Raw genomic sequence first — 56,673 nt, forward strand, 5'->3', positions numbered from 1 at the left:
CGCTCCAGATCGAACGGCTTCAATGCTGTTGCCAGTTGCGTTTCGAAAGCCTTCTGCGAGGGCTGTGGCACGCCCGGCAGCGCGCCCAGCAAGGAGCCCTTGTGCCGCGCCAACCCTTCGAGGTCCAGCACCTGCTCACCGCGCGCCGCGAGCGCCTGCAACACGCGCGTCTTGGCGCTGCCAGTGGCGCCGCAGATCACCTTGAGCCTGAGCCGGGGAACACACGCGGCCAACTGATCGATTACGTCATGCCGGAAGCTCTTGTAGCCACTGGCGAGCTGCCGCGCATCCCAGCCCACGAGGCGCAGCCACGCAACCATCGACCCGCTGCGCAGCCCGCCACGCCAGCAATACACCAACGGTTTCCAGTCTGGCGGCTTGTCCGCGAATCGTTCGTTTAGATGGCGCGCCAGGTTGGCCGCGACCATCGCGCCGCCCACGCGGCGTGCCTCGAAGGCGCCGGTCTGCTTGTAGATCGTGCCGACGATGCGGCGCTCATCGTCGTCGAGCACCGGGCAGTTGATGGCGCCGGGTATGTGGTCGAGCGCGAACTCGGAGGGCGAGCGCGCGTCGATCAGCACGTCGAAGTCGGGGATGTCGGCGACGCGTACCGGTCCGCGATGGGTCATGGGTTTATTCTCAAGGGCATGGAACCGATCGCTCTCACACGTTTTTCACACGGCGGCGGTTGCGGCTGCAAGATTGCCCCGGGCCTGCTGGCCGAGATTCTGGCACGCGCCCCGCAGGGCATCGTGCCGCCGGAGCTGCTGGTCGGCACCGAGACCAGCGACGACGCCGCCGTCTACCGACTCAACGACGCGCAGGCGCTGGTCGCCACCACCGACTTCTTCACGCCGATCGTCGACGACCCATACGACTTCGGCCGCATCGCGGCGACCAACGCCTTGTCGGACATCTACGCGATGGGCGGCACGCCGATCATGGCGCTGGCACTCGTCGGCATGCCGATCGACAAGCTGCCGCCGGAGGTGATCGGCCGCGTGCTCGAAGGCGGCGCGAGCATCTGCCGCGAGGCCGGCATTCCGATCGCGGGCGGGCACAGCATTGACGTGCTGGAGCCGATCTACGGGCTGGTCGGGCTGGGCTTGGTGCATCCCGACCGGGTGCGGCGCAACTCGGCGGCCGAGGCCGGTGATGTGCTGGTGCTGGGCAAGCCGCTGGGCGTGGGCATCCTGTCGGCGGCGCTCAAGAAGGGGCTGCTCGATGGGGGCGGCTATGCCGAGATGATCCGCCACACGACGCAGCTCAATCGCGTCGGCACCACGCTGGCCACGCTCGACGGCGTGCATGCGATGACGGACGTCACCGGCTTCGGCCTGGCCGGCCATCTGCTGGAGATCTGCCGGGGCTCCGGGCTCGCGGCCGAAGTGTCGCTGGCGTCGCTGCCGCTGATCGAAAGCGCGTTGCCCTTTGCGCAGCAGGGCATCGTGACGGGCGCGTCGGGGCGCAACTGGGCCGGTTATGGCGGCCAGATCGCGTGGCCTGCGAACGCGCCGGATTGGCAGCGCGCGCTGGTGTCAGACCCGCAGACCAGCGGCGGTCTGCTCGTGTCCTGCAGGCCCGAGAGCGCCCCTGCTGTGCTCGAAGCGTTTCGCGGTGCCGGCTTTGCGCAGGCCGCAACCGTGGGCACGCTATGCGCCATATCGGCGGGCGAAACGCCGGGCGTGGCCTTCCTCCCATAACCATCGTCAGTTCTCGTGGCCTCACGATCAAATCTCCTCGCCGAAAAGCGGCGGCGAGACGTAAGCGCATGGCACGACGTTGGGAGCGCAGCGCCGGGCCGGCGTGGAGAGTGTCAGCATCCCAATAGGTCGCTCATGTGTCTCTATTCGATGGCGCTTCGATCGCCAATTGCAACCCTGAAACCCACGCGATCGCTCGGTCGACCAGTGCCAAGCAGCGAACTATGACCGCAACACTTGGCAGCGGTCGTGGGATTGGATCTCGTCATTCCGTTTGGATGTCTGCGATCAGCATCAAGGTGTGATTTCGCTGAGCAACGCGTTACAGCAGCAACCGCTGCATCGCGATGGTTGTTGGCTTGGCGGCAGTGACCTACCGGGGCGCGGTCTTGCCTTGCCGAGTGACCCGGTCAAAGGTGAAAACGTGCTCCTGCGGCGCCTCGACGCAGCAGCCGAATAGGCGACGCCGCTCGTGGCCCGCGCCGTAGCGTAGCTCCACCGTTGCTGCGCAAACGGGGCAAGTGGCGCTGTAGCGCACTAAGCCGATGATGCGCGCGTCGCCCTGCTTGAAGCTCTCAAGCTGAGCTGGGGGCTCGTTCCATCTCACCAGCACGTCGGCGGCAGGCACGATCCGGTCCGCCAGCAACCACCAGAGCTGGCGAACGAAATCCCATAAGACCCAGCCAATCCCCGCCGCGCAGACGAAAAAAGCAAGGTCCGCCGTCGTCACAGGTCGATTTACGAACAGCATCAGCCACACGATCGCCGCCAGGAGCGCGATGCACGCCATCGGCGCCATAACGGTGCTCGCGAACAGCAAACCGCGCAGGGACTTTGTCTTGAACGAGCCGCTCCCGAACAGTGGGCGCGCGACCCAAGATGGCTTAACGGTGCCGGCAGGCGCGTAGGCGTATTCGATCCGCAGACAGGCGGGACCCGCATCCCCTGGTCCCACCGGCTCAAGCCGACCTATGTGGCTGACGTCGGACGCAGCGTGCGGCTCGATCGTTTCCTCTTGGGGCGTCAGTGCGTAGGGTTCCAGTGACCACTGCGCGCGGTGGTGTCCCGACGTCGAGCGCTTGCGCAGGCGGAGGGAATGCTTCAAGCCGCGCTGCGCGAAGAACGCTTCCCTGTCCACGGACCGGCTGGAGAGGTACTGCTCGAGCTTGGCGTTCTTGACCTTCATCTTTGCGGAGTCGAAATCGACTAGCTCCGGCCAGCAGACTTGCACCAGATCCTCCGCATTGAATTCCAGTTGCTCCCCGCGGCCCGTAAGGTGCGCGACCTTGGCCGACTCGTTACCCAAGGCGCGAAGCAGTGCCAGGGCGTTGGACTCAACGTGCTGGCCAGCGAGCCACTCCTGAAAGCACGGCAGTAGTTCCGCAACCGTCGGCAACCGGTTTGCAACCGGTTCTGGACTGGTTGGCGCCGCTTCGTCTCTGAACACTTGGGTTCTCCTCAACTCAACTCATGGAGTCCTTATGTTGGCATTGTTTGCAGTTCATTCCTCCGACCGCTTCGTTCACGTGACGGAGGTCGAGCGCGGGCTAGCGTGCGACTGCCGCTGCGCCGTGTGCGGCGAGCAGGTGATCGCGCGCCAAGGCGACGTGCGGGAGCACCACTTCGCCCACAGCTCCAACGCCCAGCCCTGTGCGTCAAGCTACGAATCCGACCTCCACCGCTTCGCCAAGCGTGTGATCGTCGAGGCGGGTGGCCTGGTGGTGCCGGTCAACGCAGCTGCGGCGCTTGCCCTCGGCCTTGGAGACGACAAAGGCCCGCGAATCCTCTTGGCGTGCACCAGCATCGAGGAGGAGGTGGTGGTTGGGGACCGGCGCCCGGACCTGCTGGCGGCCACAACCGCTGGCATAAGTGTGGCCATCGAGGTCGCCTATACCTCGTTTTGCGACTCTCAGAAGCGCCAAGACTATGGCGATCTGCGGCTGTCCGCGCTTGAAATCGACCTCAGGGCCTTCACGCCTACTGCCTTCGACGTCGGTCGAGTCAAGCACGCGTTGCTTGAAGACATCGCCTGCAAGAGCTGGCTTTGGCCAGTGCGCTTGGAAGAGGCCGAGCCCAGCAGCGAGCCGCCGTCCGTTCCGCCGACAGTGTCCACACCGAGGCGCCAGTTCTTGCCCGAGGAAATCGTCAAGCTCCGCGGCCGTTGGATCTCGGTCAAAGAGTTGCCCAGCGGTGACATCGCCATCAAGGCGGTGCGTTATGACCCCGACGTAGTCTCGGTGGTGCGCACTGTCGCGCGCCAGCATTTGGGGCAGTACCGCGGCACCTACTTCAGCTGGGTGATCCCGCGCTTCCGGGCGGAGGCGGCCCGCGCGCAACTCCGCACTATCGCTGCGGGAGTCTAGTTGCGGGGCGGCGTATGAAAGGCTGGCCGGGGCTGCCACCGATCAGGCAGGAACTGGCGGTTCAGACTGATCGGAGACACTCGACAACTGGCAACGCTCAGTTTCGCGGTGCGCGAATAAGCCGACACTCAGGCCGCTGCGATTGCGGATTTTGGCGACGTTGAATGCGACCCCGCTGGCGAGACCGTCAGCACAGTGGAGCAGTTCGGTCTTTCGTCTTGGCTCATGAGGCGCGGTGATTAGCTCAGGAGTTATGGTGAGCGCTGCCACGTTCTCTTGACGGTGCTGGTTCCGCAATCGTAGATGAAGATCCTTGCAAACTGGCACTCGGTATCAAGCGTGCCGAGGTAGTCCTCGAGATCAGCAAGCCAAACATCGTCGGGGAACATTGGGTTGCCGTCGATGTAGGCCAAGAGATTAAGCTGCCCCTGCGGCGTGTAGCGCTTTGCCATCTTGCCTTTGAGCGCATCTACAGACGGATCGCCCACCCAAGTCACGGAGGTGGTGTTGAAGATCGGACCGGCGAAGCTGCCGCGCCCAATGTGCGCATAGCTTAGGATGGTTTTCAGCGGGTTGCCGCCCTTAAATACATCACCTGTGAATCCATCGGGCAAAACGGCCAGATGTCGAAAAATGGCGGGAAGCGCATTCTTGCGGCGTCGCCCGCTCATGTTGTCGCAGAAGGTCAGCGCGATGTCGGCGTTCCGGAACGCCGAGCGGAAGGCGGTAGCCTGTGGCGCCGGCAGGTTATCGAGGTACGCGTTGCAGGCATCCTTCGTGATGAAGGACTGACCTAGCGAAGCAGAGTAGTCCTGGTCAATGATCTCGACGAGCTCAAAGGCTTGGCTGGTCCCGTCGGCCGCCACGTAAAGAATGTCCGGCTCCGGTTCCGGCTGGCTAGTGAAAGTACCGTGAGGCAGAAGGCCCATAGTCCTTGCAAAGTGTTCGAAGATGAGACGTTCGCGCGCATCTTTCGAGAGTGCCATGTCAGGGGTTCCCATGCCAGACAAAACAGATAGAGCCGCCAACGTTATGGCTCGACGGGGTCGGTCGACGTGGCGACATGCTCGTCATTGCTCTCCAGGTTGTGCGTGTAGACGAACCGCGGGCCGTCGACCGACAAGGTTCGGAAGTGAATTCGAAACGCGAGCTGACCGAAGTAGCGTACCTGCACCGTAGCCCAGGGGTTATTGCCTTCAAAAAGAAGGCCATGGAAAGGTTTGGCCTCGGGCGCTTGCAAGCGCTCGACGGTGATGTGGGCAAGATCGATCGGCGACCCCCTGAGCGCGGCGCGGATCGCACGCAGCCCCGGTGCGTCCGCGCAAATTGCAGTGTTCAGATGCAGGGCCAGAAACTCGTAGGCCGACTTGATTGGGACGAGGAGGTTGAGCAGCGGACCATCGAGTGCCGGCTGAATTCCCTCGATACGCCACTTGACCACCTCGATCCTCGGCGCAATTTCGACCCGGGTATTCTCTGGCGCGTCCGTGAACCGCTGCAATGCCCGCGCAATGTCGACTGCGGCGTGATTCTCGCGGACAAGCAATTGCTGGAGGGTCTTGGCGGCCTGCGGTGTCGGTTGGATCAATGAGCCATCATCGAGCCTCGTCGATCTGACGAGGAACTCGCCGCCCTTGACGTACCCAGGCGATACGCCACCTGGCCCAGACGACACGTAACGTTGTCCTTCAGCGAACTGAACAGCGAGCTTAGGTATCGCGGGGGCCAGTTTCGCGACCAGCGATCGAATCGTGGGATCGGCCTTTGCTCGGCCCTCAGCCTGATGGCCGATCCGCGAATTGCATGCACGGCACAACAGCCGCGAAGTCAAGCGTCCTCCGAGTGACTCGGGGATCAGATGCTCCACAGTGAGATCTGAGGTCGCAAGGCAGACTATGCACTGCAGACCCGGCCATGAAACTTCGATGGTAAACCTCGATGCCGCTGCTTGTTTGTGGAGCGATTGTCCGTTGAAGCGGAAGCGATCCGAGATCAATCCTCACAACTTCGATGATGGTGAGCGTGTAATGCCCATGATTCGGCCTGCGCCAAAAGCTGCACGCGGCTCGTGCCGCGCTGTGGAGCGCGTATGTGCATCCTTGCGCAACCGAAGAGAATCGGTCAAATGGTTGGAGTTACCGGAACAGCTTGTGGAAATTGAACAGTTCTCGACGTTCGCGGATCTGAATCCGGAGAGGGGCCTGCGGCGCGGCGATCCGCTGAGGTTCGATGCAAAGTGCTTTCGTTTTGAAGGCGCCAACGGCGACTACATGCCCGTTGCCTCTCAGCAGGGTATCTTGTTGGCGCTGAGTTTTCGTGACGACGACGGACACCACACGACTGGCTCCGGCGTCCTCGTCGGACCCGGCCTTGCGATCTGTGCCGCACACGTGCTCCAGGACAGAGGTTTTTACGAGAAACTCACAGGTACGGGCGCAACGCTTGTCGGCCAAGCACCGATTCCAGGCGGGATGCTCCTGTGGACGGTAAAGCACGTGACGCTGGTTCCAGACAGCGATCTTGCGATCCTCTCGATGTCGCTCACGTCCAACTACCCACCCGAGCGAAGGTTCACCGTCGCACACATTACGACCCGGATGCCGCAGGTGGGTGACGAACTCACACTAACCGGCCTTTCCGCAGTTCGCGAGACCGAGGAGATCGCGTCGGTGATACGCATGGAACTCACGCCGGGTTGCCTGAAAACGCGAGTCTTGCAGGTCTATCCAGAAGGTGCGGGAAGCATGATCGTTGGCCCCTGTGTGGCCGTGGACTGCGAAGCGTCCGGCGGCATGAGCGGCGGCCCGGTGTTCGACAGTCGAGGATTTTTGGTGGGGATCGTGTCTGCCGCCATCGTGGGCGGCAACACGTCTTTTGTATCTCACGTTTGGCCAGCCCTCGTTAGGTCGCAAGCAAACCCGGTATGGCCCGCTGATCCCTACCCCCGGCCCGCGCCCGCTACCCTCTTGCACCTCGGCAACAAGTTTGGTGTCACGATTGAGCGGCCGGACGCATTTGCGCTGTGCGTCTACAACGATGAGATCAGCCTTGGATATAGCGCTTGGTCCTAATCGCGGCCATAGGTAGCTTATGCACCTGTATTAAGTAGCCATTGCTGACTGTCCGCTGTCGCTGCAGTGCCGAAGTTCGGGCCAGAAGGCCGCAGTTCAGCAATGGGCCCCAGACGCCATTCCACGGCACGCCGAAGCGGCCGTTAATACTTGGCGAAAATTTGTCGAAATCCGAAGACCCGCCTAGACTTCGCCCGGCCTCTTGCACCACCAGCGCAAGCGGCGTCATCGACAGACTAATCTCATCAGCAATTGATCAGCCTTTTCATACGTCCGCCGCGAAGATCCCTCGCAGGGCCCATCACCTCGCGTGCGTATTTGCAAAGGACCGTCAATGCACCTACCGACAACAACCCCGTCTCGACTGAATCCCGCTTGTTCACTACTGGCGTTGCCCTCCGGCCCTGATCCCTGCGAAGAAGACGAATGCCCTGCCGCCGCTCTTTCTGCGACCACTCAGCTGGCTTCCTCGAGACCCGACCCTCTTGGGTCATCTGGTAGCGACGCTTCCTTGCTAACAACGCTGCATGCGCAGCGCCGAATGAATGGAAGCGCGCGCGCTTACTCCGCCCCACGGAGCCGCCGCTTCAGTTTGGACGACAAACATGGATACGAGGTACATCGATGCACTGGCTCGTGATTTCCGCGTTCGTGGCGGGCAGTTCGTGGGGCCCGGTGATTCAAGTCGTTCCAACACCCGACCAAAGGACCTGCCAGACGCTGAGAGATCAGGTGCTCACGGACGTCAGGAAGCAAGCGCAATCGAATTTCATCGGTGCACTCGACCACTTTGATGAAGGTGAAGCAACAGGGCTTGCCAGAGGCAATCGCGAAGTGGCGCGGATCCGATGTGTGCAGACAAGGTAGGCAAGCGCCCCACTCACTTCATAACCAAACCGGTACCCATCCGAGGAGCACATTCCTATGAACGTCGCGCAAAGCTCGATGGCCATTGCGACCCACGGCAACAGGAAGGGCCAAGTGGCGCTGGTCCTATGGCAGGAACAAATCCACGCGTGTCTTGGCTTGATTTGGCGAGTCCGCTTCCAGGCGCCACAGTTGTCGACCCGGATCTCGGACGACGGCGGAGCCACCTTCCACGATGGCGTCTCCTTCAGCCGGGAGGCCTTGATGCCGGATGCCTGGCTCAGGGAAGTCGAGTGGCAGAGGACCATCACACCACTGGAGATTGAGCTGCACCGCCCTGTAGCGCCACCGGAAGTGATCGAGGTCCAACTCCGATGGCCCGACGGCTGGCTGAACGAGGTTCAATCCGGATAGGAAGTCGCGCACTTCATAGACCCAATGCAAAACTTTTGTCGAATGCTTTCGCTCGGAAGATGTCCGCAGCTTCTGGGCTTCGATTGCGCACCACTGCAGCAGCCGATTTCTTGCATGCCAGTCGCTCTTGCAGAACAATTGCTACGCCACCTTTCACCAGATGCCCATGAACGCCTTGATAGTCATACGAGCAACCTCATCAAGCGCGGTGTGGTTGCGGCCGCTGGCTGATCAAGGACTCGACGCTCTGCGTTTTGATCTCTTTCTGAAGCCGGGCTAGTTTCGGCCGCAGCGCATCGCTGCACTTTGCTGTTCCTGCCAATGACCTGTCGCCCGCGATTGCGAGCGGCCGTACGACGCTGTCGTTGCTCGCAACGCAGCAATGGCAATGCCATGAATTTCGCCGAAGGAGAGCCAACACGATGGGACACGAATTCACCGCCAAGCGCTACGCGCTTGACGACGATCAAGGGGATCAACACAAGAACAGAACTGCCGACAAGACCGGTGCCGGCACGCGTCGCCGTCGATCTGCACCGGACACCATGACAGGCGTCCTGAACCTCGAGCCTGCCTGCACGAAGTCCCCGCTGACCGTGCACGTCCGGACGTCGCTCGACCTGAGCATGCACGCCCTCCAGTTCCGCCGCGCCCTGCGTCATGCCGCAAGACGGGCCAGCACACAAAAATCACAACCGCCGAGCAAGATCCCGCTTCTCGTGACCCGAGCCCTGCTGTATGCGCTGTGGCTCCCGCAATCGGGAACCCGCAGTGCGCCGCTGGCTTTGGAGCGATCCAGGAAGGCCTCGATCCGCGGCAGCCTCCAGCCGTTCCTGTGCGAGCTGCGGGACGCGCGCTGCACCACCAACGCATCCCTGCTTCGTCGCAACGCACGCCTGGAGAGGATTGCTGCAATCGCCGGCGTGGACGAGGACGATCTCGTCGCGGGCATCCAGGCCTTCATGGCCGTGCTTCGGCCGCTGCCGCACGAAGCTCCGGATCGCGCACCTGTTGAGGCGCGTCGGATGATTCGCGTCCCGAACCCCTTTCGCAGCACCGATCCGCCTCTGCAGCTTGCCCAGGCCGGAAGCCGAGCGTTTTTCGGGTTGCCGGATGCTCTCCATCCGACGCAACTCACCAATGTGCTGGCCATTGGCGGAACAGGCGCCGGCAAAACGGCTTCTGCGCTTGTTCCGGTCTTAGATGCGCTGCTGCGCTACCGGCTTCACAACGGCAAGGCTGCGTCTTTGCTAGTGGTCGACCCGAAGAACGAACTTTCGGGGCGCGTCCACGCCACCTTGCGGGAACTGGGCGAACTCGATCGCCTAGTCGTCATCGACGGCGGTGCACCGCCCATCGAATTCTTCCCGGCGAACTCGCCCCTCACGCCAAGTGAGCGGCTGGCCAAGCTGGAGGTCTTCCTGCCAGCGCGCAATGACGCAAGCGACAACGCCTACTGGCGCGGCTTGGGCATGGCCCTTCTTCGCGACCTCGTCCAGCTCGACGACGCCTTTGCGCGCTTGAGCGCCAGGCAAGGCATGCGGATGCGCATCTTCCACGAAATCGCCCTTGAGCTCGGCTGCGCGACCGGCCCCGCCTCCTTCTGGTCGGATGTGCGCAACGTCATGGCCAACGCACGCCTGAGCGGCCGACACCTGGTGAAGGTCAACCGACTGATCGCGAAGCACTGCAAAAGCGTGGGACTGGATCTCGGAGCGATCGCCCGCGCCCTAGAGGCCTACACCGCCGATCGCGATCTGATCGAGCAATTCAACTACGTGCTCATGAGCGCCTGCGATACGCTGGGCGCACTCATGGCCGACCCGGAAACGATGGCACTGGTTGACTTCGATGTGCGGCCCACGAACGAGCAGCCAAGGACCAACGTCCTTCGACTGGTCGAAGAAGGAAAGGTCATTCTTTTTTCGCCCGAGATGCGCGCGGGCCATCGCCTCGCTGCACAGGCCCTGAAGACAAAGTTCTTCGAGGCGGTCTTTGCACGAACAGACCAGGAGCGCCCTATCGGTATCGTCGTGGACGAAGCACAGCGCTTCGTCACGAGCGACCCCGAATCGGGCGAACAGTCTTTTCTGGACCGTTGCCGCGCATTCCGCTGCATCACGCTGCTTGCCACGCAGTCGCTGGCAAGCCTGCGCTATGAGCTAGGGAGTCTTTCGTCGGGGCAGGCAGCGCTGGAGATCATCCAAAGTAATTCGCCATCCAAGTTCTTCTTTCGGTCCACGGACGACCAGACAGTGAACTGGCTTCGCAACCAACTCCCTCCTCCCGGCAATGGTGGCGCGCACATCGTGGACGTGCGCCGTCCCGCGCAACTGCGCCCTGGCGAGGCGTACTACCTCCTTGCCGACGGCCAGTGGGGGCGCGGCCAAGCCGATCTCCAGGGACTCGCCTGCGTCGAACCAACCACCGAGAACAGGTAAGCATGAGCATCAGCATTCATCCCTCGACCCACACCGGCGCGCTGCTGCTCAGCGGCGAAATTACCGAGGACATGGCGCTGCATTTCGGATCCGGTCTCGATCTGCTGTTTGACTACTACCAGTACAACCGCATCACAATCGAGATCAACAGCCCCGGCGGCCAGGTCACGGCACTGGAGCACATGCTGGCCAGGCTCGAGCGCTGGCGAGGGCTCGGGCGAGAGGTCGGCACCAAGGCTTGCTTCAGGGCAGGCAGCGCCGCTGCGATGTTGCTCGCCATGGGCGACATCGGCGGCCGCTCGGCATCGAGTTCTACGACCCTGCTTTTTCATCCGGCGCGGGTAGAGGGTGCCAACGCCATGTTCACCGCCAGCGCCGCAACGAGCCTGGGTGCCTTGCTCCATGGCAAGGATCTGTTCCATCTCGATCGCCTCGTCGGGCACCAGGTCCGTGGCTTCGGCGGATGGCACGCTCTGGCGGCAGAAGGTGCAGCGCGTTGCGGACACCTGATCAAGCGATCTGGAAGACGGACTTCAAAATCGGCCGGGCAGCCACCAATCACCTCGCTCGGCTCGCTGTCGCTCGCCACGACGGTGAGGTCATTCGCGCAGTGCATCGAACGTCGGTCGATCGAGCCATATCGGCGGATGCTGTCGCGTCGCTTCTCCGAGGACCGCGGGATGAGTGCGGCCGAGGCGTGGGCGTTGTGTCTCCTCGACAGCGTTCTGGATCGACCGGACTTGCAGCCGGCCTCAGAACCCCTATCGAGCGCGCCTGACGATCCGGCCGTTTCGCACCCGCGCCCGGTCATGTAGTCGCAGGGATTGGCAGCCCTCGCAAAGGACTCAACACCCGTCAGGCAACCGTGCGTCCAATTTTTGTTGGCGAGCGAGCGACAGATGGTGTTGTCCGAAGCCGCCCGATGCGCGCGCAATTGGGTGCCCTTGCCCAGTTTATGGACTGCAAAAACATCCCCCTATGCCCATGTTACTGAAAGGATTTCCTGAAATACGCCCGTTCCGTCGTCACCGTCGCGAGGTGTTGTTGTCAGCGCTCCATGCATGGGGAAAGGCCACTGACGAATCGCAGCAAACGGCGCTCATCAAAGCGCACGTATTTCTTCTCGAAATTTGGCACAAGCAACGACAACTGGAACAATTTTGGCCACCGAGAAAGGCAAGAAAAGTGAAGAAAACCGAACTGTATGTGGCACTGGATTTCGACGGTGTCCTGCATAGCACCGAGCTTGGGCCACTCAAGCAACATTGCGCGGACTATGCGGCCGGACGCATCAATGCCGAGCAATTTTTGGAAACTGTGAACAGGGAAAGGAGGGCGCGCTACGGGCTGACATCTGATAATGTCGACTTTCTTTTTGATCGCGCCGCGTTCTTTTCCAGTGCGTTCCGTGATCTCGGACGGCTGCAAGTTCGCTTGGTGATCGGCACCTCATGGCGCAATACCATGCAGCCTGAAGCGCTACGCGCACTCCTTCCGCCCATCCTGGATGAGCGCGTCGTCGGGGTCCTTTCCCCTCACGACGAAGAGCATCGCGAGCCGGGAACACGTGCGCGGCTGATGCAAGACTGGATCGCCAAGAACGCCCCCCATGCTCGCTGGCTCGCAGTCGACGACGATGCGGAATTGTGGGAAGGGGCTCATTCGCGACTCGTGCAGACGCGCCGCGGGGGTCTGGACGGACCGACTTGGCGCGTACTGCGCGACATCTGTGAGTCCGTGGCGGCGAACAACGGCCGCTTCAATTGGATGTTCGAGGACCTGTCCGTCGCGTCCGATTGAGGACAGTCTCGCGCATCAACGCTCGCATTTTCGAGAACGAAATGTTCCGATGACATGCTGCGTTCTCGGCCATTTCGATGCCGAATCTCTTCACGAAAGCGCGGCTTCCATCCTCGGCCAGGGCAGCTGCACATTTGCGAAAGCGAAATTTTCGATGTCGTAACGCCTTCGCGAACACGGTGTTTCGGCGTCGAAAATACTTTCGCGCTGCGTCAATCCGGAGGCGGAAATCTTTCGCTTTCGAAGTCTTTCGGCATCGGTGATCCGATCACGAGAAGGATGCCCAACGAAACGAGTGACGCAGTCTCTTCGTGATCGAAAATGCTTCGGTACCCGCGTCCAAGCGAGTTAGCCCCCAATCTCTCGCACCCAGAGTTGATAAGTGACAAGGGCCACTCTTTGCGGTCCAACAGCGCCGTTAGCGCCAGATTTTTGCTGGCCGCGAGGCGATCTCACGGAATTGTGTCGAATTTTTCTGGAAGGATATTTGAATCTCCATTTCGGGAATATTAAATGTCCCCCTCTGCTACGCCAACGGGAACCTCGACGCGATACCAGGATGTTTACGACCGGCTCGACGCTTTCGCCATCAGCGCTGACCTGCACGGCAGCCCAGATGAATCCCCCTACGGACGCGTGGTCGACGCCCTTCTCGCCGAGCGAATCGAGTGGACGCCTGCCACGGAACGCTCAAAAAAGACGGCAGTGCTTCATGTTCTGGACGCCGCAATTCTCCAAGGCATCATTCCCGCCTACTATGCGAAGCGCAGGCTGCTTGGGATGCTTGTGCCGCACGTGGATGAATTGGGTCACTTCTGCTCGCATGAAGAGAAGGACGCAGCCATTGCGCGAGAGCTCAAGTTCCAACGACAACGGACCATGCAGTTGGAGGAACGCGCCCAACGCACCCCTCGTGCGCAAGCGGCGCGCCATCTCGTGCTGTGCCAAGCGCTCGAAGGATCGCGCAGCAAGTGGGCGGCCGATACGCTTCGCTGGTACCAGGCAGCCTCGCTGACCGGCATTGCGCCCAGGCGCTGGAGGGGCGCAACGTGGGTAAATTGTGGGCGCGGGCGCTTTGGGCTGTGTCTGAGCGACAGGGCAAGCGCTGATCGGATTGGCGCCTTCGTGGCACTTAATGAACTGACAACGGACCAGCTTTCGATCATCCGCGCTCATGTGGAAACGGTCGACGCGAAGGTTCGGGCCGGTGAGTTTGACGCGTGGTACGACGCGTGCCGCACGCTTCTCCGCATGGAAGCGTCCGGTCACTGGATGGGACAGGAGAATCTTCCCACGCTGCATCCAGTGCGGCATCTTTTCGCAGAAGTGGACGGCTAAACGATCGGAGGCGCGTGCGATCCAATGAATCGGGCGTCGAACTCGCTTCATCGCGCGTGCGATCGTGGCAAGGTCAGAGATCGCCATGACCGCTACCCCGTTCCCACTCTGAATGGACTTGACCGTGCGATCCCTTGAAACTCATCAGGGGTCAGGCTGCAACCAAGAATTTCAAGGAGGGTCATGCGGGCAAGAAGTCCCCGAGGGGCAAAGTCATCATCCCGGTCGAGCGAGCGATGCCTTACGTAATGGAAACGGAAGCGCGATGGGGATCAATCGCAGGAATACTGCGGGCAGGACCATCACGCCATCATGTCGCCATGTCGCCATGTCGCCGCCAAGTGTGGCGAGGTAGCGCATGTCACGACCAGTGTTTTGACGCCGTGCCTGAAAGATGCGCGACTGATTCGCAGAAGACGAACGCAATCGGCTGAAGGGTGCACTTTGCATCTGCTCATTGGCATCCATGCCTGCTCAGGATGATTGCGCTTAGGCCGAGCCGATTGCGGCAGGACTTCCGCAAGCATCTGACCGTTCAAGCCTTGGATTCCGAGAGCCGACCAACACGAAGGTCTCGGAGGCAAATCCGCTATGCCTCAAACCGAAGGCGGGCACCCGCCCCCTCCTCACGTTATTCCATACCGATTGCTGAAAACCGTTGGGAGTGCACTCGCGGGGAGGGGAGGCGAACTCGTTGGGTGTTATGGACCATATGTAATGAATCCGCAGAATGTAATGCGCCCGCACTGCGGAAAAATTACAGCGCGTTAGTCGCGCACGTTGGACGGCAACGCCGTCTTCGATGTCTATGGCTGGGCTTTGCGGTCCAACGACGTGTGCGATCCCTGCGTGACGCGCCTTGATGCGCACAAACTCGCGCGAGGCCGCCTTCTGCACGATTGAATCTGGTAACGCGCACTCCACCTATTGCGTTGTCTATATCGCAATCGTAGGAGGGCGTGAGTTGAAAGTGGATTCAATCAGAACGGCGCACGGCAAGCGTCACGGTGTTGTTGGCATGGGTTCACCCCATTGGACGTTGTCGCTCGTTTCCAAGTTGGCGCGGGGGAACCCCGCATGACTTCGTCAAAGAAAGTATTGGCGCCGTCGCCTGGTTCTGCAAAGGGTCTGAAGAAAGCGGCGGCTCACTGCAAGCGTCTTGCGTCGGGTCTTCGACAGGTGATGGCCCCAGGCACCTCGAACATGGATGACGAAGAGCGGCAGGCACTGCTTCGCGCAGCGCAGATTCTCACGAACCTGTCCGAGCATTTGGAGGAGGGCACACGACGCGCGCGAGCCCACGAGGCCAACGTGGCGCGCCGTGAGAAAGATATTCGACTCGCCATGATCCACGGCGATTTTGGGGATCTGCGCACGGTTGAAGACCGCGTCGCGTTCATCAGTCACTGCTCGTGGACTGGCGGCGCACGGGCCAGAGTCGGGGTCGGCATCGGAGAAGAGCCGAGGTGGGCAATGAAGCGCTTGGAGTACGAGTTCGAGCGCGCGTTGACCTGGCATGCGCAGGATCTGGCCGGCGGGGGTGCTTCCGTCTCGGAAACGGTGGCGCAGGCCTGGAAGGATTTCCTCGAGAAGGCCGCTGGCCTCAAGCGGCGCAACGCCTCGGTGATCGACGTGCTCGAAAAACTTGAAGCGATCGCGTAGTTCGGAGCGCTGCTCGCCTGAGGGTCCAGGACTTTGCACATCTGCGGCGTCCGAAATCTCGGGCCACGACGTCACTTTCGATGAAAACCGTGCGCCTCTAGGGTTACACTTTGGGGTGACGCTTTTGGCATCTCCCTGGCCTCAATCGCGTCGCCCTAAGTTGTTGATCTACAAGGCTTGGGGGCCCCGAATTCGACATTCTGGTGTCGGCTCCGTGAAGAGCCACCACTCAAGAGAAGCCCGCTATCAATTTGGTAGCGGGCTTTTTGCTTTGGGCGCGCCCTGCGACAGGTCTCGCATGACAGGCAACGCCCCTGTGACTTCCACTGCCCCGGAACTTGCGGATCACGCCACCCAACACCACGCCTTGGTACTTTTAACGTAAGCAAAAGTCACAAAAACCTTTAAACTGTGCATGCAAGGGGGCGCGTCGCCCGCATGCCACGGGAGTCCAGGACGCCCGGCATCCCGGCATCGTGATGGTCATCCGGTCCACCTGGACCGCAGTCAGTCGGTGTTTCAGAAGAACAACCATGAAGTATTTGCTTTGGGCCATCGCGCTGGCATGCGCGGGCTCGGCGTCCGCCCAGGAGCGGATCTGGCGGTGTGGCAACGAATTCATCAACGACCCGCATATCGCGCGGCAGAAGGGATGCAAGGACACGGGACTGGGCAAGCCTGCACTGAAGACTGCCGCGGTGACCGTGCCGGTCGATGACGACGGCCACTTTCGGATGCGGGGCACGGTCAACGGCCAGCCGGCAGTCTTCCTCGTCGACACCGGCGCCACCTTTGTCGGCATCTCGGACGACCTGGCCCGCCGCGCCAACCTCCATGGCGGCGCACCTGTGCAGTTTCACACCGCCAACGGCGTCCGGGCCAGCCGCGTCGTCGAAGGTGTCAACGTGACGGCGGGGTCCCTCGCCGTCCCCAACGGCGTCAAGGTGGCCGTCGGCACGATCGGCCTGGGGAACGACGTCCTGCTCGGACAAAGCTTCCTGTCGCACTTCGAGATCACGATGAACGGCAAGCAGATGGTGATTCGAAACAGGACAGAGTAACCCCACAGAGCCGCTAGGGAGGCGACGACGAACAGCATCAAGTTAGGGCGCCGTCACCGCCCCGCCGGCGCCAACGGACTGTGCGTCATGCCTCAAGCAAGCAAGGCTGCATCGGGCTCAGCGTTGCTCAGATCCCGCGCCAACGCCCTTCTTGCCTTGAATTCCCAAACCTTGCCCTCCAAACGGCGCTCGCTGCGAGAGATCATGTCGACGTACTGTTGATTTGAAATACCCCACAGCGATGAATCGGCGTCAACCCGATGCCCCGCCGCAAAAGGCAAGGTCGTGACAACACGGAGAGACGCCGTGCGTTCCAGATAGCGGTCAATGGTGTTCGTCACGACATCATTGTTCTCCACCCGCCAATTGCTCAGCAGCTCCAGCGCATGGCGTGAATAGATGTTGTAGACGCCGCTGGTCATCTTGTCGATGACAACGATCGTCAATCCATCTTCTTCGACCAGATCCAGGATCTTGACGTCGTTATGCAAATCCGCAATGAGCCCCGCAAAAATATCCCACTGCCCTTCCCTTGAGTCCAGGAACTTCAGCACCCGGCTCATCTTCTGATCGAACAGTGGCGGAAATTCGACGTCGTCCTCGCAAATAACGAGATTATTCACGTCATTCTGCAATGCATTCCTGGCCAGGTACTGATAGCTCAGTGCACACCCGACCCAACCTGGGGTAGCACGTATTCCGTCAAATATCGAAAATCCCGACGGTCGGATCTTCTGAAAGGCAGCACGCCGCTCCGGCGTTTCAGGAAGACTGAGCGCAATCTTCGACCCCAACTGGGCAGGCGGCCTAGCGACCCGATCGAAGGTCTTGCCGTTGATGACTTGCAGGGCGCGCAGCGCACGGAACAGCATGAAGTCAAAACGGGCTGCACTCTCTTGAACCGCACGGTCCATGGCGCGCTGCCTGCACGCACCATCGTCACGAAGCTCCCGCCCAATCGCCTCCAGAACGGCATCAACGTCGCCGACCGGCACGAAAGAAACGGCTGCGCTCAGCAGATCGTGCTCCCGCTGATCCGAGCCCACTTCCGATACGACGCGAGCGCCCAGTGAAAGACACTCGTAGATTCGCGTGGTCTCCAGAAGGGCATTCTCATAGTAGTGCAGGTTGACGACGACGCGGGCCCTCCTGATCTCCTTTTCAAGCGCCTCGCCGAACAAATTGCTGATGATGCGAACACTGAATTTCTTCCCGATTTTATCCAGCATTCGCTTTCTGCGCTCGTTGTGAATGTCTCCGTAGAAAAGTACATCGACATCCTCGGTGTTCTCACCTTGACCATGGGCTTCGGGGCTTGCTGGTGCATAGCCGGGAATGCCGCCAATGGGCATGAGAAACATGCAAGGGTAGGAAATTTCGTTCTTCTGGAGGAACGAAAGATTATCGATGGAATAATCGAACACCCCCAATGAATTTTTCAATGCATCGAGATAAGCAGGCGTGAACCATCTCGAACTGACTGACTGCTCCATCTGAAAACAGATTCTTTTATCGCCCGGAGGCAGCCGATCAAACACCTGCGGGCAAAAAACAACGTAGAGGTCCTTGTCAAAGTTCCCGGGCATTTCACTGGAAATTTCAGCCTGGATATTGACCCTGGCGAGCGCGCGGCGGACGGACTCGGCGACAAACAGCGTATGCGGCGGGGTGACGATCTCAACGACGCGTGTCGACAGCAGCTTTCCGCTTGCGACAATCTGCTGCCGGCCTTCCGCGGTGAGCAGCGTTGCATCCGCCCCGACTTGCCCGTCTTCCGGCCCTTCCGCGCCGATGAGCGTTGCGAACCGCTGCCGAATCAAGTCCCACCGCCCGGCGAGCACGAGTTTCAGCAGATTGCCCCCGCGCTTCGCAGCAGTCCCGGTCATTCGATAACCCGAGGTGATACGCCAGCTTCTCGACGATTTGATTTCGGCAATCGTCCCCAGCAGGTCGGCTCTCTCCTGTTCGAGTTCTTCGACCCGTGCATCGAGCGACACGCTCGGCAGGAGCTCTTCGATTTTTTTGGATCGATCGACAGCCTGAACGAGAAGCTGCCTCATTTCGCGAGCGACGGCATCGGCCTTCAAGACATTCTTCTGGAGCACCGCTGCACTGTTTTTCAGTTGAATGATCAAGTCGTCGCGCTGCGCAATGGCCTCGGCCGTGCTTGACTCGAGGCCTTGCAACTGGCCGCGAAGTTCGTCGACTTCCGCACGGGCCTCCCATCGATGCCCGACGGTCTGGAAGAACTGACGCGCCAGGACCCAACGGTCGTTGTGTGATGCGCCAGTGGACAGTTGCATGAGTTCGGGCGCTGGCTCCGATCCGGTGAGCAACACGCCAAGTCCGCATCCGTGATTGAAATGGAATGACGGGTATTTGGCAGACATTTCTCCCCACAGTTGGCGAAGACCCGAATCACCCTCCGTGTGATGGAACAAGACGATTGCACGGGGGGAAAGTTTTGGGAGCCACTTCCGGAAGATTTCGCGAGCGGCGTCGTCGCTCCGCCGTCCCGCGATGTGGAGCAGGTCGATGCTTCCGTCGGCGAATCTCTGGAGAGCCCCCTCTTGGTTCACGCGCAGCAGTTCAGAGAATCCACCGTATGCAGGGTCGTGTGCCTGCTTCAGCGATTTGAATTGAATGGAATCGCTGGAAGCGTTCTCGCCAGCCCAATCGCCGATTGCAAAAGCTCGCGAGCGCAGATTGTGTTGCTGGATGGCCTGGCAAAAACCCAGATAGGAGTTGCCCTCCGTCGTGCCAATTTCAACGAGATTTGCAGGCTTGAGCACCGGCATCAACCAGAGCGCAAACGGGATATGGCCGGCCCACGAAGTCGGCAGGAACAGATGACGAGGTTCGGCGAGCGCCGCGGATACGAATTGCATTTCTTTTACACAGACAAGACAACCAGGAGCAGGTCGTACGGATGGAACCGGCGATTTGCGGTTCGGCGGAAATTGCGCATGCGCAGGACACTGGTTTCAAACCCGGAGGTCCAGGTCGGTCGCTGCCTGGGCGGACTGGTGTTCGTGGATTGCGGGGCAGTCCTCGCTCAGCACCAGTCCTTTCGGGATGGCATGCCCGGTACTGCGCCGGATTTCTTTCGCCAAAGCAGCGCGCTTGACCTCCAGCAAGCGCATCGCAATGCGCTTGTGCGCCAAAGCCCGGGAGGCCACGTGTGCTTCGACCCGTTTCTGGCGAACGCCCTCGTCGGCCGGCGTGCGGTACAGCGAGCTTGTCTTCGGCACGAAGACAAAGGTGTTCTGGCAGGCATAGAGGTTCCACAACACCCAGTCTTCCAATGCATCCAGGTCGCATTCGAAGCCGCCGCGTTCCAGGAACAGCCTGCGCTCGAACAGCACCGACTGGATCGTGATGTAGTTGTGGTTGCGGAGGGCGCCGCCATCGAAGGGCCGGCTTTGCCCCTCTGGCAAGGCATACGCGGCCTCGCGGTACGACTCCTGCGGCGCCGTCGGGTAGGCGGTCCGAACCTCGAACGCAGGAGAATAAGCGGCCACGGCATCCGTTCTCTCGCGCAAGGCTTGCGCGAGCACCTCGACATGGTCCGCGTACAGCAGGTCATCGTCGTCCAGAAACACACACCAGCGGCCCTGCGCCGCAGAGAGCCCCGAATTGCCCGCCGCTGAACGTCCGGCCTTTTCGATGGCGACATGACGGATCTTGCGCCCGGTCACTCTTGCCATTTCATCGACGATGGACTTCAGCGACGCAGAACCATCCTCGACGACCACATGCTCGATCCACGGATAGGTCTGATGCGCCACTGACAGGATCGCCTGCCGCAGGAACTGATCGCGTCCGCGGTAGGTGCGCGTGATGACACTCACCAGCGGACCATCGCCTGGCAGCGCCTTGCATTCGAAGTAGGCACCTTCGCGCACAAGTTCGTAGTCCCATCCCCGAAACGGGAATGCGTGCTCGCTGGCCGAGCGCCTCGACAGCAGCGCGGGCGCCTTGGCCATCAGGCGCAGGACGTTCCTGAACGCGGCTCGACGCGACCCGGCAATCGGTTCAGCCATCAGCAGAAGAGCGAGGGCCATCCACGGCACGCCCCGCACGTTGCGCGCGTTTCCGTATTTCAGGCGAAGGTACAGGCTGGCGAAGGTGCTGCCGGTGAACTGCAACGGCTTGACCTGCCCGGCCGATTCGTAGCAGTGGTGCAGGACCACCGCCGCCGGGCAGTAGCGGAGCAAACCGCCGCGCTGGCGCAAGCGACAGGACAACTCCACGTCCTCGCCGTACATGAACAGTTGGGGGTCGTAGCCGCCCACGGCCTCGAACGCCATGCGACGCAGCAGGACGCAGGCATGGCTGTTCCAACTGGTCGTTCCGGTCACCGGGTCGTAGACCTTGGGATGCTCGTACGGCTTCTGCCGGAATTCCCAGGCAACCGCCCGCGCAACATCGGCCACCGCCATCCGGACAATGCGCGACAGCGCGTCCGGCACAAACTCGAGATCGATGTTCGTGACCAGACAGAACTCGGCACTGCCGCCAGCCAGACCCGCGTTGTGCCCCGCCCCGAAGCCCAGGTTGGGCCGTTCGATCAACTCGGCCGTGATGCCCAGTCGCCGCAGGCTCGGCAGCAGGTCCCGCAGCCTGCGCGGCGTTTCATCGGTCGACTGGTTGTCGACGAAGCGCAGGTTGAGACGCTCCTTGGGATAGTCGAGCGCGTTCAGGCTGTCGATGAAGCCGTCGATCCAGCGCTCGCTGTTGAAGGTCACCACGCTCACGTCCACGCGCGGCCACTCTGCCGGCGCACCGGCAGTCATCGGATCGACAAGCACGGGCCCGCGGGTCGCCTTGTTGCGCTCATCGACGATGGCGTCGGACACGGCCTGATTGGCAATGGCGTCGGCCCTTGTGCTGGCAATGCGGAGCACCACGGCGCGCACGCGATGGACGAGCCCCCGGGCCAGCCCCGGTACCCTGGCCCGCCATCCCTTCACACGTTGCGCAGCATCGCGAAAGCGGCCACCTGCCAACAACCCGGCGAAGCGCACGGGCGCGGTGAGCCGCCAGGAACTGCTTCGCCTCAATGCGGCGACCTGTGCCGCCTGGGCATCACGCTCATCGGTGAGTCGGCGCACCTCGGCGTCGCTGGCCGCCAGACGTTCGTCCAGCAGCGCCGCCCGAGTGATCAGCGCATCGAGGTCTGCTGGCTTGGAGAGTTCAACGTGCGGACCACGGGTGCGGATCGCAGCCTGCTCCGCCAGGCGCTGGCTCACCACCGCGAGTGCTTCTTGCGCTTGCGCGCGTTCGTCGCCGGCTGCGTCTTGCGCCGGCTCCCGCAGCGGCTCAGGCATTTGCGATTCCCGGACACGGCCAGCCCCAACGCGCGGGCACGATCAGCGCTGCCCTGTCGAGCAATTTCATTGTTCTCTCCCTGACTCGATGACAGAAACCTTGGGTACAACGGAAAAAAGCTATGGATCTATGGCAATTCCAGAAAGACGGTCGGCAATGTGATGCCCGCCCCTGGAGCCGGCAATTATCGTTGACAGATGCACCGGAATGGGGAGAAACGCGCGCCGCGCGCAGAAAGGGAATCGATCCCGCACTCCCCCTCGACGGGATGAGCAGGCTGGTGCAAGAAGGCGCCTTCAAAAAGCCGGCCGACGGCCTTGCGCGATTGGCTGGGTGCCCGGATCGACCCGTGACCTGTCAAGCAGTCGTTGCGCTTCGACGCCGCGCCAGCACCGGTATCCGCGCATCGACCGGCATGTGCTCCGCCCATCGGATGACCTCGAGCGTCCCATCCCCATGCTCCGCCAGCGCCGTCAGGCTCTCGACCCAATCGCCGTCGTTGCAATACAGGATGCCGTCGATGTCGCGCATCTCCGCGTGGTGGATGTGCCCACAGACCACGCCCTGCACGCCGCGCTTGCGCGCCTCGCGGGCCACGGCGGTCTCGAAGTCGCCGACATAGCTCACGGCGCGTTTCACCTTCTGCTTGAGGTAGTTCGACAGCGACCAGTACGGCAGGCCCATGCGCGCGCGCAGCGAGTTGAGGTGCCGGTTCAGCTTCAGCGTGAACTCGTAGAGCGAATCACCCACGTGCGCCAGCCACTTGGCACACTGGATCACGCCGTCGAACAGGTCGCCGTGGATGATCCAGAGCTTGCGGCCGTCGGCGGTCTCGTGGATCCATTCCTCGGCCACCTCGATGCCGCCGAAGTTGTGGTTGAGGTACTTGCGCGCGAACTCGTCATGGTTGCCGGGGATGAAGATCACGCGGGTGCCGTTGCGGGCCTTGCGCAACAGTTTCTGCACCACGTCGTTGTGCGTCTGCGGCCAGTACCAGTGGCGCCGCAGTTGCCAGCCGTCGATGATGTCGCCGACCAGGAACAGGGTCTCGCACTCGGTGTGCTTGAGGAAGTCGAGCAGCGCACGGGCCTGGCAGCCGGGCGTGCCGAGGTGCAGGTCGGAGATCCACAGCGTGCGGTAGCGCTGGCGCGGGCGGGTCGGGCTGTCGGTATCGAGCCCTTCGGCTTCGCGCCAGGCGCGCAGGAATGCGTCATCTCTTTGCATGGACGCATAGGTTCACAGGCCGGCATGACGTGGCCGTGGCAATGAGGTGACACCCCCATGACCGTGGGCATTCGGCCACACGACAATGCCGGCCTATGCGACCTGGCCAGATCATTGTTCTTGCGACCCCCGTCTTCTTCCTTCTGATTGCGGTCGAGTTCGCCGTGGGGCGCGTACGTGCGCGGCGCGGCACCGGGCAGGACACCTACCGGCTGGCCGATGCGGTCAACAGCATCGGCCTGGGCATGTTGAGCCAGATCACCACGGTGCTGACCGGGTTGCTGCGCATCGGCATCTACTCGGCCGTCTATTCGGCCGTGGCCTTGTTCGATGCCGACTTCTGGATGCAGTGGTACGGCTGGCTGCTGGCGCTGGTGTTCTACGACTTTTGCTACTACTGGCTGCACCGCATGGGCCACGAGTCGGCCATCCTGTGGGCCGCGCATGTGGTGCACCACCAGAGCCAGCACTACAACCTCTCGACCGCGCTGCGCCAGACGTCGAGCGGCGCCCTGCTCGGCTGGATCTTCTACCTGCCGATGGCGGTGGCGGGCGTGCCGCCGCTGGTGTTCGGCGTGGTGGCGCTGGTCGATCTGCTGTATCAGTTCTGGGTGCATACCGAGCAGGTCGGCAAGTTGGGCTGGTTCGACCGCTGGTTCTGCTCGCCGTCCAACCACCGGGTGCATCACGCGGTCAACGATGGCTATGTGGACCGCAATTACGGCGGCGTGCTGATCGTGTGGGACCGCCTGTTCGGCAGCTTCAAGGAGGAAGGCGAGCCTTGCGTCTACGGGACGCGCAGTCCGTTGCAGAGCTGGGACCCGCTGTGGGCCAATGTCGAGGTGTACTGGTCCCTCGCCAAGGATTCGTGGCATGCGCGCAATTGGGGCGACAAGCTGCGCGTGTGGGCCAAGCCGCCGGGCTGGCGACCGGCGGATGTGGCGGCGCGCTTTCCGAAGGGCGAGTTCGATATTTCGCAGGTGACGCGCTACGAGCCGCCGGTGTCGCGCGGTGTGCTGTGGTTCGCGGGGGTGCAGTTCCTGCTGGTGCTGGGCGGCGTGGCGAGTTTTCTCTGGGTGTCGGACGCCATGCCACTGGAGCTCAGTGCGGTGTGGCTGGCCGCCCTGACCGCCGCGCTGTGGGCAATCGGCGGCGTGCTGCAGGGGCGGTTGAGTGTGCTGGAGGTGCTGTTCGTCGAGGCTGCCGCACTGGCGGCTGCGAGCGGCGCGCTGGAGCTGAGGGAACTGCACCTCGTCTTCAAGCCCCTGGCCTTGCTGCTGTTGATCGGCTTTGCTGTCATGCGCGCCCGACGCGAAGGTGGCAGCGCACGGTTCGGCGGGTGGTTGATCGCCGGCCTCGTGGCTTCGCTGGCCGGCGACTTGCTGCTGATGTGGCCGCAATTCTTCGTGCCCGGCCTGGTGTGCTTCCTGCTCGCGCACCTCGCCTACATCGCACTGTTCCGAATGGGCGTCGGCATGTTTCCGCGGCGAGGTGCGCTCGCGGCGACGCTGGGCGTCGGCGTTGCGATGTATGCGGTGCTGTGGTTCGGGGGATTGCCCGTTGCGCTGCGTGTGCCAGTCGGGCTCTATGTGATCGTCATTGCCTGCATGGCGGCGCAGGCGATCGGGCGGGCGGCGGTGATGGGCGATGCGGCCTCGCGTTGGGTGGCAGTGGGCGCCTGCTTCTTCATGCTCAGCGACGCGCTGCTGGCCATGAACCGCTTCGTCTCGCCGCTGCCACTGGCCTCGCTATGGGTGCTGGCGACCTACTACGCGGCGCAGATGCTGATCGTGCGCCATGCGCAGCCTGTCTCTCAGCAGTCCGCTTGATCGCTGCAACGCTGAATCTCCACCGTCGAATGGCGAATCTCCTCGTGCATCGAGAAGCAGGCCCGCACCTCGTCCGCGCCCAGCGTCGGTGAGTGCGTGACCACGGTCACGGCGCAGGCGTAGGCGCCGCGGCCGACGCGCCAGACATGCAGGTCGGCCACGCGCGTCTCGCTCGCGGCCAGCGTGTGCTCGATGCCTTCGCGGATCTCGTCGACCACAGGATGGTCCATCTCGCGATCGAGCAGCACGCGGCCCGTCTCCATGAGCAGGCCCTTGGCCCAGAGCGCAACCAGCACCGCGCCGACGATGCCCATCAGCGGGTCCAGCCAGGCCCAGCCCCAAAGCCAGCCGCCGATCAGCGCGACGATGGCCAGAACCGAGGTCGCCGCATCGGCCAGCACATGCAGGTAGGCGGACTTGAGGTTCAGGTCCTCGCCGTGCGCATGTCCATGGTTATGCCCGTGTTCGTGGTGATGGTGGTCGCCATGCCCATGGTGATGCGCCGCGCCCAGCAGCCGTGCGCAGACCAGGTTGACGACCAGCCCCAGCACCCCGATCGCGATCGCCTCGCGGTAGTGAATCGCGGCCGGCGACCACAAGCGCTCCACCGAACTGAACAGCATCAGCGCCGCCACGCCCAACAGGAACAGTGCACTCGCGAAGCCGCCCAGCACCTCGATCTTCCAGGTGCCGAAGGCGAAGCGCGGATCGCTCGCATAGCGCCGCGCCGCCGCATAGGCAAAGGCGCTGAGCCCGATCGCCACGGCATGCGAACTCATGTGCCAACCGTCGGCCAGCAGCGCCATCGAGTTGAACCACCAACCCGCGCCGATCTCGATCACCATCGTCGCGGCGGTGATCCACATCACCAGCCGCGTGCCGCGCTCGGCGCGTTCGTTGTCGTCGGTGAAGTGGTGGTCGTGGCGCCAGGGGGCGAGGTCGTGGGAGTGCATCAAGGTCGTCCTCAGGATTCGGTGGATTTCTTCGAGGCTCGCGCCTTCATCCGCTCGCTCACCTTCTTCATTTCCTCGCTGCGCGTCCGGATCCGTGCAGCCAGTTCGGGCGTTGCGTCGCCCTCCCCCTTCCGCACTTCCAACTCCATGACTTCCACCATCAAGGCGCTCAGTTGCTGGAAGTCGGACAACAGGGCGAACCTTGGGTCGGAAGCGGGAAGGCTCAGCGACGCCAACGCGTCTCGCACCGTCCGGATGGCCGGGATATGTCGGTCGCGCAGGGCCGCGATCATGAGCGCGTCCGACATCTGCCCGCCCTGGTTGGCCTTCGCGTCCTTCTGCAATGCCAGGTTGGCTTGCTGCAACGCCCCAACGTTTTTCTGCAGGTTGGCCTGCACCTGGAACCCGCGTCCATGGTCGACGGCAGGCTGCGCCGTCGTCGCAACCAGCCAGCCCATGCCAGTCACCCACAGGCAGGCGGCAAGGATGCCATGTCGCAGCCGCTTCGCCGCAGTCGCCTCATCGTCGAGCCGCTCGACAAGAAGCCATGCCAGGACGCTCCCGGCGATCAACCCACCAACGTGCGCGGCATTGTCGACGCCGGCGCGGGCAAATCCCTGCACGAGCGAATAGACGACGAAGATCGCCTGCGTGCTCAGCAGGCTCTTGCGCGTGCCGGCGGGCAGGCGATGCCCGTGCTGGAGCACGGCCACGATCAGCGCACCTAGCACGCCGAATACCGCGCCGGAGGCGCCCACGGACACGGACTGCTGTGCCGAGAAATGCAGGCTCAGTGCATTGCCGGCCATCGCGCTGCCAAGGTAGATCAGCAGGAATTGCCGATTGCCGTACAGCCGGTTCAACACCAGCCCGGCGCTCCACAAGCCCAGCATGTTGAGCGCCAGGTGCATGACCCCGCCGTGCAGGAAGGCTGCGCTGAGCAGACGCCAGAATTGACCGTCTTGCGTGACGGCCCACGCGGAGTTGGCGCCCCACCTGAACAGGTCTTCGGAGAGCGGTGCGACGGGGCTCATGCCCGTCAACACGTTCGCCACCCACACGCCGACGTTGAGCGCAACCATCAGATAGAGCGCCCACGGCATCGGCGTCATGGCCTTCAGCCGCGCGTCGAACTGCGCCTCGGCGGCATGCGCTTCGATATGTGCTTGCGCGGCCACTGCCGCGTTCGCGCCGCCATGCCGGAGGAACGCTCGCAAGGCAGCCTCGACCGCGGCTCGTCGCTCTGTCGCCGTGAGCGCGCCCAAGGGCAATCGACGCTCCAGCTTGCGGCCGCTCAACCAGCGCGCCGTCGGCTGGGCCGAGGCCGCGCCTGGCAACAGTTGCATCACCAGTTGCGAATTGCCCTGGACCGATTCTTCGCGCAGATCGGCGATCTCGGACCACGGCACGAGGAGATCCTTCAACCAGTACCCGCCGAGGCCCCGCGGTTCAACCCGCAGCACGACGCGTGCGCCCCGCAACTGGCGACCCAGCAGCCATACCACCCATGCGAGAGCGATGGCGCCAACCGACCATCCGTAGGCGCCCGTCGACACGGCAATCCAGCCCAACCCGATGGCGATCAGGCACAGGAACACAAGCAATGCGCCGACGCTGCTGCGCCAGGACGCGCGGAACTCCTCGACGCCTTCGACGACTTGCCGCATTCAGGTCGTGCCGAACATGTCGCCGTCGCGCGATGGCGGCGCCACCCCCAGGTGCCGGTACGCCGCCAACGTCGCGATGCGCCCGCGCGGCGTGCGCTGCAGGTAGCCCTGCTGGATCAGGTAGGGCTCGATCACGTCCTCGATGGTTTCCCGCTCCTCGCCGATGCTGGCCGCCACGTTGTCCAGCCCTACAGGGCCGCCGTCGAAGCGGTGGATCACGGCCTCCAGCAGCTTGCGGTCCATCAGGTCGAAGCCTTGCGGATCGACGTCGAGCATGGCCAGTGCCTTGTGAGCGATTGCTTCGGTGATGCGCCCGTCGCCCTTCACTTCGGCATAGTCGCGCACGCGCCGCAGCAGGCGGTTGGCGATGCGCGGTGTGCCGCGCGAGCGGCGCGCGATCTCGAAGCCGCCGGCCTCGTCCATCGCCACCTTCAGCAGCCCCGCGCTGCGCCGCACGATGTGCGCCAGCTCTTCGGCCGTGTAGAACTCCAGCCGCGCCACGATGCCAAAGCGATCGCGCAGCGGGTTGGTCAGCATGCCGGCGCGGGTGGTGGCGCCAACCAGCGTGAAGGGCTGCAGGTCGAGCTTGATGCTGCGTGCCGCCGGACCCTCGCCGATCATGATGTCGATCTGGTAGTCCTCCAGCGCGGGATAGAGGATTTCCTCGACCACCGGACTCAGCCGATGGATCTCGTCGATGAAGAGCACGTCGTTGCGCTCGAGGTTGGTCAGCAGCGCCGCCAGGTCCTTGGGCTTCTCCAGCACCGGGCCGGAGGTCTGGCGCAGGTTCACGCCCAACTCGGCCGCGATGATGTGGCTCAGCGTGGTCTTGCCCAGGCCGGGCGGGCCGAACAGCAGCACGTGGTCCAGCGCTTCCTCGCGCTTGCGGGCAGCGCCGATGAAGATCTCCAACTGCTCGCGCACCTTGGCCTGGCCGACATACTCCTGCAGCAGCTTGGGCCGCAGTGCCCGCTCGATGGCTTCCTCGTTGGGCGAAGCGGGAGCGGCGGAGACCACGCGTTGCGGGGCCGGGGCGAAGTCATCGGTCTGGATGGTCATAAGTGATAGGCGTGTACGGCAGTTTAGCCAGATGACTCACAGGCAGAATGCCGCTCCAATAAGGGCGAGGATGGGAAAAGTTACGTGTCGATCTATAAGCTGAAGCCGCGTTTTCAGGCCTTGCTGCGGCCGCTGGTGAAGCGACTGCACGCTTCAGGCGCCACGGCCAACCAGGTCACGCTGCTCGCCTGCGCCATCTCCGTGGCGCTGGGGCTCTGGCTCTTCTTCGCGCGGCCCGCCGCAGCCGCCTTCGCGCTGGTGCCGATCTGGATGCTGGTCCGCATGGCCTTCAATGCCATCGATGGCATGCTGGCTCGGGAACACCACCAGCAAAGCCGGCTCGGCGCCTTCCTCAACGAACTGACCGACGTGGTCTCCGACGCGGCGCTGTACCTGCCCTTTGCACTCGTCGCGCCGTTCAGCCCCTTTTGGGTCGGCACGGTGATCGTGCTCGCGGGCCTGAGCGAGTTCGCCGGTGCGCTCGGGCCAACGGTCGGCGCCTCGCGCCGCTACGACGGTCCGCTGGGCAAGAGCGACCGGGCCTTCGCCTTCGGTGCGCTGGGCCTGTACGTGGCGCTTGGCTGGCCCATGCCCCAAGCCGTTTCGTGGCTTATGCCCTTGCTCGCCGCTGGCGTCGCATGGACCATCGTGAACCGCGTCCGCCGTGCGCTGGCCGAGCCCGCCGCACGCCCAGGAAATCCATGAGAATCCCGCCAGCTCGCTCCACAAGAACATGACCACTCCACGCGCTGCCCAGGAGCAGCACTTCGCGACCCACGACGGCGTCTCTCTTTTCTACCGTCGCTGGCCCGCCACCGGAGCCGTGCGCCGCGGCGCCATCGTCCTGTTCCACCGCGGTCATGAACACGGCGCGCGCATGGCGCACCTGGTCGACGAACTCGACCTGCCCGATTTCGACTTCTATGCGTGGGATGCACGCGGCCATGGCAAGTCGCCGGGCCAGCGCGGCTACAGCCCGAGCTTCGCGACCTCGGTGCGCGACGTGCAGACCTTTATCCAACACATCGGCAAGGCCTACGGCGTGCCACCGGAAGACATCCACGTGATCGCGCAGAGCGTGGGCGCCGTGCTCATCGCGACTTGGGCGCACGACTACGCGCCCAAGGTGCGCGGCCTCACGCTCGCCTCGCCGGCCTTCAAGGTCAAGCTGTACGTGCCCTTCGCGCGCGCCGGCCTGGGCCTGATGCACAAGCTGCGCGGCCTGTTCTTCGTCAACAGCTACGTCAAGGCCAAGTTCCTGACGCACGACCCGGAACGCATCGCCAGCTACAACAGCGACCCGCTGATCTCCCGCCCCATCGCGGTGAACATCCTGCTCGGTCTCTACGAAGCGGCCGACCGCATCGTGGCGGATGCCAACGCGATCACGCAGCCCGTGCAACTGTTGATCTCCGGCGCCGACTGGGTCGTGCACCACAAGCCGCAACACGAATTCTTCAAGCGGCTCGGCAGCGCGACCAAGACGAAGATGGAACTGCCCGACTTCTTCCACGACACGCTCGGCGAGAAGGGCCGTGCCCCCGCCGTGGCGGCCATTCGCGCCTTCGTGCTGCAACTGTTCGACCAGCCGCTGATGCGCGTCGACCGACGCGAGGCTCATCTGCGCGGCGATACCGCCGACGAGTCGCGCGCACTGGCCGAACCCCTGTCACCGATGTCCCCACGCGGCGCGTACTGGGCCCTGACGCGTGCCGGCCTGCGCGTGGGCGGCATGCTGTCCAGCGGCGTCGCGCTCGGCCACCAGACCGGCTTCGATTCCGGCAGCACGCTGGACTACGTCTACCGCAACACACCGCAGGGCAAGGGACCGCTCGGCCGCGCCATCGACAAGACCTACCTCCAGTCCATCGGCTGGCGCGGCATCCGCCAGCGCAAGATCCATGTCGAGGAACTGCTGCGCGAAGCCATGGAGCGCCTGGCCGAGAAGCATCGCGACGTGCGCCTCATGGACATCGCCGCCGGCCATGGCCGCTATGTGCTGGACGCGGTGAAGGCAAGCCCGATCAAGGTCACTTCGGTGCTGCTGCGCGACTACAGCGACATCAACGTGCGCGACGGGCGCGCGCTCATCGCCGAGAAGGAGTTGCAGGACATCGCCCAGTTCGTGCAGGCCGATGCATTCGACCGCCTGAGCCTCGCGGGCGTCACGCCGCGCCCTACGCTCGCGGTCGTCTCCGGCCTCTATGAACTCTTCCCCGACAACGAGATGGTCAGCCGCTCGCTGGCCGGCGTCGGCGATGCGGTGGAAGACGGCGGCTACCTCGTCTACACCGGCCAGCCGTGGCATCCGCAACTCGAAATGATCGCGCGGGCGCTTACCAGCCATCGACAGGGCCAGGCCTGGGTCATGCGACGCCGCACGCAGGCGGAGATGGACCAACTCGTCGAGTCCGCGGGCTTCAAGAAGATCACGCAGCGGGTGGACGAGTGGGGCATCTTCACCGTGTCGCTGGCGGCACGGACTGGACGATGATCCGCAGCGCCGGGCGCCCCTGGAAACGCGCCGCGGCGTGGCTCGTGCTGCTCGGGCCGCTGTTCTATGCCACTTACGGCTTCGCCAACTGGTGGGCCACCACGCGCGCCCACGTGCCGAGCGCGGCATTCGAATGGGAACGCGAGATCCCGTTCTGGCCGTGGACGATCTTCCCCTACTGGACCATCAACGTCTTCTATGCGTTGTCGCTCTTCTTCGGGCGAAGCAAGCATGTGGTCGATCGCCATGCGCTGCGCCTGCTGAGCGCCACCGTCATCGCCGTCACCTGCTTCGTGCTGTGGCCGCTGCAATTCAGCTTCGGCCAGCCGCCGGTCGACGGCGCGTCGGCCTTCCTGTTCAATGCGCTGCGCGGATTCGACAAGCCCTTCAACCAGGCGCCTTCCCTGCACATCGCGCTGGCCGTGATCCTGTGGGACTGGTACCAGCGCCTGATTCGCAACGCATGGGCGCGGCTGGTGCTGCACCTGTGGACATTTGCCATTTGCGCCTCGGTGCTGACGACATGGCAGCATCACTTCCTCGACATTCCCACGGGCGCTTTGCTGGGCCTGTTTTGCGTGTGGCTGTGGCCGCTGGAACGCGTGCCCTCGATGCCGCGCGTTTGGGCGCTCGCACGCGATCCGCAACGCTGGAAGCTGGCGGGCTTCTACGCCATCGGCGCCGCGGCCTGCCTGGCATCTGCCCTGATGCTGGGCGGCGGCGCACTGTGGCTAGGCTGGCCGGCAGCTTCGCTGGCGCTGGTGTCACTCAACTACCTCGGCTTCGGCGCACGCGGCTTCCAGATGAACGCCCGTGGACGCATGGCCTGGGCGGCGCGCTGGCTGCTGCTGCCCTACCGCGCCGGCGCGGCGCTCAACGCCATGATCTGGACACGCAGGATGCGGGCGTACTCCGAAGTCCTGCCCGGTCTCTGGCTCGGCCGCATTCCCGATTTCGTGGAATGGCTGGCCGCCGGCAAGCCGCGCCTGGTCAGCCTCAGCGCCGAATTGCAGTTGCCCGCCGGCGCGGGCGCGCACTGCCTGCCGATGCTCGACCTGGTCGTGCCCTCCCCTGAGCATTTGCGGCGCGCCGCGCTGATCATCGAGGCTCAACATCGCGCGGGCGGCACCGTCTGGATCTGCTGCGCACTCGGCTTCTCGCGCAGTGCCGCGTCGCTGGTCGGCTGGATCGCCGCGCATGCGCGAGATGCGAAGGTGGCGCAGGCGCTCGCGGACGCCGAGGAACTGGTGCGGCAGACCCGCCCGCAGATCGTTCTGCGCCCGGCCTGGCGCACCGCGCTGGCGCAAGCCATCAGCGAAAACGATGCACAGGACTCCTGAACCTCGTGCGACAGTACTGAAGGCATGACCGACAACGACCGCGCCCTGTGCGCCACCACGGCGAGCCTGCTGCGTGCGGCAGGCGGCATCGCCGCACTCGGCCTGGCGATGAGCGGCATCGCGATCGGCGTGCTCGGCCTCACCGCGCGCTCGCTCTCGCTCACCTCCTGCATGGGCCTGGGCGCCGTGGCGATCATCGGTGTGCTGGAACGCTACCTCGCGCTGCGCCTGCGCTTCGACGCCGGCCTGTTCGAAGGACTCGCGCACGGCACCATCACGTCGATGCCCGCGCTCGACACGGCCTTGAGCCGCATCGGCGTGCGCCAGTTGCCCGATGCCTCGCGCTCGCTGGCCGATCGTGTGCTCGGCACGCGCCAGTTGCTGCAGCGGCATGGCATCACGGTCGCCTGCCAAGCCGCGATGCTGCTGCTGGCCTTGCTGACGCAGGACCTGCAATGAACCACAAGAAGACGACAACGATGATTCAAAGGGAGAGGGTTAATTCATGAACGCATCCGTGCAGAGGGAAAGCCGCAAGTTCGCGGCCATCGTCACGGCGTGGCTGATCGTCGGCATCGCCAAGCTGCTCACCGGCGTGCGCGCCATCTGGAGCGGCACCACGCCGAAGGCCGAGCAGACGCTCTACTTCGCCAACCACACCAGCCATGGCGACTTCGTGCTGCTCTGGGCCACGCTGCCGCCCGACCTGCGCGCCATCACGCGCCCGGTGGCCGGTCAGGACTACTGGCTCGCATCGAACGGGCGTCGCTTCGTCGGCGAGCAGGTGTTCAACGCGCTGATGATCAAGCGCGACGGCTCCGCCGACGGCAGCAACCCGGTGCAACAGATGGCCGATGCGCTGCAGGCCGGCGATTCGCTCATCATGTTCCCGGAAGGCACGCGCAACATGGGCGACGAGGTGCTGCTGCCGCTCAAGAGCGGCCTCTATCACCTGGCGCGCGCCTGCCCCAACGTGCGGCTGGTGCCGGTGTGGATCGAGAACTTGAAGCGCGTGCTGCCCAAGGGCACGCTGGTACCGATCCCGCTGGCCTGCACGGTGCGCTACGGCGCGCCGATCGTGCTGGCCGAGGGGGAGGACAAGAACAGCTTCATCGCCCGCGCTCGCGCCGCGATGCTCGACCTGCGGCCGGAATATGACCGGGAAGAGGCAACCGCCGCATGAACACCGCGACCTCGACACAAACAACGATCACGCTGTTCGGCGGCGTCGCCTGCGTGCTGATCCTGGCCTCCGCCATCGGCGCGTTGCTCAAGTGGCGCGTGGCCAAGGGGCAGCCCAATGCCGTCATCGACAACCTGAACTCCCGGGTCAACGCATGGTGGGTGATGGTCGCGGTCATCGGGTTGGCCTTCGCCTTCGGCAAGGGCGGCGTGATCGTGCTGTTCTACCTGATTTCCTTCTACGCGCTGCGCGAATTCATCAGCCTGGCCTACACGCGGCGCGGCGACCACCATGCGATCGCGCTCGCTTTCTTCATCGCGCTGCCGGTGCAGTACTTCCTGATCTGGATCGATTGGTACGGGCTCTACCAGATCTTCATCCCGGTCTATGCCTTCCTGGTGCTGCCGATCCTCGCGGCCGTGGGCGGCGACACGCGGCGCTTCCTGGAACGCACATCCAAGATCCAGTGGGGTCTGATGGTTTGCGTGTTCTGCATCAGCCATGTGCCGGCCTTGCTCACCTTGCAGATCCCCGGCTTCGAAGGCCGCAACCTGCTGCTGATCGCCTTCCTCGTCATCGTGGTGCAGGGCAGCGACGTGCTGCAGTACGTGTGGGGCAAGCTCTTCGGCAAGCGCAAGGTCGCGCCGGAGCTGTCGCCCTCCAAGACCTGGGAAGGCCTGATCGGCGGCGTGGCCAGCGCCACCGCCCTGGGCGCCGCGCTGTCCTGGGCCACGCCGTTCACGCCCTGGCAGGCCGCGCTGATGGCGCTCACGATCTGCGTGATGGGCTTCTTCGGCGGCCTCGTCATGTCGGCCATCAAGCGCGACCGCGGCGTCAAGGACTGGGGCTCCATGATCGAAGGCCACGGCGGCATGCTGGACCGCCTGGACTCGGTGATCTTCGCGGCGCCGATCTATTTCCATGCCTTGCGGTACTGGTGGGTGCCCTGACACCGCGGTGATCCACGACGAGCCCATCCTCGAGTGCGCGTCCGCCGCGAAGTGGGCCGCCTGGCTGCGGCGCCACCATGCCAAGTCGACCGGCGTCTGGCTGCGCCTCGCAAAGAAGGGCGCCGATCGCAAGACCCTCACCTACGCCGAAGCGCTCGACCTCGCGCTGTGCCATGGCTGGATCGATGCGCGCAGCCAGTCCGAGGGAGACCACTATTGGCTCAAGCGCTTCACGCCGCGGGCGTCGCGCAGCATCTGGTCGAAGATCAACTGCGAAAAGGCGATGAAGCTGGCGCAGGCCGGTCGCATGCAGCCCGCCGGCCAGGCCGAGATCGATCGCGCGAAGGCGGATGGCCGATGGGACGCTGCCTACGACGGCGCCCGCACGTCGGCCGTCCCAGCAGACCTGCAAGCCGCGCTCGATGCCGAGCCTCGCGCGGCGGCCTTCTTCGCGACCCTCGATTCAACCAATCGCTATGCCGTGCTGTTCCGGGCACAGACCGCGAAGAAGCCCGAGACGCGAGCCAAGCGCATCGCGCAATTCGTCGCGATGCTCGCGCGGGGCGAAAAGCTGCACAAATGAGCGCCGTCTCAAGCTACTTGGCCAACGCCCGCAACGCCAGCTTGATGCCCTCGCTCACGCCGACATCCTTCGGCAGCGCCTTCAGCGACGCGGCCGCTTCCTTGTCGCTGTAGCCGAGCGCCACCAAGGCCTGCAGGATGTCGGCCTGCGAATCGCTCGCAGCATGCGCGGGCAGCGCGATATCAGCGCCCAGCTTGCCCTTGAGTTCCAGCAACAAGCGCTCGGCCGTCTTCTTGCCGATACCCGGAATCTTGACCAGCCGACCCGCGTCCTGCAGCGTCACCACCTGCGCCAGCTCCGCCACGCTCAGTCCCGACAACACGCCAAGCGCCATGCGAGGCCCGATGCCGGAGATCTTGATCAACTGCCGGAACGCCATCCGCTCCTCCGGCGTGCCGAAGCCAAAGAGAATCTGCGCATCCTCGCGCACCACGAAGTGCGTCAGCAGCGACACCCGCGCGCCCGTTTGCGGCAGGTTGTAGAAGGTGCTCATCGGCACATCGACTTCATAGCCGACCCCATTGCAGTCCACCACCACCTGCGGTGGATTGCGTTCGGCCAGCGTGCCGGTCAACTTGCCTATCATCGGAGCCCTTCTTCGTGCCTTTTAAAAAGATCCACTTTCAAATCAGGCCGAGACGCGACAGGTCATCGGCCTGATTTGAAAGTGGATCGGAATTATCAACTTGATCATCCGTCACACCTTCAAGCCGCTCAACAACGCCCGCCTGAGCCATCTCTGCGGGCCGCTCGACGAGCACCTGCGCCGCATCGAGGAAGCGCTCGACGTCAAGGTCGCGCACCGCCACGAGCAGTTCAAGGTCGAAGGCGCCAAGGCCCAGGCCGAGCAGGCCATGGACGTCTTGCAGGCGCTGTACGAGATCGCCGACCGCGTCATCGACCCTGCCGTCGTGCAACTCACACTCGCCAGCGACTCCGGCATGACCGACGACGGCGAGCCCGGCCCGATGCTGGTCACGCGCCGCGCCGACCTTCGCGCCCGCACCCCGACGCAGGCCAACTACCTCGAGAACATCGCGGCCCATGACATCACCTTCGGCATCGGCCCCGCCGGCACCGGCAAGACCTACCTGGCCGTGGCCTGTGCCGTCGATGCACTGGAGCGCAGCGCCGTGCAGCGCATCGTCCTCACACGACCCGCGGTCGAGGCCGGCGAGCGCCTCGGCTTCCTGCCCGGCGACCTGTCGCAGAAGGTCGACCCCTACCTTCGCCCGCTGTACGACGCGCTCTACGACCTCATGGGCTTCGACAAGGTGCAGAAGGCCTTCGAGCGCAATGCCTTGGAGATCGCGCCGCTCGCCTTCATGCGCGGCCGCACGCTCAACAATGCCTTCGTGATCCTCGACGAAGCGCAGAACACCACGCAGGAGCAGATGAAGATGTTCCTCACCCGCATCGGCTTCGGCGCCAAGGCCGTGGTCACCGGTGACGTGAGCCAGATCGACCTGCCCAAGCACCAACTGAGCGGCCTGATCGATGCCGAGCGCGTGCTGCGGCGCGTCAAGGGCATCGCGATCACGCGCTTCACCTCGGCCGACGTGGTGCGCCATCCACTCGTCGCGCGCATCGTCGACGCCTACGACAACCAGCGCAAGCGCGCCGACCCGCGATGAGCCGCCGGCTGCTTTCGGACCTTTCGCTGTCGCTGCAGTTCGGCCGCTTCAAGGGCGTGGAGCGGCATCGCGCCGCCCTGCCGCGCCACAGCGTCACGCGCTGGATCCGCCATGCACTCGACTGCGACGGCGAGATCACGGTGCGCATCGTCGACGCCGACGAAGGCCAACGCCTGAACCGCGAGTTCCGCGGCAAGGACTACGCGACCAACGTGCTGACCTTCGACTATGCGCAGAACCCGCTGGTCATGGCCGACCTGGTGCTGTGCGCCCCGGTGGTCGCGCGCGAAGCGAAAGAGCAGCGCAAGACGCTGGCCGCGCACTACGCCCACCTGCTGGTGCACGGCACGCTGCACGCGCAAGGCTGGGACCACGAAACCAGCGAAGAGGATGCCGAGGAGATGGAGGCGCGCGAGATCGAGATCCTCGCCGGCCTGGGCATCAAGAACCCCTACTGATCAATTACGCCATCTGCAACGGAATCGTCACCGGCCCGTCATTGACCAGGTGCACCTGCATGTCGGCGCCGAACTCGCCCGTCGCGACCAGCGTATGCACGGCACAGGCCTGCGACACGAAGTAGTCGTACAGCCGCTTCCCCTCGTCCGGCGGCGCCGCCTGCGTGAAGCTCGGCCGGTTGCCGCCGCTGACATCGGCCGCCAGCGTGAACTGGCTGACGATCAGCAGCCCGCCGCCCACGTCCTGCACGCTGCGATTCATCTTGCCTGCGTCATCGGAAAAGATGCGCAGCTTCAAGATCTTGGCCAGCAGGCGGTCCGCCACCGCATCGCCGTCGCCGCGCTCGGCGCACAGCAGCACGAGCAGCCCGCCGTCGATCCGCCCCACGGTCTGTCCACCGATTTCCACCCGCGCCTCGCGCACCCGCTGCAGCAATGCCTTCATCCCGTCGTGTCCTCGATTTGCGTGGCCCGCGCCTCCATACCGAGCGGCAGCAACTGGATCGTCACGCGCAGGCCAGGCACCGCGTCCATCAGCGACTGCTCGAGCCCGTCGCGCAAGTCTGCCGCACGCTGCAGCGACCAGTCGCCCGGCACATGCATGTGGAGATCGGCAAAGCGGCGCTGGGCCGCGCCGCGCGTCACGATGTCGTCGAAGCGCACCAGCGCGCCCTCCGGCACCGTGGCCTTGAAGCGATCGAGCGTGGCCATCAGCGCAGCCTGAGAATCGGCATCGAGCGCTTGGTCCATCAGCCCCTGGGAAGAGCGCCACACCAGCCGGACGCCTTCGCGCACGATGTTGAGCGCCACGCCGATCGCCAGCAGCGGGTCCAGCCAGAGCCAGCCGGTGAAATGCACCGCCCCGATGCCGACCACGACGCCGGCCGAGGTCCACACATCCGCCATCAGGTGCCGCGCGTCGCCTTCGAGCGCAATCGAGCGATGCGCCCGCGCCGCCCGGAACAAGGCCCAGGCCAACGCCGCATTGAAGCCCGAGCTGGCGATCGCCAACGCCAGCCCCCAGCCGATCTGCTCCACCGGTTGCGGCGCCAGCAGGCGTTGCACGGAAACCCAGAGAATCGCCAGCGCCGCGCCGACGATCAGCACGCCCTCGAAGCCGGAAGAAAAGTACTCCGCCTTGTGATGGCCATAGGGATGGTCCGCATCGGCCGGCCGCGCGGCAATGGTCACCATGGCCAGCGCAAACATCGCGCTCGCCAGGTTCACGAAGGACTCCATCGCATCCGAGATCAGGCCCATCGAATTCGTCACGTAGCCTGCCATCCCCTTGAGCACGATGGTGAGCAAGGCCACCGCGATCGACCAGCGCAACCATGCCGCCGGGCTCAGCGGCGCGGATGCGGAAGTTGCCTGGGAAAGGGAGTCGTTGGAGGGCACTGGACGCAGAAGGAGGCCTCAAGACACGATTATGTCCGGCGACAGACCGCCCCAAGGTCGCTTACCATCGACAGATACAAGCTCGATGAACAGAGAGAAGGGGGTATTCGTGAAATTCAGAACTAGCCTGGCCCTGGCCGCACTGGTCTGCGCAGCAGCAACCGCATCTGCACAAACGCCCGCCGCGCCATCGCCGGCCGCCGCACCAGCACATGCCGGCTTCGTCAAGAACCTGCGCGGCGACGTCAAGCTACTCGACGCCAACGGCGTGATGCGCGCCGCCCGCACGGGCGAAGAGGTGTCACCTGTCGAGCGCGTGGTGACCGGCCCCGACTCCGGCGCCAGCGTCGTCTTGCGGGATGGCACCACGCTCGTGATCGGCCCGTCCTCGCGGCTCGATCTCAAGGGCTTCAGTTACGAGTCCACCACGCAGGACGGCAATGTCCTGGTGGCGCTGCTGCGCGGCTCGCTTCGAATGATCACCGGCCTGATCGGCAAGACCCATCCCGATGCAGTGCGCATTGAAACCCAGACCGCGACCATCGGTATCCGGGGCACCGACTTCATCGTCGAGGTAGAGCCCCAATGATCCATCGGCGAATCAGTCTTTGCCTGGCCGCGTGCTGTGCGGTCTTGCTGGCCGCCTGCTCCACACCGGGTACGCGCGTCGTGCTGTTGCCCCAGGAAGACGGCACGCCCTCGGCCGTGGTCGTGGCATCGAAGGGTGGCGAAAAAGTCTTGGCGAAGCCCTTCGAGCGTGCCGAGGCGGCCCTGGGCGCCAGCGGCCCACCGGTGGTGGACCAGGCCGACCCGGCCAAGGTCCGCAAGGCCAATGGGACGCTGTTCGACATGGCGCCGCCCAAGGCCGAGCGCTACACCCTGTACTTCGAGGCGGGCGGCACCGCGCTTGCAGCGGCATCTCAATCAGACCTGCAAAACCTGCTCGTGGCGGCGGTCGCGCGCAGCGGCGGCGACATCGTGGTTACCGGTCACACCGACACCACGGGCTCGGCCGCCCAGAACGACACGCTGTCGTTGCAGCGCGCCTCGCAGGTGCGCGACATGCTCATCCAGAAAGGATTCCCGCCGAATCGCGTCGAGGCGGTCGGCCGCGGGTCGCGGGACCAGGCCGTGCCCACCGGCCCCGACGTGGACGAGCCGCGCAACCGTCGCGTGACCGTCGTCGTTCGCTAACTCAACAGTACCCGCGCGAACTTGCGCTTGCCCACCTGCAGCACATAGCTGCCGGCGGGCAGCTTCAGGCCCTTGTCGCTGATCACCGTCGAATCGACGCGCACGCCGCCGCCGTCGATCATGCGATTGCCCTCGCCGTTCGATTCCACCAGGCCGGCCTGCTTCAGCAACTGGGCAATGCCGATCGGCGCGCCCGTCACCGTGCGCTCCGGAATCTCGTCGGGGATGCCGCCCTTGCTGCGGTTGTTGAAGTCCTGCTCGGCCGCATCGGCCGCCGCGGCGCTGTGGAAGCGGGCCGTGATCTCCTTGGCCAGCGCCACCTTGGCGTCCTTCGGGTTCCGCCCCGCCTCGACCTCGGCCTTCAACGCCTCGATTTCCGCGAGCGACTTGAAGCTCAGCAGCGTGTACCAGCGCCACATCAGCACGTCCGAAATCGACAGCACCTTGGCGAACATCGTCGGCGCGTCCTCGCTGATGCCGATGTAGTTGTTCTTGCTCTTGGACATCTTCTCGACGCCGTCGAGCCCTTCGAGCAAGGGCATAGTGAGTATGCACTGCGGCTCTTGCCCATATTCCTGCTGGAGGTGGCGTCCGACCAGCAGGTTGAACTTCTGGTCGGTACCGCCGAGTTCCAGGTCGGACTTGAGCGCCACCGAGTCATAGCCCTGCATCAGCGGATACAGGAACTCGTGCACCGAGATCGACTGGCCCGCCTTGAAGCGCTTGCTGAAATCGTCGCGCTCCATCATCCGGGCGACGGTGTACTTCGCGGCCAGCTGGATCATGCCGCGGGCGCCCAGCGGGTCGCTCCATTCGGAGTTGTAGCGGATCTCGGTCCGGTCCGGGTCCAGCACCATGCTGGCCTGGCGGTAGTAGGTCTGGGCGTTGGCCTCGATCTGCTCGCGCGTCAGCGGCGGGCGCGTGCTGTTGCGGCCGGAGGGGTCGCCGATGGTGGTGGTGAAGTCGCCGATCAGGAAGATCACGGTGTGCCCGAGATCCTGCAACTGGCGCATCTTGTTCAGCACCACGGTGTGGCCGATGTGGATGTCGGGGGCGGTCGGGTCCAGCCCGAGCTTGATGCGTAGCGGCTGCCCGGTGGCTTCGGAACGCTGGAGCTTGCGGATCCATTCGTCCTGCGGCAACAGCTCGTCAGCGCCGCGCAGCGACACCTCCAGCGCTTGTCCTACACCTTTTGACAGACTTGGGGATGTAACAGAATTGGCGGTCATTGGGTTTTTTCGGCTGACTAGAGTACTGCCGAAGCTATACTCAGCCCGACTTTCGAGCGCCGGATTCTAAGCGGCGCGCCTTCCGCACCGCTCTGCCGCCTCCGTGACCGAGGCCTTTTCAGCGCGGGTTGGCTGAACAGAATTTTGGACTGACTCAAGTTGATCAAAGGCATTCTTGCTGCCGAGGAGTTGCTTGCTTCTCGCGTGGCTCACACATTCCGGACATATCCGAAGCAGATCACCGCAGCCATCGCGGCGATGCTTCTGTGCGCCGGCGGCGGTGCCTTCGCGGTGGCCGCCCTCGGCACCGACCCGGGCGACCAGCCCGTCCGTCAGGTGCTCGAAGCCGTGGCGCCGCTGCCCGTCGAAGCCCAGACCGATGCGCTCGATGCATTCGGTTTCACGCTGTTTCGCAGCGACCTGACCCGCTCCAGCGACACCGCTGAAGCCCTGTTCAAGCGACTGGGCCTGGCCGACACGCGTGCGGCAGCCTTCATTCGCGCCAACGCCGACGCCCGCGCAGCACTTTTCAGCCGCCCCGGCCGCACCGTCACGGCCGAAGCCGGGCAAGACAACCAGCTCCAGAAGCTCAGCGCCCGGTGGATTCCCGATGCCGACGGCAACTTCAAGCGCATCGTCATCTCCCGCACCCCCAGCGGCTTCGCCCTGAAGACCGAAACCGACCCGCTGACGCCGAGCACGCGCCTGGCCAGCGGCATGGTGCGCACCTCGCTGCTCGCCGCCACCGGCGAAGCCCGCATTCCCGACGGCGTCGCCAGCCAGCTTGCCGACATCTTCGGCACCGACATCGACATCCGCCAATTGCGCAACGGCGATCGTTTCGCCGTGGTGTACGAGTCCTTCGAAGCCGATGGCCAACTGATGCGCAGCGGCCGCGTGCTGTCGGCCGAGTTCGAAAGCGCCGGCAAGCTGTACCAGGCCCTGTGGTTCCAGGAGCCCGGCAAGAAGGGTGGTTACTACCGCCCGAACGGCGACAGCCTGCGCAAGGCCTTCCTGAGTTCGCCGGTGGAATATTCGCGCATCACCAGCGGCTTCGCGGCGCGCGTGCACCCGATCTTCAATGACTGGCGCCAGCATCGCGGGATCGATTTCTCGGCCCCCATCGGCACCGGCGTGCGCGCGGTGGGCGACGGCGTGGTCGAGTTTGCCGGCGTGCAAAGCGGCTACGGCAACATGGTGATCCTGAACCATCGCAACAACCAGAGCACGGTCTACGCCCACCTGAGCCGCATCGACGTCAAGGTCGGCCAGCCTGTGACGCAGAGCCAGTTCATCGGCGCCGTCGGCATGACCGGCTGGTCGACCGGCCCGCACCTGCACTTCGAATACCGGGTGAACGGTGACTACGCCGATCCCTCCACCATCGCCGACCAGGGCGGCGGCACGCCGATCGCAGCTTCATCGCGGCAGGCATTCGAGCGCATCGCCAAGGCCACGCGGACCGAGTTGGCGGCGGCATTCTCGGTCGTCCAGGCGAGCGCCGACTGAACCAGTCCTCTCGTCCCGCCATGGCCGAGGATCTTTTCATCGGCTTGATGTCTGGCACCTCGCTCGACGGCGTGGACGGCGTGCTGGCCGACTTCACTGGCGGCCACATCGCGGTGAAGGCCCATGCCACGGCCCATTTTCCGGTCGCGCTGCGGGCTGAACTCCTCGCACTCAACCTCCCCCACGGCGACGACGAGTTGCACCGCGCCGCCTTGGCAGGCAATGGCCTGGCCAGGATCTACGCCTCCGTCGTGCAGCAATTGCTGGCCGACACGGGCCTGCCGCCAAGCGCGGTGCGCGCCATCGGTGCCCACGGACAGACCGTGCGGCATCGCCCCGGCGAATTCGACGAAACCGGCTACACCCTGCAAATCAACAACCCGGCGGCCCTGGCCGAATGGACCGGCATCGACGTGGTGGCCGACTTCCGCAGCCGCGACGTGGCCGCGGGCGGCCAGGGGGCCCCCCTGGTTCCGGCTTTTCATCGCGCCCTGTTCGGCCATCCGGACCACGCGGTCGCGGTGCTCAACATCGGCGGCATTGCCAACCTGAGCCTGCTGCCCGCCACCCGTGCCGCCCGGCAGACAGTGCTCGGCTTCGATTGCGGCCCCGGCAATGCGTTGATGGACCACTGGTGCCAGAGCCACATCGGGGAGCCCTTCGATCGCGGCGGCCAATGGGGCGCCAGCGGCGAGGTCCTGCCCGAATTGCTGGCCCGCCTGATCGGCAGCCCCTACTTCGGCAAGGCGCCGCCCAAGAGCACCGGGCGCGACCTGTTCAACCCCGCCTGGCTGGCGACGCACCTGGGTGCCGCCAGCGATGCGGCACCGGTCGACGTCCAGGCGACATTGGCCGAACTGACCGCCAGCACCTGCGCTGCGGACGTCCTGCGCCACGGCAACGAGAGCAAGGAATTGATCGTTTGCGGGGGCGGCGCCCTGAACGATCACCTCATGGCGCGCTTGCGGGCCTTGCTGCCCGGCCTGGAGGTTGTCTGTTCGAGCGAGCGCGGCTTGCCGCCGCAACAGGTCGAAGCCGCGGCCTTCGCCTGGCTGGCGCGCGCCGCCATCCGCCGCGAGCAAGGCAACCTGGCCAGCGTCACGGGTGCGCGCGGCGGCCGGGTGCTCGGCGGGATTTATCCGGCTTGACGTAAGCACGCCGCCGTTGCGCCAGCGGCGCCGGGGGTGTACTTCTATTTCAGCCTTGCCCCGAAACCTCCGGCGGCTCAGGCTGGACGACCTTTGCCTCTGGCGGTAGATGCCAGAAAATCAATGCCGATGCGATCGTGATGAGGCCCATACCGGCAAATGTGGCCTGGAACGCATGGAGCGTATCGATCGGGGCCGCCTTGCCGAAAAGCTCGTTGAAGCCCGCAAGGACCACGCCTGCCGCCGCCACCGCCAGGCTCATGGCAAGCATCTGCACCATCGAGAACAGGCTGTTGCCGCTGCTCGCCATGTCCGGCGGCAGGTCCCGCAACGTGACAGTGTTCATGGCGGTGAACTGAAGCGAGTTGACGGCGCCGAAGACGAGCAGCTGCAGCAACAGCAACGCCAGCGGTTGCCCAGGCGCGGCCAGCGCGAAAGTCGCCATGGAGCCGCCAACCAGCACGGTATTACCGACCAGCACCCGCCGGTAGCGGTAGCGCGTGATCAATGGCGCGGCGATGCGCTTCATCGCCATGCCGGCCATGGCGATGGGCAGCATCGTCAGGCCGGCTTGCAGGGGGGAATAACCCATCGAGACCTGGAGCAGCAGTGGCACCAGGAAGGGCATGCAGCCGCTGCCCAGGCGCGAAAACAGGTTGCCGGCCAGGCCGATGCTGAAGGTCGGTATCCGCAGCATCGCCGGCGAGAACAACGGGTCGGGCCGGCGCGCGGCGTGCGCCCAGTAGGCCACGAGGCTCGCAAAGCCGAACACCATCGTCAGCAGGACGCCGACCTGGTGCAGCCCGAGTCCGGAGACCCCGTCGAGTGCGAGCGAAAGCGCCACCATCCCGAAGGCCAGCAACGCGTAGCCCACGCCGTCAAAGCGCCCCAGCGCCACCGCGCGCAACTCCGGCATGATCTTCAGCGTGGCAATGCAGCCGGCCAGCCCCACGGGCACGTTGATCAGGAAGATCCAGTGCCAGGACGCGTACTGCACCAGCCAACCACCCAGCGTCGGGCCCAGCAGCGGCCCGATCAGGCCGGGAATCGCGACGAAGCTCATCGCTTGCACGAATTCGCTGCGCGGCACCGTGCGCAGCAGCGCCAGACGTCCGACGGGCAGCAGGAACGCGCCGCCAGCGCCTTGGAGAACCCGCGCCGCGACCAACTGCCCCAGCCCGCGCGACATGGCGCAGCCGATCGAACCGAGCACGAACAGCACGATGGCCGCGAAGAACACACGCCGGGCACCGAAGCGATCGGTGATCCAGCCCGACGCCGGGATCAGCATCGCCATCGTCAGCGCATAAGCCACGATCACCGACTGCATCCGCAGGGGGCTCTCGCCCATGCTGGCCGCCATCGCCGGGAGCGCCGTGTTGATGATGGTGGCATCCAGCGTCTGCATGAAGAAGCCGACGGCCACTAGCCAGAGCAGGCTCTTGTGCGTGGTGATGGATGCAGCGGTCATGCGAACGACAGGCAAGAAAAAACCGCCCTCAGGCGGTTTTTTCGAACAGGCAGTGCCGGTTGCAAGGGCTTCAGGCCGAGAAGCTCGAACCGCAGCCGCAGGTGCTGGTCGCGTTCGGGTTCTTGATCACGAACTGGGCGCCTTGCAGGTCTTCCTTGTAGTCGATCTCGGCGCCGACCAGGTACTGGTAGCTCATGGCATCGATCAGCAGCGAGACACCGTTCTTGGTCATGGTGGTGTCGTCTTCGTTGGTGATCTCGTCGAAGGTGAAGCCGTACTGGAAGCCGGAGCAACCGCCCCCCTGCACGAACACGCGCAGCTTCAGGTCGGGATTGCCTTCCTCGGCGATCAGGTCGGCCACCTTGGCCGCCGCGCTGTCGGTGAAGACGATCGGGGCGGGCATTTCGGTGGGGATTTGTTCAGCGACAGCGCTCATATGGAAACTCCGTTGGGGGGCCGATCAAGCGGCCAATGGGGTCATGCTACTGCAACCAATAAAAAACCGCCCGAAGGCGGTCTTTTCGAAAGTCTTTGCTTCGCTGGCAAACGCTGAGGATTTGCGTCGCGAGCCGCTCCAGGGCAAGGCGCAAACCGGAACCGGGCTCGCGCCCGGTGAGGATTTGCAACGCCGCCATGGAGGGGCGCAGCAGCAAAGCCTTAGCGTTTGGAGAACTGCTTGCGGCGGCGTGCAGAGTGCAGACCGACCTTCTTACGCTCGACTTCACGCGCATCGCGCGTGACGAAGCCGGCCTGGCTCAACACGGGCTTGAGGCTCGCGTCGTAGTCCATCAGCGCACGGGTGATGCCGTGGCGCGTGGCGCCTGCCTGGCCCGATTCGCCGCCGCCGTTGACGTTGACCATGATGTCGAAGGTTTCGACATGGTTCGTCAGGTACAGGGGCTGCTTCGCGATCATGATCGAGGTCTCGCGGCCGAAATAGGCCTGGATGTCCTTGCCATTGACCGTGATCTTGCCGGTGCCCTTCTTGAGGAACACGCGGGCGACGCTGGATTTGCGACGGCCGGTGCCGTTGTTCCATTCACCAATCATCTCAAGGCTCCTTAGATTTCCAGCGCTTTGGGCTGTTGGGCGGTATGCGGGTGCTCGGCGCCACCGTAAACCTTGAGTTTCTTGATCATCGCGTAACCGAGCGGGCCCTTGGGCAGCATGCCCTTGACGGCCTTTTCCAGGGCGCGGCCCGGGTGCTTGGCTTGCATGTCGCGGAAGTTCGTCGCAGTGATGCCGCCCGGGTAGCCCGAGTGACGGTAGTACACCTTGTCGAGCGGCTTGGCGCCGGTGACACGGAGTTGCGATGCGTTGATGATGACGATGAAGTCACCGGTGTCGACGTGAGGCGTGTAAATGGCCTTGTGTTTGCCGCGCAAACGGAGAGCAACTTCGCTGGCTACTCGTCCGAGGACCTTGTCGGTCGCGTCAATCACAAACCACTCGTGCGTCACGTCAGCGGGCTTGGCGCTGAACGTTTTGGTCATGAGTTTTCTCTTTTGAAGAGGGTTTGGCGGGCCCTTTTCCACGGTCGGCGTTCCTCTGGCGGGAATCTCTTAGGTGGGTTGCACCAAGGACGCAGTGCCCTCAGGTTCTTCGCCGCGGGGCCACAAAAGCGCTGCGAAGCCTTCGATTATACGAAGGAACAGCAATTTCAGGCAAATCCGGCCCTAACACCCTCGCAGGCCTCAAAATTGAGGGCTTTCCCGAACGCAGCGCGCGACCCGTCATCAGGTGACATGTCGGCGGCCCGGCGTTTGCCAAATTCATCCGACAGGGATCTTCCAACATGTTCAGCTACCGCCACGCCTTCCACGCCGGCAATCACGCCGATGTGCTCAAGCACACGGTGCTGATCGCCACGCTGGAGCACCTGCTCGAGAAGGACACCGCGCTCACCGTGGTCGACACCCACGCCGGCGCTGGCCTCTACCGGCTCGATGGCGACTACGCCGGAACCAGCGGCGAGGCGGCCGATGGCGTCCTGCGCCTTCTGGCGCCCAAGCAGGAAGCGGCGCCAGTTGCAGCTGCGGCGCCCGCCCAGGGCGCGGCAAAGAAATCCACGAAGCCGGCCGCGACGCCGGACGCCCCGTTGGCGCCAGCGATCCAGGCCTACCTCGACCTGGTGCGCGACTTCAACCCGAACGGCGGCGCACGCGTGTACCCCGGCTCGCCCTTCATCACCCATCACCTGCTGCGCGAGCACGACAAGCTCAAGCTGTTCGAACTGCATCCGACCGACGCGCGCACGCTCGACGCCAACATCGCCCAGCTCGAAGCCGGCCGCCAGATCGCCGTGCTGCGCGAGGACGGCTTCGGCAGCGCCACCAAGTTCCTGCCGCCGCCATCGCGCCGCGCGTTGGTGCTGTGCGATCCGAGCTACGAGATGAAGACCGACTACGGCCGCGTGCTGGACCTGATTGGCGAATCGCTCAAGCGCTTTGCGACCGGGACCTATGCGGTGTGGTACCCGATCATTCCGCGGCCGGAGGCGCACGACCTGCCGCGCCGGCTCAAGACCATGGCCACGAAGGCGGGCAAGTCCTGGCTGCACGCGACGCTGACGGTCAAGTCGAGCAAGGTGTTGACCACCGTGACCGGCGACCAGAAGCGCCCGGGGCTGCCGGCGAGTGGCATGTTCCTCATCAATCCGCCGTACACGCTCAATGGTCGGTTGCAGCCGGCGCTGGAGCAGCTCAAGGACTTGCTGGCGCAAGACCGGCATGCCGCGTTCACTCTCGACAGCGCTGGCTAGTACGGCTTTGCATTCAATCGCAGAACAAGGCGGAGCGCCGCAGACAGTGCCGTAGCACGGCAAGGCGATCCAACGCAGTTATGCGGTTGAAGGCGAAGTCGTGAAAGCCTCAGCGCCGCTGGCGCGGATTGATGGCCTTGGGGCCGGTCTCGGGGGTTGCCTTGCGCTTCGAGGTGGGTGCGGCCGGCGTGTAGGCCGCTGGCTCGAAGCCGTCGGCATCACCCGCGGCACCGCCGCAGCGCTGCTCCTTGCGGTCGATCACCGAGAGCGACACCTGCTTGAAGCCCAAACCTATCATGCCGATCTGCTCGGCGGCCGCACGGCTGAGATCGATGATGCGGCCGGCGGCGTAAGGGCCGCGGTCATTGATTCGGACCAGTACCTCCTTGCCGTTGACCAGGCTACGCACGCACACCTTGGTGCCGAAGGGCAGGGTCTTGTGGGCCGCGGTCATGGCGCTCATGTCGAAGCGCTCGCCGTTCGCCGTCTTCTTGTTGTGAAAATCGATGCCGTACCAGGAGGCATTGCCGCGCTCGATCACTTCCCGCGGGCCGGTGTCGCCTGGCACGCCATCGTCGGGCGACTCCGAGTTGTAGATGTCGTAGTTCACCGTTGCGACGGCCGACTGGGGCGCGGCACCGGGCGGCGTCGCGGGCTGGCGCGCGAGTGGGCGCAGGCGGGGCCAGGAAAAACCGGTGGAAGAAGCGCCCGCATCGGCTGTCGAAGCCGCTTCGGAGCCTTCGGAACCGGGTGACCCGGGCGCGGCGGGCGGGACAACGCAGCCGGCGGTGAATGCCACCGCGAGCAACGCTGCAACCCTGCAACCGACGCGCCAGACCTTCATGGACCCCAGCCCAATCGCTGCAACACCGCGAGGGTCGCCACCGACTGGTTCATCGTGTAGAAGTGCATGGCCGGCGCGCCGCCGGCATGCAGGCGCTCGCACAGCGCAGCGACGACGTCGAGGCCGAAGGACTTGATCGATTCCACGTCGTCACCATAGCTTTGCAGGCGCAGGCGGATCCATCGGGGAATCTCCGCGCCGCAGGCATCGGAGAAGCGCATCAGTTGCGTGGAGCTGATGATCGGCATCACGCCCGGCACGATGGGCGTGTCGATGCCCAATGCGCGCACTTCGTCGACGAAGCGGAAGTAGGCCTCGGGGCTGAAGAAGTACTGCGTGATGGCCGTGTCAGCGCCTGCGCGCACCTTGGTCGCGAAGGCCTTGAGGTCGGCTTCGGGCGAGCGGGCTTGCGGATGCACCTCGGGGTAGCAGGCCACCTCGATGTGGAAATCGTTGCCGGTCTCGTTGCGGATGAAGGCGATCAGGTCGCTGGCGTACTGGAACTCGCCGCCGGCACCGTAGCCGCTGGGCAGGTCGCCGCGCAAGGCGACCAGGCGCTTGACGCCCATCGCCTTCAGTTCGGCGAGTTGCGCGCGCACCGTGGCCTTGGTCGCGCCGATGCACGAGTAGTGGCTCGCCGCATCCACACCCTCGGCCAGGATCTCGCGCACGGCATTGAAGGTGCCTTCATGCGTCGAGCCGCCGGCACCGTAGGTGACCGAACAGAACTCGGGCTGCATGGCATACAACTGTTGCCGCACGGCGCGCAACTTGACCGCGCCTTCTGGCGTCTTGGTCGGAAAGAATTCAAAACTTAGTGGCAGACGCACGGCCTACTCCTGGGTTCACCGCTCTGCGCGAACGGCATGCAAGAAAAATTCGTGGTTCCCGTCACCGCCCTCGATCGGACTGTCGAACCAGTTCACCACACGCAGATCCAGCGAAGCGCAGGCCTCCCGCAAACGCTGCTCGACGACTGCATACAGGGCCGAGTCGCGAACGATACCGCCTTTGCCGACCTGTCCGGGCTGCAATTCGAATTGCGGCTTGACGAGCATCAGCAAATCGCCGGAGCGCGTGAGGAACTGCACGACGGCTGGAAGCACCAGCGTCTGTGAAATGAACGACAGGTCGCCGACGATGATGTCGAAGGCTGGCTCGGGTGGTGGTTCCGAAATCGCGTCGCCGTCCTCGTCGTCGATCAGGTCCGCAGCCGTCAAGGCGCGCGCATTGACCTTCTCGATGGCGGTCACGCGCTCGTCCTCGCGCAGCCGCGCATGCAACTGGCCGTGGCCGACATCGATGCCGGTCACGTGCAGCGCACCGTGCTGCAAGAGGCAATCGGTAAAGCCTCCCGTGGACTGGCCCACGTCGAGGCAACGCTTGCCGGACACATCCAGGCCCGCGACGCGCAACGCGCCTTCGAGCTTGAGACCGCCGCGCGAGACGTAGCGGGACTCGGCCGCATCAAGCAGTTCGAGCTCCGCCGTCTCGGGCAGGTCGTCGCGGTTCTTCCCCACGGTGCGCCATGCGTCGGTGGTGCCGGCATCGCGCCAGCGCAGGCCACCGGCGATCAGGCGGACGGCTTGGGATCGGGACGCGGCCAGGCCGCGCTCCACGAGCAATTGATCAGCGCGCAACTGGCGCCGATCAGTAGCGGTAGGTGTCCGCCTTGTACGGACCCTTCTTGTCGACGCCGATGTACGCGGCCTGCTCGTCCGTGAGTTCGGTCAGCATCGCGCCGACCTTCTTCAGGTGCAGGCGCGCAACCTTCTCGTCGAGGTGCTTGGGCAGCACGTAGACCTTGCCGGCCTGGTAGGCGTCCTGCTTGGTGAAGAGTTCGATCTGCGCGATGGTCTGGTTGGCGAAGGAAGACGACATCACGAAGCTCGGATGGCCCGTGCCGCAGCCGAGGTTCACCAGACGGCCCTTGGCCAGCAGGATGATCTTCTTGCCATCGGGGAAGGTGATGTGGTCGACCTGCGGCTTGATCTCTTCCCATTCGTACTTCTCGATCGACGCGACGTCGATCTCGTTGTCGAAGTGGCCGATGTTGCAGACGATGGCCTGGTCCTTCATCGCGGCCATGTGCTCGTGGCGGATGACGTCGCGGTTGCCGGTGGTGGTCACGAAGATGTCGGCCTTGTCGGCGGCGTATTCCATCGTGACGACCTTGTAGCCTTCCATCGCGGCTTGCAGCGCGTTGATGGGGTCGATCTCCGTCACCCACACTTGCGCGCTCAGTGCACGCAGGGCTTGGGCCGAGCCCTTGCCCACGTCGCCGTAACCGGCCACGCAGGCGACCTTGCCGGCGATCATCACGTCGGTGGCGCGCTTGATGCCGTCGACCAGCGACTCGCGGCAGCCGTAGAGGTTGTCGAACTTGCTCTTGGTGACCGAGTCGTTCACGTTGATGGCGCGGAAGAGCAGCGTGCCCTTGGCCGACATTTCATTGAGGCGGTGCACGCCGGTCGTGGTCTCTTCGGTCACGCCGATGATCTCGGCCGACTTGCGGGTGTACCAGGTGTTGTCGACGGCGAGCTTGGCCTTGATCGCGGCGTAGAGGATGCGCTCTTCTTCGCTGGTCGGGTTGGCGAGCACCGACTGGTCCTTCTCGGCGCGCTGGCCCAGGTGCATCAGCAAGGTGGCGTCGCCGCCGTCGTCGAGGATCATGTTCGGGCCTTCGCCTTGCGTGCCTTTGGCGCCGAAGTCGAAGATGGCGTGGGTGTAGTCCCAGTAGTCCTTCAGTGTCTCGCCCTTGATCGCGAACACGGGCGTGCCGGCGGCGGCGATGGCGGCGGCGGCATGGTCCTGCGTCGAGAAGATGTTGCACGAGGCCCAGCGCACTTGCGCGCCGAGGGCTTGCAGCGTCTCGATCAGCACGGCCGTCTGGATGGTCATGTGCAGCGAGCCAGTGATGCGTCCGCCCTTCAACGGCTGCGACTTCGCGAACTCTTCGCGGATGGCCATCAGGCCGGGCATCTCGGTCTCGGCGATCCGGATTTCCTTGCGGCCCCAGGCGGCAAGGGACAGGTCGGCGATGGCCTGGTCGGTGGTGGCAACGGGGGTGGGCTTGAGAACTGCGCTCATGTGAACTCCAACAAAGCTGGTTTGAAGAATGCCACTGCGTTCGGGGATGAAAACTCACCGCGAGAACAGCGGGTGAGCGTGGTTGCGATAAGGGTCCGAGCCTCACGCCTGTCGGCGCTGCAACGCTCCTCGGACCTTGCATTTTAGCGCGGCTGAGTTTGGGGTGGCCAGCAGGGATCGGAGGATCGTCCTAGACTGCATTCCCCCCCTCTCGGAGACCACCTCATCATGATGAAAGCCCGGCAACTCGTCTTTTCGATGGCCGTCGCGGCGGCTTGCGCCCTGCCCCTGGTCGCTGCCGCACAGGCGCCCGCGCAGGTCCGCGTGCGCGGCGTGATCGAACGTGTCGATGCCACCTCGATGGTGGTCAAGGACCGCAGCGGCGAGATGGTCACTATGGCGCGGCCCGCGGACATGAACGTCGCGGAAGTCGTGCCACTCACGATGGCGGACATCAAGGCCGACAGCTTCGTCGGCGCCGGGTCGATGCCACAGCCAGACGGCACCCAGCGCGCGCTGGAGATCGTGGTGTTCCCCGAATCCGCGCGCGGCACCGGCGAAGGCTTCCGGCCATGGGACTACATGCCCGAGAGCACGATGACGAATGCCACGGTATCCACGCTCTCGGCCGCGCCGGCATCGGTGCCGGGCGGGCAGAAACTGTTGCTCAAGTACAAGGGCGGCGAGCAGACCGTCATCGTGCCCGCGGGCACGCCGGTCGTCACCTTCAAGCCGGGCAATCAGGACCAAGCGGCACTGGTGGTGCCGGGCGCGAAGGTGGTCATCACGGCGCAGGAGAAGGATGGCAAGCCGACCGCACTGCGCATGCTGGTGGGGCGCAACGGGTTCCAGCCGCCGATGTGATGTCGGGCGCCGGGCAGCGGTGAACCGATGATGGAAAGGCGGCCAGCCGCAAGTGACGGCGGCTGGCCGGGGCGGCGATAATCCCGGGTTCTCCTCGACCACTGGCCCCCTGCGCCTCGCTGTTTCGCGATTGCGCGGGTCCGCAACCCTTGCGGGCCACATCCTGTCCCTGGAACCCTCTTCGTGTCCTATCTTTCCGAAACCCGCCGCCGTCGCACCTTCGCGATCATCTCCCACCCTGACGCGGGCAAGACCACGCTCACCGAGAAGCTGCTGCTGTTCTCGGGCGCGATCCAGATCGCCGGCTCGGTGAAGGCGCGCAAGGCCTCGCGCCATGCCACATCGGACTGGATGGAGATCGAGAAGCAGCGCGGCATCTCGGTGGCCTCGTCGGTGATGCAGATGGCCTACCGCGACCATGTCATCAACCTGCTCGACACGCCCGGCCACAAGGACTTCTCCGAAGACACCTACCGCGTGCTGACCGCGGTGGACTCCGCGCTGATGGTGATCGACGCGGCCAATGGCGTGGAAGCGCAGACGCGGCGCCTGATCGAGGTCTGCCGGCAACGCGACACGCCGATCATCACCTTCGTCAACAAGATGGACCGCGAAGTGCGCGAGCCGCTGGACATCCTCGACGAGGTGGAACGCGAACTCGGCATGGCCTGCGTGCCGATGACCTGGCCGGTGGGCCAGGGCAAGACCTTCCGCGGGATCATGAACCTGCGCACGCAGGCGATGACGGTGTTCGAGTCGGGCAGCGAGCGGCTGCCGCAGGACTTCGAGACCATTCCGCTGTCGGAACGCGAGACGCTCACGAAGCGCTTCGGCGCCGACTTCGAGCATGCGATGGAGAGCATGGAACTGGCCACCGGCGCCTCGCATGCCTGGGACCACAACGCCTTCCTGGCCGGCAAGCAGACGCCGGTGTTCTTCGGCTCGGGCGTGAACAACTTCGGGGTGATGGAAGTGCTGGATGCGCTGGTCGACCTCGCGCCCTCACCGCAATCGCGCACCAGTACCACGCTGGTCAACCGCCAGCCCGTGGTGAAGGAGATCCAGCCCGAGGACAAGGACTTCGCCGGCGTGGTGTTCAAGGTGCAGGCCAACATGGATGCCAACCACCGCGACCGCATCGCATTCGTGCGCATGGCCTCGGGCAAGTACACGCCGGGCATGAAGCTGCGCGTGCAGCGCACCGCGAAGGAGTTGCGGCCGACCAGCGTCGTGACCTTCATGAGCCAGCGGCGCGAAGCGGTCGACGAGGCCTATGCGGGCGACATCGTGGGCTTCACCACACATGGTGGGGTGCAATTGGGCGACACGATCACCGATGGGGCAGCGCTGCAATTCACCGGGCTGCCCTTCTTTGCGCCGGAGTTGTTCATGACCGTGATCCTGAAGAACCCTCTGCGTACCAAGCAACTGCAACAGGGCCTGGCGCAGCTCGGCGAAGAAGGCGCGATCCAGGTGTTCCGCCCCGAGATCGGCGGGCCGATGCTGTTGGGCGCCGTCGGGCAACTGCAGTTCGAAGTGGTGCAGCACCGCCTGAAGGCCGAGTACGACGCCGACGTGAAGCTGGAAGGCTGCCAGTACACCGGCGCACGCTGGATCACGGCCGACACGCCGGCCGAATTGCGCGAGTTCGTCAACGCCTATCCGCAGCGCATGGCCAAGGATGCGGCCGATACGCTGGCCTTCCTGTGCACCTCGCCCTACGACGTGCGGCTGGCGCAGGAGCGCTTTCCGAAGATCCACTTCCATCCGCTGCGGGAGCATGCTGGACTGGCGCTGCAGACCGCGGGGTGATGGACAGTGGACAAGCTCTTGAGCCCGCTGGGCTTGAAGATCTTGTTCTTTGCCGTGGTCTTTCTCTTGTTCGCAAGCCCTATCGGTGGAGAGTTGGTCCGAGCCTCCAAGACCCGCAGTTGGCCGAGTGTGCAGGGTCAGCTCGTGTCCAAGGGCATTGCGGAAGCCGGCACCGATGACTCGGATTGCCCCACGGCATGGGTCCAGTATGAATACGCGGTCGCGGGCGTGCGTTATCAGAACGACCGGGTCCGCAGCACGCCGTGGTGCCCGTCATCAGCCGAGCGACACGAATTCAACGCTCGGTACGCCGGCGTTGGCACGCTCACCGTGTACTACAACCCCGCCATGCCGCAGGATGCGGTGCTGGAACCCGGCCGGACAGAACGCCTCTGGAAGAGGCTCTTGCTCGTGACCGGCTTCTTCGCTTTCGCATTTTCAGCAAGCTTGTTTCGCCGCCGCGAATGAAGAACAACACCCTTCTCCCCCTGGACATGTGGAGCGTGACAGAACGCCAGCGTTTGACAGGCGTCTTCACCGACATCGATGACACGCTGACCACGGAAGGCACCATCGCACCGGAGGCCTTGCATGCGCTGCACGACCTGAAGGCGGCAGGCTTGCCCGTGATCGCCATCACCGGGCGGCCGGTGGGTTGGAGCGAGCCCTTCGCATTGGTGTGGCCGGTGGACGCGATCGTTGCCGAGAACGGTGCGGTGGCGCTGGTGAACGAGCGCGGTGTGCTCACGAAGACGTATCAGCAGGACGAGGCCACGCGCGCGCGCAACTTTGCGCGCATGCAGTCGGTGCTGGAACGCATCGAGCGCGAGACCCCGGGCGCCATGCGCGCAACCGACTCGGCCGGGCGCGAATGCGACATCGCCATCGATCACAGCGAGTTCGTCCACCTCGACGATGCGCGCATCGCGGCGGTCGTTGCGCTGATGCGCGAGGAAGGCATGCATGCCACGGTCAGCAGCATCCACGTCAACGGCTGGTATGGCGAGCACAACAAGCTGGAGGGCGCGCGCTGGATCGTGCGCGAACTGTGGGGGCGCGATCTCGATGACGAGATGGACCGCTGGGCCTACGTGGGCGATTCCACCAACGACGCGCTGATGTTCCAGCACTTCGCGCACAGCATTGGCGTGGCCAATGTGCGCCGCTTCGAATCGGCGCTGTCGCACCTGCCGCGCTACGTGGCGCCGAGCGAGCGCGGCGCGGGCTTTGCCGAGGTCGCGGCTGCGATCCTGGCAAGCCGCGCGGCGGCCGAGGCCCGCTGAGACCGCTCACTCCTTGCGGTAGACCCGCTCTCCACCCACCCAGGTCTGCAGCACCAGCGTCTTCCACAGGTTGGCCGGCGGCTCCTTGAACGGATCCTGGTCGACCAGGATGAAGTCGGCCCACTTGCCGCGCTCCAGTGATCCAAGCACCTTCTCCTGGTGCTGCGCGTAGGCGGCATCCAGCGTGAAGGCGCGGAAGGCCTGCAGCAGGGTCATCGCCTCTTCCGGGTGCCATCCTTGCGCCGGCTTGCCTTCATGGTCGGTGCGCGTCACGGCGGCATGCAGGCCGTAGAAGGGATTGGCCGATTCGACCGGGAAGTCCGAGCCGCCCGCGACGACGGTCCCCTGCTTGAGGAAGGTGTGCCAGGCATAGGCGCCCTTCAGGCGCTCCTTGCCGATGCGGTCCTCGGCCATGTTCATGTCGCTGGTGGCATGCGTGGGCTGCATCGAGGCGATCAGGTCCAGCGTCTTGAAGCGCGGGATGTCGGCCAGTGTCACCACTTGCGCATGCTCGATGCGGTTGCGAAGCTGCTTGCCGCCCACGTCCTTGTAGGCGGCCTGATAGGCGTTCAGGATCTGGTGGTTGGCGGCATCGCCGATCGCATGCGTGTTGGTCTGGTAGCCGGCCTTGAGCGCGGCCTGGAC

General features: G+C 64.4%; 52 protein-coding genes, 1 pseudogene and 1 riboswitch (2 of these 54 running past the window's edge). Of the genes and pseudogenes, 29 read left to right on the forward strand and 24 right to left on the reverse strand.

The window, feature by feature from the left end:
• Positions 1–629, reverse strand: partial view of a tRNA 2-selenouridine(34) synthase MnmH gene (mnmH, locus tag WKW79_RS15190; protein ID WP_340335989.1) — the 5' portion only. It extends 427 nt beyond the left edge of the window; only the first 629 of its 1,056 coding nucleotides appear in the window; the start codon lies at positions 627–629; its stop codon lies beyond the left edge, outside the window.
• Between the two features lie 18 nt (positions 630–647).
• Here mnmH and selD point away from each other — a divergent pair, with 18 nt between their 5' ends.
• Positions 648–1,703, forward strand: coding sequence for a selenide, water dikinase SelD (gene selD / locus WKW79_RS15195; RefSeq protein ID WP_340335990.1), 1,056 nt, complete (start codon positions 648–650; stop codon positions 1,701–1,703).
• A 373-nt stretch (positions 1,704–2,076) separates the two neighbouring features.
• Here the strand turns inward: selD and WKW79_RS15200 are convergent, their stop codons facing one another.
• Positions 2,077–3,150 carry a hypothetical protein gene (locus WKW79_RS15200; RefSeq protein WP_340335991.1) on the reverse strand — a complete coding sequence of 358 codons (1,074 nt, stop codon included), beginning with the start codon at positions 3,148–3,150 and terminating at the stop codon, positions 2,077–2,079.
• A gap of 34 nt (positions 3,151–3,184) precedes the next feature.
• Here WKW79_RS15200 and WKW79_RS15205 point away from each other — a divergent pair, with 34 nt between their 5' ends.
• A complete protein-coding gene (locus WKW79_RS15205) occupies positions 3,185–4,066 on the forward strand; it encodes a competence protein CoiA family protein (RefSeq protein ID WP_340335992.1) in 882 nt (293 codons plus the stop codon).
• Positions 4,067–4,317: 251 nt separating this feature from the next.
• Here WKW79_RS15205 and WKW79_RS15210 read toward each other — a convergent pair whose 3' ends face one another.
• Together WKW79_RS15210 and WKW79_RS15215 are read right to left on the reverse strand one after the other, a co-directional pair.
• Positions 4,318–5,052 (reverse strand): hypothetical protein, encoded by a 735-nt coding sequence (locus tag WKW79_RS15210; RefSeq protein ID WP_340335993.1) that lies wholly within the window; start codon positions 5,050–5,052, stop codon positions 4,318–4,320.
• A 44-nt stretch (positions 5,053–5,096) separates the two neighbouring features.
• Positions 5,097–6,062, reverse strand: a complete 966-nt coding sequence (locus tag WKW79_RS15215) for an HNH endonuclease (RefSeq protein WP_340335994.1) — start codon at positions 6,060–6,062, stop codon at positions 5,097–5,099.
• On the opposite strand from WKW79_RS15215, the gene WKW79_RS15220 reads away from it, so the two are divergent.
• The 6 genes from WKW79_RS15220 to WKW79_RS15245 all read left to right on the forward strand — a co-directional run bounded on the left by WKW79_RS15220 (position 5,992) and on the right by WKW79_RS15245 (position 13,997).
• Positions 5,992–7,137, forward strand: a complete 1,146-nt coding sequence (locus WKW79_RS15220; protein ID WP_340335995.1) for a S1 family peptidase — start codon at positions 5,992–5,994, stop codon at positions 7,135–7,137. The two genes, WKW79_RS15215 and WKW79_RS15220, sit on opposite strands and share 71 nt — an antisense overlap.
• Positions 7,138–8,061: 924 nt before the next feature.
• Positions 8,062–8,418, forward strand: coding sequence for a hypothetical protein (locus WKW79_RS15225; protein WP_340335996.1), 357 nt, complete (start codon positions 8,062–8,064; stop codon positions 8,416–8,418).
• A gap of 422 nt (positions 8,419–8,840) precedes the next feature.
• Complete coding sequence (locus tag WKW79_RS15230; RefSeq protein ID WP_340335997.1) at positions 8,841–10,859, forward strand: DEAD/DEAH box helicase; 2,019 nt, start codon at positions 8,841–8,843, stop codon at positions 10,857–10,859.
• 2 nt (positions 10,860–10,861) lie between these two features.
• A complete protein-coding gene (locus tag WKW79_RS15235; RefSeq protein WP_340335998.1) occupies positions 10,862–11,674 on the forward strand; it encodes an ATP-dependent Clp protease proteolytic subunit in 813 nt (270 codons plus the stop codon).
• A 163-nt stretch (positions 11,675–11,837) separates the two neighbouring features.
• Positions 11,838–12,659: an HAD domain-containing protein gene (locus WKW79_RS15240; protein WP_340335999.1), complete on the forward strand. Its 822-nt coding sequence runs from the start codon at positions 11,838–11,840 to the stop codon at positions 12,657–12,659.
• 513 nt (positions 12,660–13,172) lie between these two features.
• Positions 13,173–13,997: a hypothetical protein gene (locus WKW79_RS15245; protein WP_340336000.1), complete on the forward strand. Its 825-nt coding sequence runs from the start codon at positions 13,173–13,175 to the stop codon at positions 13,995–13,997.
• Between the two features lie 216 nt (positions 13,998–14,213).
• Here WKW79_RS15245 and WKW79_RS15250 read toward each other — a convergent pair whose 3' ends face one another.
• Entirely contained in the window at positions 14,214–14,465 is a 252-nt protein-coding gene (locus tag WKW79_RS15250) for a hypothetical protein (protein WP_340336001.1), read from the reverse strand.
• Between the two features lie 735 nt (positions 14,466–15,200).
• On the opposite strand from WKW79_RS15250, the gene WKW79_RS15255 reads away from it, so the two are divergent.
• On the forward strand, positions 15,201–15,659 hold the full coding sequence (locus tag WKW79_RS15255) for a hypothetical protein (RefSeq protein ID WP_340336002.1): 459 nt from the start codon (positions 15,201–15,203) through the stop codon (positions 15,657–15,659).
• 533 nt (positions 15,660–16,192) lie between these two features.
• Positions 16,193–16,720, forward strand: coding sequence for a retropepsin-like aspartic protease family protein (locus WKW79_RS15260; protein ID WP_340336003.1), 528 nt, complete (start codon positions 16,193–16,195; stop codon positions 16,718–16,720).
• Positions 16,721–16,812: 92 nt separating this feature from the next.
• Here the strand turns inward: WKW79_RS15260 and WKW79_RS15265 are convergent, their stop codons facing one another.
• From WKW79_RS15265 to WKW79_RS15275, 3 genes are all read right to left on the reverse strand, one after another.
• Positions 16,813–19,608, reverse strand: coding sequence for a class I SAM-dependent methyltransferase (locus tag WKW79_RS15265; RefSeq protein ID WP_340336004.1), 2,796 nt, complete (start codon positions 19,606–19,608; stop codon positions 16,813–16,815).
• Between the two features lie 96 nt (positions 19,609–19,704).
• Positions 19,705–22,050 (reverse strand): glycosyltransferase family 2 protein, encoded by a 2,346-nt coding sequence (locus tag WKW79_RS15270; RefSeq protein WP_340336005.1) that lies wholly within the window; start codon positions 22,048–22,050, stop codon positions 19,705–19,707.
• Positions 22,051–22,408: 358 nt separating this feature from the next.
• Positions 22,409–23,275 carry a UDP-2,3-diacylglucosamine diphosphatase gene (locus tag WKW79_RS15275; RefSeq protein ID WP_340336006.1) on the reverse strand — a complete coding sequence of 289 codons (867 nt, stop codon included), beginning with the start codon at positions 23,273–23,275 and terminating at the stop codon, positions 22,409–22,411.
• A 95-nt stretch (positions 23,276–23,370) separates the two neighbouring features.
• Between WKW79_RS15275 and WKW79_RS15280 the strand changes: the two genes are divergently transcribed.
• Positions 23,371–25,104 (forward strand): lysoplasmalogenase family protein, encoded by a 1,734-nt coding sequence (locus WKW79_RS15280; RefSeq protein WP_340336007.1) that lies wholly within the window; start codon positions 23,371–23,373, stop codon positions 25,102–25,104.
• Here the strand turns inward: WKW79_RS15280 and dmeF are convergent.
• From dmeF to ruvB, 3 genes are read right to left on the reverse strand one after another with little or no spacing between them, the layout of a single operon-like run.
• Positions 25,089–26,057, reverse strand: a complete 969-nt coding sequence (gene dmeF, locus WKW79_RS15285; protein WP_340336008.1) for a CDF family Co(II)/Ni(II) efflux transporter DmeF — start codon at positions 26,055–26,057, stop codon at positions 25,089–25,091. The two genes, WKW79_RS15280 and dmeF, sit on opposite strands and share 16 nt — an antisense overlap.
• 11 nt (positions 26,058–26,068) lie before the next feature.
• Complete coding sequence (locus tag WKW79_RS15290; RefSeq protein ID WP_340336009.1) at positions 26,069–27,724, reverse strand: rhomboid family intramembrane serine protease; 1,656 nt, start codon at positions 27,722–27,724, stop codon at positions 26,069–26,071.
• Positions 27,725–28,783 (reverse strand): Holliday junction branch migration DNA helicase RuvB, encoded by a 1,059-nt coding sequence (ruvB, locus tag WKW79_RS15295; RefSeq protein ID WP_340336010.1) that lies wholly within the window; start codon positions 28,781–28,783, stop codon positions 27,725–27,727. It lies immediately after the preceding gene.
• Positions 28,784–28,867: 84 nt separating this feature from the next.
• Between ruvB and WKW79_RS15300 the strand changes: the two genes are divergently transcribed.
• Genes WKW79_RS15300 through WKW79_RS15330 form a run of 7 tightly spaced genes read left to right on the forward strand, consistent with a single transcriptional unit; the run spans position 28,868 to position 35,333 of the window.
• Positions 28,868–29,488 carry a CDP-alcohol phosphatidyltransferase family protein gene (locus WKW79_RS15300; RefSeq protein WP_340336011.1) on the forward strand — a complete coding sequence of 207 codons (621 nt, stop codon included), beginning with the start codon at positions 28,868–28,870 and terminating at the stop codon, positions 29,486–29,488.
• A gap of 28 nt (positions 29,489–29,516) precedes the next feature.
• Positions 29,517–31,277 (forward strand): bifunctional alpha/beta hydrolase/class I SAM-dependent methyltransferase, encoded by a 1,761-nt coding sequence (locus WKW79_RS15305; protein ID WP_340336012.1) that lies wholly within the window; start codon positions 29,517–29,519, stop codon positions 31,275–31,277.
• A complete protein-coding gene (locus tag WKW79_RS15310) occupies positions 31,274–32,617 on the forward strand; it encodes a phosphatase PAP2/dual specificity phosphatase family protein (RefSeq protein WP_340336013.1) in 1,344 nt (447 codons plus the stop codon). The genes WKW79_RS15305 and WKW79_RS15310 overlap by 4 nt, the downstream gene beginning before the upstream one ends.
• A gap of 24 nt (positions 32,618–32,641) precedes the next feature.
• Positions 32,642–33,076 (forward strand): hypothetical protein, encoded by a 435-nt coding sequence (locus tag WKW79_RS15315; protein WP_340336014.1) that lies wholly within the window; start codon positions 32,642–32,644, stop codon positions 33,074–33,076.
• Positions 33,077–33,122: 46 nt separating this feature from the next.
• Positions 33,123–33,800 carry a lysophospholipid acyltransferase family protein gene (locus WKW79_RS15320; protein ID WP_340336015.1) on the forward strand — a complete coding sequence of 226 codons (678 nt, stop codon included), beginning with the start codon at positions 33,123–33,125 and terminating at the stop codon, positions 33,798–33,800.
• Positions 33,797–34,750, forward strand: a complete 954-nt coding sequence (locus WKW79_RS15325) for a phosphatidate cytidylyltransferase (protein ID WP_340336016.1) — start codon at positions 33,797–33,799, stop codon at positions 34,748–34,750. The genes WKW79_RS15320 and WKW79_RS15325 overlap by 4 nt, the downstream gene beginning before the upstream one ends.
• Positions 34,722–35,333, forward strand: a complete 612-nt coding sequence (locus WKW79_RS15330; RefSeq protein ID WP_422823891.1) for a YdeI/OmpD-associated family protein — start codon at positions 34,722–34,724, stop codon at positions 35,331–35,333. Before WKW79_RS15325 ends, WKW79_RS15330 begins: the two co-directional genes overlap by 29 nt.
• Before the next feature lie 13 nt (positions 35,334–35,346).
• On the opposite strand, the gene ruvA is transcribed toward WKW79_RS15330, so the two are convergent.
• A complete protein-coding gene (ruvA, locus tag WKW79_RS15335) occupies positions 35,347–35,919 on the reverse strand; it encodes a Holliday junction branch migration protein RuvA (protein WP_340336018.1) in 573 nt (190 codons plus the stop codon).
• 100 nt (positions 35,920–36,019) lie between these two features.
• On the opposite strand from ruvA, the gene WKW79_RS15340 reads away from it, so the two are divergent.
• Positions 36,020–36,967, forward strand: coding sequence for a PhoH family protein (locus WKW79_RS15340; RefSeq protein WP_340336019.1), 948 nt, complete (start codon positions 36,020–36,022; stop codon positions 36,965–36,967).
• Entirely contained in the window at positions 36,964–37,425 is a 462-nt protein-coding gene (gene ybeY, locus WKW79_RS15345; protein WP_340336020.1) for an rRNA maturation RNase YbeY, read from the forward strand. The genes WKW79_RS15340 and ybeY overlap by 4 nt, the downstream gene beginning before the upstream one ends.
• A 4-nt stretch (positions 37,426–37,429) precedes the next feature.
• Here ybeY and dtd read toward each other — a convergent pair whose 3' ends face one another.
• Both dtd and WKW79_RS15355 read right to left on the reverse strand, forming a co-directional pair.
• The gene (gene dtd / locus WKW79_RS15350) at positions 37,430–37,870 is read right to left on the reverse strand and encodes a D-aminoacyl-tRNA deacylase (protein ID WP_340336021.1); all 441 of its coding nucleotides are present in this window, start codon (positions 37,868–37,870) and stop codon (positions 37,430–37,432) included.
• Positions 37,867–38,757, reverse strand: a complete 891-nt coding sequence (locus WKW79_RS15355; protein WP_340336022.1) for a cation diffusion facilitator family transporter — start codon at positions 38,755–38,757, stop codon at positions 37,867–37,869. Before WKW79_RS15355 ends, dtd begins: the two co-directional genes overlap by 4 nt.
• A gap of 175 nt (positions 38,758–38,932) precedes the next feature.
• Between WKW79_RS15355 and WKW79_RS15360 the strand changes: the two genes are divergently transcribed.
• Both WKW79_RS15360 and WKW79_RS15365 read left to right on the forward strand, forming a co-directional pair.
• Positions 38,933–39,412: a FecR family protein gene (locus tag WKW79_RS15360; protein WP_340336023.1), complete on the forward strand. Its 480-nt coding sequence runs from the start codon at positions 38,933–38,935 to the stop codon at positions 39,410–39,412.
• On the forward strand, positions 39,409–40,017 hold the full coding sequence (locus WKW79_RS15365; protein ID WP_340336024.1) for an OmpA family protein: 609 nt from the start codon (positions 39,409–39,411) through the stop codon (positions 40,015–40,017). Before WKW79_RS15360 ends, WKW79_RS15365 begins: the two co-directional genes overlap by 4 nt.
• Here WKW79_RS15365 and tyrS read toward each other — a convergent pair.
• Positions 40,014–41,246, reverse strand: coding sequence for a tyrosine--tRNA ligase (gene tyrS / locus WKW79_RS15370; protein WP_340336025.1), 1,233 nt, complete (start codon positions 41,244–41,246; stop codon positions 40,014–40,016). The genes WKW79_RS15365 and tyrS overlap by 4 nt on opposite strands.
• A gap of 159 nt (positions 41,247–41,405) precedes the next feature.
• On the opposite strand from tyrS, the gene WKW79_RS15375 reads away from it, so the two are divergent.
• Both WKW79_RS15375 and WKW79_RS15380 read left to right on the forward strand, forming a co-directional pair.
• Positions 41,406–42,755, forward strand: coding sequence for a peptidoglycan DD-metalloendopeptidase family protein (locus WKW79_RS15375; protein WP_340336026.1), 1,350 nt, complete (start codon positions 41,406–41,408; stop codon positions 42,753–42,755).
• Positions 42,756–42,775: 20 nt separating this feature from the next.
• A complete protein-coding gene (locus WKW79_RS15380) occupies positions 42,776–43,903 on the forward strand; it encodes an anhydro-N-acetylmuramic acid kinase (RefSeq protein WP_340336027.1) in 1,128 nt (375 codons plus the stop codon).
• A 49-nt stretch (positions 43,904–43,952) separates the two neighbouring features.
• On the opposite strand, the pseudogene mdtD reads toward WKW79_RS15380, so the two are convergent.
• From mdtD to rplM, 4 genes and pseudogenes are all read right to left on the reverse strand, one after another.
• Positions 43,953–45,434, reverse strand: a pseudogene (mdtD, locus tag WKW79_RS15385) (multidrug transporter subunit MdtD); the annotation flags it as partial.
• Positions 45,435–45,444: 10 nt separating this feature from the next.
• A complete protein-coding gene (erpA, locus tag WKW79_RS15390) occupies positions 45,445–45,810 on the reverse strand; it encodes an iron-sulfur cluster insertion protein ErpA (protein WP_340336028.1) in 366 nt (121 codons plus the stop codon).
• A 221-nt stretch (positions 45,811–46,031) separates the two neighbouring features.
• Positions 46,032–46,424 (reverse strand): 30S ribosomal protein S9, encoded by a 393-nt coding sequence (gene rpsI, locus WKW79_RS15395; RefSeq protein ID WP_340336029.1) that lies wholly within the window; start codon positions 46,422–46,424, stop codon positions 46,032–46,034.
• Positions 46,425–46,435: 11 nt separating this feature from the next.
• On the reverse strand, positions 46,436–46,867 hold the full coding sequence (gene rplM / locus WKW79_RS15400) for a 50S ribosomal protein L13 (protein WP_340336030.1): 432 nt from the start codon (positions 46,865–46,867) through the stop codon (positions 46,436–46,438).
• A gap of 302 nt (positions 46,868–47,169) precedes the next feature.
• Here rplM and WKW79_RS15405 point away from each other — a divergent pair, with 302 nt between their 5' ends.
• A complete protein-coding gene (locus WKW79_RS15405; protein ID WP_340336031.1) occupies positions 47,170–48,135 on the forward strand; it encodes a 23S rRNA (adenine(2030)-N(6))-methyltransferase RlmJ in 966 nt (321 codons plus the stop codon).
• 109 nt (positions 48,136–48,244) lie between these two features.
• On the opposite strand, the gene WKW79_RS15410 is transcribed toward WKW79_RS15405, so the two are convergent.
• Genes WKW79_RS15410 through ahcY form a run of 4 tightly spaced genes read right to left on the reverse strand, consistent with a single transcriptional unit; the run spans position 48,245 to position 52,069 of the window.
• Positions 48,245–48,979, reverse strand: a complete 735-nt coding sequence (locus WKW79_RS15410; RefSeq protein ID WP_340336032.1) for a septal ring lytic transglycosylase RlpA family protein — start codon at positions 48,977–48,979, stop codon at positions 48,245–48,247.
• A complete protein-coding gene (metF, locus tag WKW79_RS15415) occupies positions 48,976–49,809 on the reverse strand; it encodes a methylenetetrahydrofolate reductase [NAD(P)H] (RefSeq protein ID WP_340336033.1) in 834 nt (277 codons plus the stop codon). The genes WKW79_RS15410 and metF overlap by 4 nt, the downstream gene beginning before the upstream one ends.
• A gap of 15 nt (positions 49,810–49,824) precedes the next feature.
• On the reverse strand, positions 49,825–50,619 hold the full coding sequence (locus WKW79_RS15420; protein ID WP_340336034.1) for a TlyA family RNA methyltransferase: 795 nt from the start codon (positions 50,617–50,619) through the stop codon (positions 49,825–49,827).
• Between the two features lie 10 nt (positions 50,620–50,629).
• Positions 50,630–52,069, reverse strand: coding sequence for an adenosylhomocysteinase (gene ahcY, locus WKW79_RS15425; RefSeq protein WP_340336035.1), 1,440 nt, complete (start codon positions 52,067–52,069; stop codon positions 50,630–50,632).
• A 67-nt stretch (positions 52,070–52,136) separates the two neighbouring features.
• Positions 52,137–52,206: riboswitch (S-adenosyl-L-homocysteine riboswitch) on the reverse strand.
• Between the two features lie 91 nt (positions 52,207–52,297).
• Between ahcY and WKW79_RS15430 the strand changes: the two genes are divergently transcribed.
• The 4 genes from WKW79_RS15430 (at position 52,298) to WKW79_RS15445 (ending at position 56,028) form a co-directional block, all read left to right on the forward strand.
• A complete protein-coding gene (locus tag WKW79_RS15430) occupies positions 52,298–52,933 on the forward strand; it encodes a hypothetical protein (RefSeq protein WP_340336036.1) in 636 nt (211 codons plus the stop codon).
• 183 nt (positions 52,934–53,116) lie between these two features.
• On the forward strand, positions 53,117–54,745 hold the full coding sequence (locus WKW79_RS15435) for a peptide chain release factor 3 (protein ID WP_340336037.1): 1,629 nt from the start codon (positions 53,117–53,119) through the stop codon (positions 54,743–54,745).
• 18 nt (positions 54,746–54,763) lie between these two features.
• Positions 54,764–55,213, forward strand: coding sequence for a DUF3592 domain-containing protein (locus WKW79_RS15440; protein ID WP_340336038.1), 450 nt, complete (start codon positions 54,764–54,766; stop codon positions 55,211–55,213).
• Positions 55,210–56,028, forward strand: a complete 819-nt coding sequence (locus WKW79_RS15445; protein ID WP_340336039.1) for an HAD-IIB family hydrolase — start codon at positions 55,210–55,212, stop codon at positions 56,026–56,028. Before WKW79_RS15440 ends, WKW79_RS15445 begins: the two co-directional genes overlap by 4 nt.
• Positions 56,029–56,034: 6 nt before the next feature.
• Here the strand turns inward: WKW79_RS15445 and WKW79_RS15450 are convergent, their stop codons facing one another.
• Positions 56,035–56,673 carry the 3' portion of an amidohydrolase gene (locus WKW79_RS15450; RefSeq protein ID WP_340336040.1) on the reverse strand. Its footprint extends 1,032 nt past the window's final position, so the window shows 639 of its 1,671 coding nt (coding positions 1,033–1,671); its start codon lies off the right edge, out of view; it ends in the stop codon at positions 56,035–56,037.

This window comes from Variovorax robiniae, from assembly GCF_037889955.1.
Taxonomy (GTDB): Bacteria; Pseudomonadota; Gammaproteobacteria; order Burkholderiales; family Burkholderiaceae_C; genus Variovorax; species Variovorax robiniae.

What these genes read in the sequence shown, in the direction of transcription:
- selD (WP_340335990.1), top strand. Translation starts at nt 648, where the DNA reads ATGGAACCGATCGCTCTCACACGTTTTTCACACGGCGGCGGTTGCGGC.
- WKW79_RS15205 (WP_340335992.1), top strand. Translation starts at nt 3,185, where the DNA reads ATGTTGGCATTGTTTGCAGTTCATTCCTCCGACCGCTTCGTTCACGTG.
- WKW79_RS15210 (WP_340335993.1), bottom strand. Translation starts at nt 5,052, where the DNA reads ATGGCACTCTCGAAAGATGCGCGCGAACGTCTCATCTTCGAACACTTT.
- WKW79_RS15220 (WP_340335995.1), top strand. Translation starts at nt 5,992, where the DNA reads ATGGTAAACCTCGATGCCGCTGCTTGTTTGTGGAGCGATTGTCCGTTG.
- WKW79_RS15225 (WP_340335996.1), top strand. Translation starts at nt 8,062, where the DNA reads ATGAACGTCGCGCAAAGCTCGATGGCCATTGCGACCCACGGCAACAGG.
- WKW79_RS15230 (WP_340335997.1), top strand. Translation starts at nt 8,841, where the DNA reads ATGGGACACGAATTCACCGCCAAGCGCTACGCGCTTGACGACGATCAA.
- WKW79_RS15235 (WP_340335998.1), top strand. Translation starts at nt 10,862, where the DNA reads ATGAGCATCAGCATTCATCCCTCGACCCACACCGGCGCGCTGCTGCTC.
- WKW79_RS15240 (WP_340335999.1), top strand. Translation starts at nt 11,838, where the DNA reads ATGCCCATGTTACTGAAAGGATTTCCTGAAATACGCCCGTTCCGTCGT.
- WKW79_RS15245 (WP_340336000.1), top strand. Translation starts at nt 13,173, where the DNA reads ATGTCCCCCTCTGCTACGCCAACGGGAACCTCGACGCGATACCAGGAT.
- WKW79_RS15250 (WP_340336001.1), bottom strand. Translation starts at nt 14,465, where the DNA reads ATGGATGCCAATGAGCAGATGCAAAGTGCACCCTTCAGCCGATTGCGT.
- WKW79_RS15255 (WP_340336002.1), top strand. Translation starts at nt 15,201, where the DNA reads ATGGATGACGAAGAGCGGCAGGCACTGCTTCGCGCAGCGCAGATTCTC.
- WKW79_RS15260 (WP_340336003.1), top strand. Translation starts at nt 16,193, where the DNA reads ATGAAGTATTTGCTTTGGGCCATCGCGCTGGCATGCGCGGGCTCGGCG.
- WKW79_RS15265 (WP_340336004.1), bottom strand. Translation starts at nt 19,608, where the DNA reads ATGCAATTCGTATCCGCGGCGCTCGCCGAACCTCGTCATCTGTTCCTG.
- WKW79_RS15270 (WP_340336005.1), bottom strand. Translation starts at nt 22,050, where the DNA reads ATGCCTGAGCCGCTGCGGGAGCCGGCGCAAGACGCAGCCGGCGACGAA.
- WKW79_RS15275 (WP_340336006.1), bottom strand. Translation starts at nt 23,275, where the DNA reads ATGCAAAGAGATGACGCATTCCTGCGCGCCTGGCGCGAAGCCGAAGGG.
- WKW79_RS15280 (WP_340336007.1), top strand. Translation starts at nt 23,371, where the DNA reads ATGCGACCTGGCCAGATCATTGTTCTTGCGACCCCCGTCTTCTTCCTT.
- dmeF (WP_340336008.1), bottom strand. Translation starts at nt 26,057, where the DNA reads ATGCACTCCCACGACCTCGCCCCCTGGCGCCACGACCACCACTTCACC.
- WKW79_RS15290 (WP_340336009.1), bottom strand. Translation starts at nt 27,724, where the DNA reads ATGCGGCAAGTCGTCGAAGGCGTCGAGGAGTTCCGCGCGTCCTGGCGC.
- ruvB (WP_340336010.1), bottom strand. Translation starts at nt 28,783, where the DNA reads ATGACCATCCAGACCGATGACTTCGCCCCGGCCCCGCAACGCGTGGTC.
- WKW79_RS15305 (WP_340336012.1), top strand. Translation starts at nt 29,517, where the DNA reads ATGACCACTCCACGCGCTGCCCAGGAGCAGCACTTCGCGACCCACGAC.
- WKW79_RS15310 (WP_340336013.1), top strand. Translation starts at nt 31,274, where the DNA reads ATGATCCGCAGCGCCGGGCGCCCCTGGAAACGCGCCGCGGCGTGGCTC.
- WKW79_RS15315 (WP_340336014.1), top strand. Translation starts at nt 32,642, where the DNA reads ATGACCGACAACGACCGCGCCCTGTGCGCCACCACGGCGAGCCTGCTG.
- WKW79_RS15320 (WP_340336015.1), top strand. Translation starts at nt 33,123, where the DNA reads ATGAACGCATCCGTGCAGAGGGAAAGCCGCAAGTTCGCGGCCATCGTC.
- WKW79_RS15325 (WP_340336016.1), top strand. Translation starts at nt 33,797, where the DNA reads ATGAACACCGCGACCTCGACACAAACAACGATCACGCTGTTCGGCGGC.
- WKW79_RS15330 (WP_422823891.1), top strand. Translation starts at nt 34,722, where the DNA reads ATGCCTTGCGGTACTGGTGGGTGCCCTGACACCGCGGTGATCCACGAC.
- ruvA (WP_340336018.1), bottom strand. Translation starts at nt 35,919, where the DNA reads ATGATAGGCAAGTTGACCGGCACGCTGGCCGAACGCAATCCACCGCAG.
- ybeY (WP_340336020.1), top strand. Translation starts at nt 36,964, where the DNA reads ATGAGCCGCCGGCTGCTTTCGGACCTTTCGCTGTCGCTGCAGTTCGGC.
- dtd (WP_340336021.1), bottom strand. Translation starts at nt 37,870, where the DNA reads ATGAAGGCATTGCTGCAGCGGGTGCGCGAGGCGCGGGTGGAAATCGGT.
- WKW79_RS15365 (WP_340336024.1), top strand. Translation starts at nt 39,409, where the DNA reads ATGATCCATCGGCGAATCAGTCTTTGCCTGGCCGCGTGCTGTGCGGTC.
- tyrS (WP_340336025.1), bottom strand. Translation starts at nt 41,246, where the DNA reads ATGACCGCCAATTCTGTTACATCCCCAAGTCTGTCAAAAGGTGTAGGA.
- WKW79_RS15380 (WP_340336027.1), top strand. Translation starts at nt 42,776, where the DNA reads ATGGCCGAGGATCTTTTCATCGGCTTGATGTCTGGCACCTCGCTCGAC.
- erpA (WP_340336028.1), bottom strand. Translation starts at nt 45,810, where the DNA reads ATGAGCGCTGTCGCTGAACAAATCCCCACCGAAATGCCCGCCCCGATC.
- rpsI (WP_340336029.1), bottom strand. Translation starts at nt 46,424, where the DNA reads ATGATTGGTGAATGGAACAACGGCACCGGCCGTCGCAAATCCAGCGTC.
- rplM (WP_340336030.1), bottom strand. Translation starts at nt 46,867, where the DNA reads ATGACCAAAACGTTCAGCGCCAAGCCCGCTGACGTGACGCACGAGTGG.
- WKW79_RS15405 (WP_340336031.1), top strand. Translation starts at nt 47,170, where the DNA reads ATGTTCAGCTACCGCCACGCCTTCCACGCCGGCAATCACGCCGATGTG.
- WKW79_RS15410 (WP_340336032.1), bottom strand. Translation starts at nt 48,979, where the DNA reads ATGAAGGTCTGGCGCGTCGGTTGCAGGGTTGCAGCGTTGCTCGCGGTG.
- ahcY (WP_340336035.1), bottom strand. Translation starts at nt 52,069, where the DNA reads ATGAGCGCAGTTCTCAAGCCCACCCCCGTTGCCACCACCGACCAGGCC.
- WKW79_RS15430 (WP_340336036.1), top strand. Translation starts at nt 52,298, where the DNA reads ATGATGAAAGCCCGGCAACTCGTCTTTTCGATGGCCGTCGCGGCGGCT.
- WKW79_RS15445 (WP_340336039.1), top strand. Translation starts at nt 55,210, where the DNA reads ATGAAGAACAACACCCTTCTCCCCCTGGACATGTGGAGCGTGACAGAA.